This window comes from Kiritimatiellia bacterium (assembly GCA_026417735.1).
Lineage (GTDB): Bacteria > Verrucomicrobiota > Kiritimatiellia > PWTM01 > PWTM01 > CAACVY01.
This window is the reverse complement of sequence record JAOACR010000009.1, coordinates 172359-230029: the sequence shown is the minus strand read 5'-3', so window position 1 is coordinate 230029 and position 57671 is coordinate 172359. Positions and strand designations below refer to the sequence as shown.

Below are 57671 nucleotides of genomic sequence, written 5' to 3'. Positions count from 1 at the left end.
GGGCGACGAGCTCCTCGAGTCGATTCGCGAGATGCTCGACCTTGCCCGCGCGACCAGCGCCCGCCTGCAGATCTCCCACCTGAAGACGTCCGGCCCCCGCAACTGGGCGAAGATTGAGCCGGCGCTGGAGATGATCGAGAAAGCTCGCGCGGCCGGCGTGGACGTGGCGGCCGACCGCTATCCTTACACTGCTTCGGCGACGGATCTGGACGTGATTCTTCCCCACTGGGCGGCGGCGGGGAGCCGGGCGGAGGTGCTTGCGCGGTTACGCGACTCGACGCTGCGGGCCCGCATTCGCGCGGAGCTGATGGAGGAGCGGCCGTCGGCAGAGGACTGGGCGCGCATTGTGATTGGCTCGACGCAGCGACGGCATCAGCACGAGCTGACTGGCCGCACGCTCGCCGAGATCGCCGAAGCGTGGGCGACCGATCCGGCGGACGCCGCGCTGCGGCTGATCGAGGAGGACGAGCTGGCCACGCAGGCGTTTTTTTTCGGAATGAGTGAGGCGAACATGTGGCGCATTCTCGCGCAGCCGTGGGTGATGCTCGGCACGGATGCGGGCGTGCGCTCTCCGACCGGCCCGCTCAGTCGCGATCACCCCCATCCGCGCGCCTACGGGACGATGCCGCGTTTTCTGCGAGCGTCGCTCGACGGCCGCACCGTGCCGCTGCCGGAAGCGATCCGCAAAATGACCGCACTACCGGCGGAACATTTTCGCCTTGCGGACCGCGGGCGAATTGCGAAGGGATGCGCGGCTGACCTTGTCGTGTTCGATCCGCGGCGCGTCGCTGACCGCGCGGACTTCGCCACACCTCATGTGTTGGCCGATGGCATTGATTGGGTCATCGTGAACGGTGTCCCGACATGGTGTGAGGGTCGCCCCACGGGTCGTACCGCCGGCCGGCTGCTACGGCGCACGGATTGACGCGCCGCCGGAAGAGGCTCACACCGCCGCCTCGTCACGGTTGCCGCTGCGTGCCGATCTGCGCGGAGGTGGTCGCGCGAGGGGGCACTGTGCCGGGGGGCCGCACCAGAGACGAGTCCACTGGGGTCGGCTGTTGGGCTGGTGCTCTTGATGCTGCCGGGGATCGCGAGTCTATTCCTTCTGTGGCTCTCAGCTGTCCTTTGCGGTTCCTTGTGGTCCTGCTAACACCTCGCCGGTGGCGTTCAGCAATGACGTGACGTGGTGCCGACAGCGCTGGGCCGAGCTGGGGGCGGTCGGGCCCGGCCGCACAACGGAGCGAGGGTTGTCCGCCGTCGATTTTGAACGCTGCTGGCTTTCGTTTGCGGCGAACGGACGCCGTCACGGAGGGCCGGATGTCGATCGGACGGCACACACGGCGAGCTTCGGCGACGAGTCCGCGATGGTGGTTCGGGCCCGATTTCAGCGTGGCTGTCCGCTTCGACGCGATCCGCTCGGTTTTTGGAGGAGGCCGTCGCGGGGCGCTCAGTTGCCGGCTCGGGAGGCGAGCGCGTTTTCGTGGTTGCGCGCGTGCGTTTCGCGAAGGTCCAGCTCACGGATCAGCTGCCGCTGCGTGGTCCAACGGTACACTGCCCACGGAATGCCGATTACAAACCCGGCCGAGACCACCCAGTTCGCCGGCCGCGGCAGGTACCATGCGGTCAGGACGAACGCGGCGATCAGGGTCCAGGTGGCCAGACACACGCGGCGCGCGAACGCGCGCTCGCGCGGGCCGACGGCGGAACGCACGCTTGTACGGCTGGCGACCGCGCCCACCCCCACCACCACCACCGCCAATGCGATTCCTCCGATCTGCAGAATGTTCATCGGACGGCACGTCTCCCCGGTTCCAACCCGCCGCGCTAGAAATAGAGATCGCGTTCGCCCTTCGCGGTTCGCTCAAGGGCGGCGCTCAGTGCCGGGAACCAGCGCGGCATGTTGCGCCGAACCTCCTCGACCTCCTGTTGCAGCAGCGGTTCGGCGACCGCGCGGGTCTCGTCGCTGGCGAAATCGTCCAGCCACTCCCGGTAGGTGATGATCGCGTTCAGTTTGCAGAACCGCCCCTCCGCGCCGCTGCGCAGCAGGTCCATGATGCACTGGCCGGTCCGGCCGCAGCGGTAGCCGGCAGTGCAGAACGACGTGATCATCCCCATCTGAGCCAGCTCGCGAACCAGGTCGTCCAGACTGCGGGTGTCGCCGAGCTCAAACTGTTGGCGGGAGGGGTCCTGCGCGCGATCCGCGCGGCCGCCGGCGTAGCCGCCGACCTCGATCCGCGAGGAGGCGTCCGTCTGGGTGACGCCCAACCCGATCAGCCGTCGGCGCATGGCGGGCCCCTCGCGCGCGGTCAGGATCATGCCGGTGTACGGCACGGCCAGCCGGATCAGCACGACCGCGCGCTCGAGCTCCTCGTCCGATACGCGCCATCGAGTCTCCTGCACGTAGGGCGCATTGTCCGCGGGTTCCAGGCGGGGGAAGGAGATCGTGTGAGGGCCGATTCCGCAGGCACGTTCGAGCTCAATCGCGTGCGCCAGCAGCCCCATCACCTCAAAGCGCCAGTCCGCCAGACCGAACAGCGCGCCGAGCCCCACATCGTCAATACCGGCCTCCATCGCTCGGTGCATGGTGTAGAGGCGCCACGCGTAGTTCGCCTTGAAGCCGGACGGGTGGACGCGGCGGTACACATCGGGATCGTAGGTCTCCTGGAAGACCTGGTAGGTGCCCAGCCCGGCCTGCTTGAGCTGCCGCAGCTCCGCGGTGCGCAGCGGCGGCGCGTTCACGTTCACCCGCCGGATTTGGCCCCATCCGACGCGCGCGCGGACCTTCACCGAATAGATGATGCGGATCGTCTCGCACATGAACTCGACGTCGGTGGCCGGGTGTTCCCCAAACACGATGATCAGCCGTTTGTGGCCGATCCGACCTGCCAGCGTCTCCACCTCCGCGCGCAGCTCCTCCGCGGTGAGGATCTGCCGCGGCATCGAGCGGTTGCCACTGCGCAGCCCGCAGTACTGGCAGTCGTTCACGCAGGCGTTGCCGATGTACAGCGGCGCAAACGTGACGATGCGGTTGTCGTACACCTTCCGCTTGATCTCCGCGGCCGCCGCGCGCATTTCCGCCCACAGCTCCGGATCGCGCACATGGAGCAGCGTCGCCAGCTCGTCGAGCGAGAGCGTCTGCACCGCCCGCGACTTTGCGAGGATCGCCCGCACCTCGCCGGGGTCGGTGGGGCGCTCCGCGGCGCGGGCCAGCGCCGCCCGGATGGCGTTGGCGTCGAGGAAGTCGCAACCACCGGGCCGCCACTTTGCGATCTCCTCCATCGCAATGCGGGTTTCGGCCCAGCGCCCACCTGCGTGCAGAACAGCCGACGCGGCGCTGCTCATTGTGTTGCCTCCGCTGTTGTCGCGGCGGGTCGCGCGAGGGCTGAGCGGACCAGCACGCCCTCAATCTGTCCGAGCCGGCCGGTCAGGCGGCCCAGCTCGTCCGTCGTCGCATCGACAATCAGCGTGATGACGCATACTCCCCGTTTCGGATAGGGCAGGCCGGTGCGCGCGACGATCAGGTGGCCGTGCTCGGAGAGCACCTCGTTCACTCGCGCCGCGGCCCTCTGCCGGTCGCTCACCACAATGCCGACAAACCCCAGCCGTGATTCCATTTCTGCCCGGACCGCATCTGGGCGAGCGGCGACCTGCGCGGTGAGATCCCTGCGGCACACCGGCGGGTCCCTCGGCGTCAGACCGGCCGTCCTCGCCTCACGCAGCCACCAACATACGTCCAAATCCCTCGTCCGTCCAATGTTTGGATCTTCCCTTCCACCGGCCGTGGGCGTCGGGGCTCCATGCCTTGGACAAGTTCCCGCTCTGAACCTCCCATCCTTGGACGCCGAATCCGGGCGACCACCGTGCTCGCCGATCGTCTCGCCGCGCCGCTTCAATTCAACGCCGCTCGCTTGACTTGGTCGGAGCACAAGATTGACCATCTGAGGCGGTCTTCAGGGATCACCCGAGTGCCCGGAAAAGGAGCGAAGACGATGCCGCGACATCGAATCTTCTTGTCGGTCATTCTGTGGCTTGCGCTGGTCGTCAACGGAGGAGGTCAGCCCACGAATGCGCCACGAGGGCTCCGGACACGCTGGGCGGCACGGGTGAATCCTGAGGCTCCCTGGCCGGAGTACCCGAGGCCGACGCTGGTACGGACGGACTGGCAGAATCTCAACGGAGTCTGGGAGCTGGCGGTCACGCCGACGAACGCGGCGGCACCGTCCGAATGGCCGCTTCGCATTCTGGTGCCCTATCCGGTCGAGTCGGCGCTCAGCGGCGTGGGGCGGCGAGTGTCGCCGGCGGAGCGCCTCTGGTACCGCCGGACGTTCGTGGTGCCGGAAGGGTGGCGCGACCGGCGGCTGTTGCTGCACTTCGGCGCGGTCGACTGGGAGGCAGTGGTGATCGTGAACGGCCGAGAGGTTGGCCGCCACCGCGGCGGGTACGACGCATTTTCGTTCGACGTCACCGATGCTCTACAGCCGGGACCCACACAGACGCTCATGGTCGCGGTGTGGGACCCGACCTCCGCCGGGTACCAGCCGCGCGGCAAACAGCACTTGAACCCTCATGGGATCTGGTACACGCCGGTCTCCGGCATCTGGCAGACACCGTGGCTCGAGCCGGTGCCGCGCGCGCACATCTGTTCGCTGCGCGTGACACCGCGCGCGGCGGACGGCTCGCTGGAGCTCGAGGCGGACACCGCCTGCCACGGGCCGCCCCCGGCCGACGCCGGCCCGCTGGAGCTGGGCGTGGAGGTGCTCGACAACGGGCGCCGTGTTGCGGTCGCGCGCGGGCCGGCCGATGCGGTGCTGCGCGTGGAGATCCCGAGCCCGAAGCTGTGGTCGCCCGAGTCACCGCATCTTTACGACCTGGCGGTGACGCTCTGGTGCGGCACACAGGCGGTAGACCGGGTCACCTCGTATGCGGGTCTGCGTTCGATCGAGGTCCGTCGCGATGCGGCCGGCGTGCTGCGGCTGCACCTGAACGGGCGGCCGTTGTTCATGTTCGGCCCCCTCGACCAGGGCTGGTGGCCGGAAGGCCTGTACACCGCGCCCACCGACGAGGCGCTCCGCTTCGACATCGAAACGACGCGCGCCTATGGCATGAACCTGATCCGCAAGCATGTGAAGGTCGAGCCCGAGCGCTGGTACTGGTGGTGCGACCGGCTCGGCATGCTGGTCTTCCAGGACATGCCCAACGCGGACGCCGGCGACGGGCGGCTGGACCGGCGCCGTTCCGACGAGGCCGCCGCGCAGTTTGAGCGGGAGCTGCGCGCGATGGTCACCCAGCGCTTCAACCATCCATCGATCGTGATGTGGATTCCCTTCAATGAGGGCTGGGGCCAGCACGAGACCGCCCGTTACACTGAGCTGGTTCGCCAGCTGGATCCGACGCGCCCTGTGAACGAGGCCAGCGGCTGGCATGATCGCGGCAGCGGTGACGTCCGCGATCTGCACCACTATCCCGATCCCGTGGCGCCGAACGAGCTCGACCCGCGCCGCGCGCTCGTGCTGGGTGAATTCGGCGGACTTGGTCTGCCGCTCGCCGGCCATCTGTGGCAGCCCGACCGCAACTGGGGCTACCGCACCTACCGCGACACGAACTATCTCACCGAGGCGTTTCTCGATTTGATCGACCGGCTGCACCCCTTGACCGGCGCGCCCGGTCTATCCGCCGCGGTCTACACGCAGACGACGGACGTGGAGATCGAGGTGAACGGTCTGATGACCTACGACCGCGCGGTGTTCAAGATTCCGCCGGAACGGGTTGCGCCGCACATCCGCCGCCTGTATGCGCCTCCAGAGTCCCGCCGGCATGCGCCCGACCGCTTGACGCCGCCCGCGGTGCCGCTGGTGGTCCACGACCCCTATTTCAGTATCTGGTCGCCGGCCGACCACCCCGCCGCTGCGCCCACCGAGCACTGGACGGGGCGGCCGCACCGGCTCACCGCGCTGCTCCGCCTGGACGGGCGGACGTGGCGGCTGCTCGGCTCGTCGCCGCGCTCGATCCCGCCGATGCGGCTCGCTTCGCTCGAGGTGCTGCCCACGCGCACGATTTACCACTTCGAGGAGGACGGAGTGCGCGTGTCGCTGGCGTTCATCACGCCCGTATTGCCGGAAGATCTCGACATCCTGTCGCGCCCGGTCACGTACGTAAGTTGTTTTGTGCGGCCGCTGGATGGTCGTGTCCGAACAGCGCAGTTCTACCTCGATGTGGCGCCGGAGCTGGCGGTGAACGAGCCGGCGCAGATCGTCGAATGGACTGCGCCTTCGATGGAGGGCCTCGTCGCGCTGCGCGTGGGCACCGTGGACCAGCCGGTCCTCGTGCGCCGCGGCGATGACGTGCGGATTGACTGGGGGTACCTCTACCTGGCCGCGCCGGCGCGCGAAGGGGCGACGACCGCGCTGGGCGACCCGCTGCGGCTGCGCGCCGCGTTTGCGGAGTCCGGCACCTGGCCGCCGGACGCAACGAGCACGTCGGCCCCTGCCGCGGCCGCCGAGGCTCCCTGGGGCGCGCTCGCGATGAACCTCGGGCGCGCCGACCGCGACGGTGCGCTCGGCTGGCTGATGCTCGCCTACGACGATCTCTGGTCCATTCGGTACATGCAGACCGATCTGCGGCCCTACTGGCGACGCGCCGGCTGGGAGGCCGCCGACCTGCTGGCCGCCGCCGCGCGCGACTTCCGCGAGCTCAGCCGTCGTTGCGAAGCGTTTGATCGAGAACTGATGGCGGACCTCGAACGCGTAGGTGGCCGTCCGTATGCGCGGCTCGCCGCGCTCGCGTACCGCCAGTGCTTCGGTGCGGGGAAGTTTGTCGCCGACGCGAACGGCCAGCCGATCCAGTTCTCGAAGGAGAACCACTCCAACGGCTGCATCGGCACCGCGGATGTCTTCTATCCCATGGCGCCGCAGTTTCTGCTCTTCGGTCCGTCGCTCGCGCGCTCCTTCCTGGTGCCGTTCATGAACTACGCGGCTTCGGAGCGGTGGCGGTTTCCGTTCGCGCCGCACGATCTGGGCACCTATCCGCACGCGAACGGCCAGCGCTACGGCGGCGGCGAAACCAGCGAGGCCAATCAGATGCCGGTGGAGGAAAGCGGCAATCTGCTGCTGCTGATGGCCGCGGTCGCGAAACTGGAAGGTCATGCGAACTTCGCGGCGCGGTGGCGGCCGCAGCTGGACCGCTGGGCGGAATATCTGCGCGAGAAGGGATTCGATCCGGAGCACCAGCTCTGCACCGACGACTTCGCCGGTCACCTCGCCCACAATGCGAACCTCAGCCTGAAAGCGATCTGCGCGCTCGGCGCCTATGCTCAGCTCTGTGAGGCCTGGGGCGACAACGCACGAGCCGCGCAGTTCCGGGACCTCGCGCGGCAATTTGCCGCCCAGTGGATGCGCGCCGCTGACGACGGCGACCACTACCGGCTTGCGTTCGATCGGCCCGGCACGTGGAGCCAGAAGTACAACCTGGTGTGGGACCGGCTGTTGGGCCTCCATCTCTTTCCCCCCGAGGTCGCCCGCCGCGAAATGGCGCACTACCGCCGCGTGCAAAACCGCTATGGCCTGCCGCTCGACAACCGCGCCGACTACACGAAGCTCGACTGGATCGTCTGGACCGCCACCCTCACCGGCCGCCAACGTGACTTCGACGCGCTCGTGATGCCGGTGATCCGTTTCCTGAACGAAACGCCGGATCGCTCCCCGATGACCGACTGGTACTTCACCTCCACTGCCCGCAAACGCGGCTTCACCGCCCGCCCCGTCGTCGGCGCGGTGTTTCTGCCGGTCCTCTACCACGACGACATCTGGCGCAAATGGGCTGCGCGCGACCGCACCAAGGCCGATCAGTACGCACCGATCCCGCCGCCGCCCGCGTTACGCGCGATCGTGCCGACGTCGGACGACTCGCCGCAGCTGTGGCGGTACTCGCTGAGGGCCCCGCCGCCGGAGTGGAGCCGTCCGGACTTTGACGACTCGGCCTGGGGAGAGGCGCCGGGCGGCTTCGGCACGCCCGGCACGCCCGGCGCCGCGGTCGGCACGGAATGGAACACCGAGCGCATCTGGCTGCGCCGACGCGTCACCATTCCGGATCTGCGCAACAGCCGCGTGTGGCTGCGCATCCACCACGATGAAGACGTCGAGGTCTACCTGAATGGCCGCCTCGCGTTCCGACAGAGCGGCTTTCTGACCAGCTATGAACTGGTACCGCTGGCGCCTGACCTGGTGCGCACGCTGGACGCCGGACCGCTCACGATCGCCGTCACCTGCCGGCAGACCGGTGGCGGCCAGTACGTGGATGTCGGCCTGGTGTGCGAAACGGTGCGCTGACGTCGCCGCGCCCCTCGCCATGCTGCTGCTGGCCGGCGCGGCCGCCACGGTGCCGGAGGCCCCGGCGGTTGTCTCAGACTGGCCCCACCTCCTGGGCCCGCATCTGGACATGACCACGCGGGAAACCGGTTGGCCGGAGCGCCCGCCGGCCGGAGGGCTGCCGGTTGAGTGGACGTACCCGAAGGGCGAGGGCTATGCGGCGCCGGTCGTCGCCGACGGCCGCGTTTTCCTGGGCCACCGGCTGGGCGACGAGGCGATCGTGGACTGCCTCGAGCTGGAAAGCGGCCGGCGGCTCTGGCGGTTCAGCCGGCCAACCGCCTATGTGGACCGCTACAACTACAACGGCGGACCGCGCTGCAGTCCGGTCGTCGGCGACGGGCGTGTATTCATGCTGGGTGCCGACGCGCGGCTGGACGTGCTGAGCGCGGCTGACGGGCGGCTCCTTTGGACGCGTGACCTGGCGGCGGAGTACCGGCTGCGACAAAATTTTTTCGGGATGGGCGCCACGCCACTGCTGGAGGGAGGCAAACTGGTGGTCGTGGTGGGCGCACCGGAAGGCGGCCCCTGTGTGATCGCGCTCGATCCGGCGAGCGGGCGCGAGGTGTGGGCCTCGGGCCATGGCTGGTCCGCCGGATACGCGGCGCCGGTTGCGGCGACCGTGCACGGCCGGCGCCGGCTGTTTGTGTTTACCGGGGGTGAGAGCCGACCGCCCAATGGTGGACTGCTCGTGCTCGATCCGGCGGACGGCCGGGAGCTGGATCGCTTCCCTTGGCGCGGCCGTCCCCATGAGTCCGTGAATGCGGCGCCGCCGCTGGTCGTCGCTGACCGCGTCTTGATTTCGGAATGCTATGGCCGTGGCACGGTGATGCTGCGCGTTGGGGTGGACGGCCGTCTGACGCCGGTATGGACGAACCGCGAAACTGGGGTCCACATCATGCAACCACTTGCGCGCGACGGCTGCGCATTTCTGATCGTCGGACACGGCCCCGGTGACAACGCGCTGTTGTGTCTGGATCTCGAGACCGGTGCGACGCTCTGGCGCGACCGCCTGCGCTGGGTCGAGCAGGTGCCGCTGGCGGACGGGCGACGGCCGGTGACCGTTGGCGTGATGCGCGGCTGGTTGGCGGAGGCGGGGGGGCGAATGATCTGCCTCGGTGAGCTGGGGCATCTGCTCTGGTTGCGTCTCTCGCGCGAGCGCGTCGAACTGCTGGGCCACGTGTCGCCGTTCTTCGCGCGGCAGACGTGGAGCCCGCCGGCGTTTTCGCGCGGGCGACTGCTGGTGGTGCAGAATGACCGCGATCTTCTCACTGGTGGCTCGCCACGGCTGTGGTGTTGGCGAGTCGCCGTCCGCTGAACGGGACCGACCGGGCACCGACCACGTTGCGTTTTCCGGACGGTTTCGACACCATTGCCGCGTGGTTCGGTTGCGTTCGACGCGCTGAGGGTCTGTCCTACAGAACAATGGGGGTTGTGATGACGAACAGAACGGTCGAGCGGGCGTACCGGATGGCGAAGGAGCGTTACGCCGAGCTGGGCGTGGATACGGATGCGGCGGTCCGGCGACTCGCGAACGTGCCGATTTCGCTGCACTGCTGGCAGGGCGACGATGTGGGGGGGTTTGAGCATTTCGACGGGACGCTGGGGGGAGGGCTGGCGGCGACCGGCAACTATCCGGGCAAGGCGCGCACGCCGGACGAGCTTCGCGCGGATGCGGAAAAGGCATTCTCACTGATTCCCGGCCCGCACCGGTTCAACATCCATGCGTTCTACGGAGAGTTTGGCGGTCGGAAGGTGGATCGCGACCAAATCGGTCCCGAGCACTTCCAAGGGTGGGTGGACTGGGCGAAGCGACTGCGGATCGGCCTCGATTTCAATCCGACCTGCTTCTCGCATCCGAAAGCGGCGGATGGTTTCACGCTGTCGCATCCCGATCGAGCGATCCGGCAGTTCTGGATCGCCCACTGCGTCGCTTGCCGTCGGATCGGCGCCGCGATGGGGCGGGCGTTGAACAATCCGGTCGTCACGAACATCTGGGTGCCGGATGGCATGAAGGACACGCCGGCCGATCGCGCGGGTTTCCGCGCGCGGCTGGAGGAGTCGCTCGATCAGATTCTCGCCGCGAAGGTGGATCGCCGCTGGAACCGGGACGCGGTTGAGGGCAAGCTTTTTGGAATCGGATGCGAGAGCATGACCGTCGGCTCGCACGAGTTCTATCTCGGCTATGCGGTGAAGCATCAAATCGTGCTGACCCTCGATGCGGGGCATTACCATCCGACCGAGACCATTGCGGACAAAATTTCTGCGGTGTTGCGCTTTGTGCCGGAGATCCTGCTGCACGTGAGCCGGGGCGTGCGCTGGGACAGCGACCACGTGGTGATTCTGAACGACGATCTGATTGCGATCGCGCAGGAGCTGGTGCGCGGCGATTTCCTCGACCGGACGCACATCGGGCTGGACTACTTTGATGCGAGCATCAACCGGGTGGCGGCGTGGGTGATCGGTACGCGCAACATGGCCCGTGCGCTGCTGTACGCGCTGCTTGAGCCGTATCGCCGCCTGCGCGACATGGAACTGGCGGGCGATTACACCGGCCGCCTCGCGCTGATGGAGGAGCTCAAGACGCTGCCCTTCGGCGCGGTGTGGGATTACTATTGCATGACGCAGGATGTCCCCGTCGGCGACGCATGGCTGGCCGAAGTCCGCCGCTATGAGGCCGATGTGCTCTCGAAGCGGCGCTGAAGAACTGGAGGGGACGGGCGATGAGCACGCACGCGACCAATCCGATGCTGGGAGTGTTGCTCTTCACGCTGGGCGGGCTGGCGGGGGCGGTGTTTTACCTGCCCTTCAAGAAAATTCGCGAGTGGGCGTGGGAAAGCTACTGGTTGGTGTATGCGGTGGCGGGGCTGGTGTTGGTGCCCTGGCTGCTGGCGTGGACCACTTCGCCCAACGTGGTCGCGGTGCTCCGCGCGGCACCGGCGCGCGAAATCGTGCGCTGCTTCCTGTACGGTGCGGCATGGGGGATCGGAGGGCTGACATGGGGACTGATGATCCGCTATCTGGGCGTTGGGCTGGGGCTGGCGATCGGGTGCGGCCTGTGTTCGGCGACCGGCACGTTGATTCCGCCGATCCTGGAGGGGCGTGCGGCGGACCTGGCGGGCACTCCGGCGGCGAACCTGTCGCTGCTGGGTGTCATGCTGTCGCTGGCCGGCATCGCGCTGGTGGGAATGGCCGGCATGTCGAAGGAACGGGAACTGCCGGAGGAGGAAAAGAAAAAGGCGGTCGCGGAGTACAACTTCCGGAAGGGGCTGCTGGTCGCGGTGTTTTCGGGCGTGATGAGCTCCGCGATGAGTTTTGGTTTGCAGGGCGGCCGCACCATCGAGAAGCTCGCGCGGGAGACCGAACCGGTCACTGCGGCGGCATGGGCAGGGATGCCGGTGCTGGTCGTGGTGCTGCTGGGTGGCTTTGTGGTCAATGCGCTGTGGTGCCTGCATCTGAATGTCAGGAACCGGACGCTGGGCGACTATCACCGGGCGTCTGCGCCGCTGGCGGCGAACTATCTGCTGGCGGCGTTGGCGGGGGCAATCTGGTGTTCGCAGTTCATCTGTTTCAAGACCGGTGAGCCGGCGATGGGACCGCGCGCGTACATCGGTTGGGCGGTGCTGATGGCCAGCGCGATCGGGTTCAGCACGCTGCTGGGCATCGTGCTCGGCGAGTGGAAGGGCACAAGTTCTCGCACGCGCTCCCGTCTGGCGGGCGGCCTGGTGCTGTTGTTCGCGTCGGTCGTCGCCGCCGGTTTGAGCGGGCACGTGAAGCAGTCCGTGGTGCCAGCCCGCCCCGAGGCCCCTTCGCCCGCTGCCGGTGTGCGGAACTGAACAAACAGCCGGGAGGACGCGCGATGAGCACAAAGGTGTATCTGGCAGTGGATCTGGGCGCGGAGAGCGGGCGTGTCATGGCCGGCCTCTGGAACGGGCGCACCCTGCGGCTCCAGGAGGTCCACCGATTCCAGAACGGACCGGTCTGGTGGGCCGACTCGATGCGGTGGGACGTCGTGCGGCTTTGGGCGGAGATTCAGAACGGCCTGGCCGCCGCGGCGCGGGAACACGGGCCGCAGATCGTCTCGGTCGGTACCGACACCTGGGGAGTGGACTTCGCGCTGCTGAGTCGCCGCGGCGAGCTGCTTGCGCAGCCGTGGCACTACCGGGACGCCCGCACCGACGGCATGCTCGCGCGCGCGTTCCGGATGGTGCCGCGCGCGGAAATCTTCCGGCAGACCGGCATCCAGTTCATGCAGATCAACACGCTCTACCAGCTGCTGGCGATGCGGCGCAGCCACCCCGACCTGCTGGAGCACGCCGGCACACTGCTGATGATGCCGGATCTTTTCCACTGGCTGCTGTGCGGCTCGAAGGTTGTCGAGTTCACCGATGCCTCCACCTCCCAGTGCGTGAATCCGGTCCGCCGCGCCTGGGCGCGCGGCCTGCTGAAGAAGTTCGGAATTCCGACCCATATCTTTCCCGCAATGGTGCAGCCCGGCACCGATCTGGGACCGCTGCGTCGGCTCGTCGCCGAGCGTGCGGGCCTGCCGCCGACAGTACGCGTGGTCGCCCCGCCCACGCATGATACCGCCAGCGCGGTGGCCGGCGTGCCTTCGGACCGTACCGGCCGTACGGACTGGGCGTACCTCAGCTCGGGCACCTGGTCGCTGATGGGCGTTGAAATGCGGCGGCCGGTGCTCACGGACCGCGCGCTCGAGCTGAACATGACCAACGAGGGCGGGGTGGACGGCACGGTGCGGTTGCTGAAGAACATCATGGGGCTGTGGCTGGTGCAGCAGTGCCGCCGGTCGTTCGAGGCGGCGGGCCGTTCCTATACCTATGCGGAGCTCGTGCGATTGGCCGCGGAAGCGCCACCGCTGCGCTCGCTGGTGGACCCGGATGATCCGCGCTTCCTGAATCCGCCGGACATGCCCCGTGCCATTCAGTCGTTCTGTCAGGACACCGGCCAGCCGGTGCCGAAGAGCGACGGCGAACTGGTGCGCTGCGCGTATGAGAGCCTCGCGCTGAAGTACCGGCAGGTGCTGGGCCATCTGGAGGAACTCGCCGGCAACCGCATCGAAGTGATCCACATCGTCGGTGGTGGCTCGCAAAACGATCTGCTCAACCAGTTCACTGCGGATGCCTGTCAGCGCCAGGTGCGGGCCGGCCCGGTGGAAGCGACCGCACTGGGCAATCTGCTGGTTCAGATCCGCGCAAGCGGCGAGATCGGTTCGCTTGAGGAAATTCGCGAGGCGGTTCGGCGGTCCTGTGAGATGCGAACGTTCGACCCGGGCGACGGCACGCCGTGGGCGGAGGCTGCGGCCCGCTGGGCGTCGTTCCGCCGCCGCGCCTGAGCGCCTGGGAGAGGGAGGTAGGGGGGCGTCGCTCACCAGCCGCCGCGGGCGATCACGGAACTTTCGCCGCAGTCTGCCTCCTGTGTGCTCCGAAAGGGGGCCTCGGCAGGTCGCCGTGTGTGCCGTCGCACTGGGTTCAGCGTCAGAACCGCCCGCGTCACGAGGGGGCGGGTGGAGCTGCCCGGCCTTGGAGGCGCGCCTGCCGATGCAGTTCCCAGAGCTTTGCGTACTTCAGCGCGGCGCCCATCGCGGCCAGCAGAGCAATGAGCAGGCCGTGGGTGCCGTCGAGAAAGCCGGCGCGCAAAATGTATCCCTTGATGAAGCGCAGCGGCGGGCGCAGTAGTAAGTCGTGCCAGTGGAAACGGTCGCCCGCAACAAACTTTTGTTGCGCGGTGATCGTCGAAAACCGGTTCAGCGTTGCGACGTGGTCCTCGATGTCGTCGTACGTATAGTGGTAGAGGGGATTCCGCAAACGCTTCACCGGGCCGGTTACGACGACACGATCGTGCGGCTCGATCCCTTCCGACCGCCCATAGTCGCGGTGGAACAGCCGCAGCTTGATGTCCGGGTACCACTCCCCATGGCGGATCCAGCGCCCGAGGTACTGCACCATCCGGGGAAACTCGTAGCCGACGTGCGGGGCGGGCCCACGGCGGAACTCCTCGATCACTTCGTCGCGCAGGCCGGGGGAGACCTCTTCGTCGGAGTCGAGGAACAGCAGCCAGGGTTGCGTCGCGAGACTCCGCACGAGGTTGCGCTGGCCGACGTAGCCGAGCCATTCGTGCTGGTGCACGCGGTTCGTGTACTCGCGGGCGATTTCAACCGTGCGGTCGGTGCTGAAGCTGTCGAGCACCACGGTCTCCGCGCACCACCGCACACTCTCGAGACAACGGCGGATTTTTCGTTCCTCATTGAAACAGATCACGCAGGCGGAGATGGGGGGACGGTCATCCTCGCTCATAGGCTAGCCCGGACGCCGGCGGAGGCGCGGATCAGCAGGTCCATGGGGCGTGCAATCTCGTCTTCAAGACGATCGTCGCAGTACACGCGCACGATGCAACCGTGGAAGCGGGTCGCGGACTGGCGGCGGAAGCCGGCGGGCACGACGTAGGCCGCGCTCGCATTGAGCGTGCCCTCCGCGGACCAGGCCTCGCCGACCCACGCGCGAACCTGCGCGGGCATCGCGCGGGTGAGCGCCACCGTGCGGCCATCGGCGGACTCATCGAACATCACCACCTCGACACGCAGCGAGGCGGGCGGGGGCGGCTGTGTGCCCGAGCTGCGCAGCACGATGCGCACCAGGCGCATGTCGTCGTAGTCCTGAGAGTCGGGAAACCGCTGGATGGTGAGCTCCGCAACGGTCACGCGGCCGGCGCGCGCGGTACCGGCACGGCGCTGTTCCAGCGAGAGCCGCGCCCATTCTTCCGCTGCGCGTGCGGCCTCGGGACGATCCGCCGCACGCTGATACAATTGCGCCCACTGCGCAAGTGCCGCTTCGATTTGCCCACGTTGTTCGAGCCAGGTCGCACGCAGCTCGTACGCGGCCAGCAGGTCGGGGTCCTCCCGCTGCAGCTCGGCCAGCAGACGGTCGGCCGCCTCCCAGCGACCGGCGGCGGCTTCCGCCCTGGCGCGGGCAAGGGTGCGCGCGCTCAGCTCTGCGCGCGTCGGCGGCGCGGCGGTGGCGGCCGCCGCGGGTGGAGGTGACGTGGAGGGGCGAGTGCTGCCGGCGGTCGCGGCCGCCTGCGTCGCCATCGCCCGGAACGAACTCTGCAGCAGTGCGAGCTCCGCGCGCAACCGCCGAATCTCCTCCACCGTTGCCTCGTCCGGTGCGGCACTGGTGACCACGATCACTGGTGTGGCGGGTGGCGCGGGGCTGGGTGGCGGCAGTTCGATCGCGATCGCCGGCACGGCGGAGGTCGCCGCCAAAGAGGAGGGCTCTGCGGGGAACCTCGGCGAGGGCCTGCGCACAACCGCCCGGCCGACCGCCAGCACCGCGAGTACGACCACGATCAGGACCAGCGCCACCCGCATACCGCGGCCGACCGGCGCCTCGTCAATGAGTTCCGCCGGTCGGCCCTTCACCTCCGCCTGCACGAACGCCTGCACCAGCAGGCGCGTGCGCCCCAGCTCGATTTCGTCGCCGTGTTTCAGGATGGATCGGGCGGTTTCCCTTTTGTTGACCAAGATACGGTTCATCGAACCGAGATCGTGGATCAGCAGACCGCCCTGAAAGTGCTCGATGACCGCGTGCCGTTCGGCGACCTCGGGGTCGTCCAGTCGAAGGCTGCACTCCGGCGCCCGGCCGACCAGCAACGGCTCCAACGGAACGGTGATCCGCTCCCCCTGGCGGGGGCCGTTCAGGATGACGAGCCGGAAGATCAACCCAATCGTCCCTCGCAGGACGCGACCACCCGCGCCCGCCCCTCATGTTGCCCCGGCGTGCATCGCCTCACAAGTCGGGGCGGACCGCGCATGGAGCAATCAGACCGCCGCGCGAATCGCCTCGGCGCGGTCGGTGCGCTCCCATGTGAACGTCTCGAGATCTTCGGGGGAACAGCGGCCGAAATGGCCGTAGGCGGACGTCCGCTCGTAAATCGGTCGCCGCAGCTGCAAGTCCTCAATGATTTCGGCCGGTTTCAGCCGGAAGACACGGCGAATCCCCTCTTCGAGCCGCTCTTCGGGCACGCGGGCGGTACCGAACGTCTCCACGTGAATCGAAACCGGATCGGGATAGCCGATCACATACGCCAGTTGCACCTCGCAGCGGGCAGCCAGCTTTGCCGCGACGATGTTCTTCGCGATGTACCGCGCCATATACGCCGCGCTGCGATCCACCTTGGAGGGGTCCTTGCCGGAGAACGCGCCTCCTCCGTGACGGCCCATGCCGCCGTATGTGTCCACGATGATCTTGCGGCCGGTGACCCCGCAGTCTCCCTGAGGGCCGCCTACAACGAACCGGCCGGTCGGATTGATGAAGTAGCGAGTGTTCCTGCGCAGCATCTCCGCAGGCAGGGAGGGCCGGATCACTTCTTCGAGAATGCCCTCGCGAATTTCGCGCAGCGAAACGTCCGGTGTGTGCTGGCACGACACCACGACCGTATCAATGGCGACCGGCCGCCCCTCTTCGTAGCGCACCGTCACCTGGGTCTTCCCGTCCGGCCGAAGGAACTTGAGCGCACGGGTGCGGCGGGCTTGGGTCAGGCGGCGGGCGAGGTGGTGGGCGTACATGATGGGTGCGGGCATCAGCTCCGGGGTCTCGTCGCAGGCAAAGCCGAACATCATGCCCTGGTCGCCGGCACCCTGTTCTTTGCCGCCGGCCTTGCCCTTCGCGCGACGGGCGTCCACACCCTGCGCAATGTCCGGCGACTGTTTCTCCAGCGCAACGAGCACCGCGCAGCTGCTGGCGTCGAAACCGATGGAAGGGTCGGTGTAACCGATCGCTTCGACCTTCTTGCGCGCAATCTCCACAAACGGAACCTGGGCGGAGGTGGTGATTTCGCCGGCGATCACGATCAGGCGGGTTTTCACGAGGGCCTCGCAGGCGACCCGGCTGAAGGGGTCCTCCCGCAGGCAGGCATCGAGCACCACGTCTGATATGCCATCGCAGACCTTGTCGGGATGACCTTCTGTAACCGATTCAGAGGTAAACACGAAACGCCGCAACCGTTGGTCCATGTGCGTTGATCCCCGCCGACTTCGCCGGCCGGCCCTGTGCCGGTCGGGCGTCAGCCCAAGTACTCCACTATCTCCGGGCAGCGTTGCTCTGTCAACGTGCGGCAGAGCGCCAGAACATCGGAGCCGCGCTCCAGCTCCAGCGCGCGGGCGGCGAGCGACTCGCACTCGGAATACGAGACGCTGCGGATGACCGCCTTTACCAGGGGGATCACCGCGGGGCTCATGCTGAGTTCGTCCACGCCCAGCCCGACCAGCAGCGGCGCGAGCGTGGCCTGTCCGCCCATTTCGCCGCAGACGCCGGTCCAGATGCCGGTGGCCCGGGCGGCCTCGATGGTTTGCTGTAGCAGCCGGAGTATCGCCGGGTGAGTGGGTTCATAGAGGTAGGTGACCTGCGCGTTCACGCGGTCCACCGCCAGCGTGTACTGGATCAGGTCGTTGGTGCCGATGCTGAAGAACCGCACGCGGGCAGCCAGCTGTGCGGCGACGAGCGCGGCGGACGGCACTTCGATCATGATACCGACCTCGATGTCACGGTCGAACTCGACGCCATCCGCTGCCAGTTCCTGTTTGGCCTGTTCGAGCAGCGCATTCGCCTGGATCACCTCCTCCACGTTGCTGATCATCGGGTACATGATCTTCACGTTGCCGGCGGCGCTGGCCCGGAGAATCCCGCGCAGCTGGGTACGGAACAGCTCGGGTTGTGCCAGGCAGAAGCGAATCGCCCGCCAGCCAAGGTAGGGGTTCACCTCGTTCGGCATCTGAATGGATGAGGCGAACTTGTCTCCGCCGATGTCGAGCGTGCGGATGATCACTGGCGCGGGCGCCACGCGCCGAGCGACCTCTTCGTAGGCGCGGGCCTGCTCGAACTCGTCGGGAAGGGTCGGGCGCGACAGATAGAGAAACTCGCTGCGGAACAGTCCGATGCCGCGGGCGCCGTGCCGAAGCGCTGCATCCACGTCGCGTGGCAGCTCGATGTTGGCGGAGAGCACCACCTCGTAGCCGTCCCGCGTCCGCGCGGGCAGGTCGCGGAGTGTTTCGAGACGGTCCCGCACAGTTTCCCGTGCCCGCGCGATGCGGCTATACCGCTCCCGCGTGGCGGCAGACGGGCGTACGATCACCCGCCCGACCTGTCCATCGACCAACAACGCATCGCCGTTCGAAATGCGCTGGCTGGCGTTGCGCAGTCCCACCACCGCCGGAATCTCAAATGCGCGCGCCATGATCGCGGTGTGCGAGGTGGGACTGCCCAGGTCGGTGATCAGCGCCAGCACCCGCTCGCGGCTCATGGTCGCCGTGTCCGAGGGGGACAGATCCGGCGCGACGATCACGCAAGGCTCGGTCAGCCCGCTCAGATCGGAGAGAGGGTGGCCGGCGAGGTTCATCAAGATCCGGCGCGCGACGTCGCGCACGTCCGCGGCCCGTTCGCGGAGGTACTCGTCGTCCATTTGCGAGAGGGTGTCCGCGTAGCGTTGTGCGACCTCGTGGAGCACGGCCTCCACGTTCACGTGCCGGCTCTGCACACCCCGGATGACCTCCTCGATGAACGCTCGATCGTCCACCACCAGCAGATGCGCGTCGAAAATGCTGGCGCTGTGGCGGTCGAGCGCCCGTTCGACGCGGCGCTGGATGTCGCGCAGCTGGCCGCGGGTCGTGATCAGCGCCTCCTCGAGGCGGACGATTTCGCGGGGCACCTCGTCGGCGCTGATCGCTCGCTCGACAACGTGCACGTCGGCCGGCGTCAGCAAAAACGCCGGGCCGATCACGACGCCGGGCGAAACGCCAACGCCGTGCAGCTCCACTTCACCCGCCGACTCTGCCATCCGTCCCGCCGCCCTCCGGCTCCCGGTCTTCGAAGAACTTCAGTTCGAACAACTTTGCGAGCGCGTCCACCGCCTCCGCCGCATCCGGGCCGCGGGCGGAGATGCGGATTTTCGAGCCGGGGCAGCCCTCCAGCGTGAGCACACCCATCACGCTTTTTGCGGAGACCTCCGCGCCATCCTTTGCCAGGTAGATGTCGGCCGCGTACGCGGAGGCGGTTTTCGCCAGCAGCGCGGCGGGCCGCGCGTGGATGCCGTAGCGGTTGCGAACCACCACCTCGCGGGACACCGAATCCTGCGGTGAGCTCGGAGTGTCAGTCACTGCTGCGAATCCTCTCGCGCGTCAGGCGCGCCATGATCCGTTCATCCAGTTCCTTTGCGGCGTCATGGCCGAGCTGCCGGAGCCGGAAGTTCAGCGCCGCCGCCTCGACGACCAGGCTGATGTCGCGCCCGGCGACCACCGGAATACGATAATACGGAATTTCGACGCCAAGCACATCGCGGGTTTTCTGTTCCAGGCCGGTGCGTTCCTCCTCCGTGCCGTCCAGCACGCGTTCGAGCCGCACGATCATGTCCACGCGTTTTTCGCGTCGCACCGAGGCCAATCCGTACAGACTCGGCACGTGGATCAGGCCCAGGCCGCGGATTTCCATGTGATAGCGTGTCAGGTCGGGTGCGGTGCCGAGAATCTCGCCGACGCCCAGCCGCCGCAGGTCCACCATGTCGTCGGCGACCAGGCTGTGGCCGCGCGCGATGAGGCTCAGAGCGGTCTCACTCTTGCCGACGCCCGGGGGCCCTTCGATGATCACGCCGATGCCCATGATGTCCACCATCGTGCCCTGGTAGCGCATGCGGGGGGCGGTGAGGTCCTCGATCACCACCGCCGCCAACTGCACGAACCGGCCGGTGATCAGATGGCTGCGCAGCAGCGGCACACGGTGCTGCGCCGCCAGCTCGCGCACCTCGGGGGGCGGTCGGATGCTGCGCGCAAAGACAACGCAGGGCACCTCTGCCTGGAAAAAATCGGTCAGCCGGCGCAGCCGTTCCTCCGGCGCCAGGCCCTTGAGATACGTCAGCTCCGCCAGTCCGATCACCTGAATGCGGCGGTGGGCGAAATATCGCAGGAAACCCGCCAGCGCCAGCCCGGGGCGGTTGATCGCCGGTTCCGGCACCACCCGGTCGAGGTGGTCCTCGCCGTCGAACACTTCCAGCTCGAGCGTGCGCCGACCGCCCTCCACAAACTGGCGTACCGTCATCGTCACGGCGTGGAGTCCTCCGCTCCCCGCTCGCCCCGTCGAGCGATGTCGGCCATGGTCGCATGACCCTTGTGCGCCTGGCGGCGCTCAAACCACTTGCGCACTTGCACCGCCACGTGATCCACGGCCGCGTCGATCGAGGCGTACATGTCCGCCGATTCCTGCCGCGACTCGACGGGGCCGTGGTGCGGCACGTGCACCACCACCTCCGCGATGTGGCGGTGTTTCTCCACCATCAGTACCACGTGTGCGTCCTGCAGACGGGGGAACTCCGCCAGCCGCGAACGAATCCGGTGCTCCACGTGCTCCCGCAGCGCCTCGGTCACCTCGACATGACGGCCGGTGATGTGAATTCTCATCCCGTGTTCTCCTTTCGGGGCCCGCGCCTCGCCGGCCGGCCCCCGTTGTTCTGCCTCACATGCTGAACTTCGGCCCCAAATACAGCTCCCGGCTCACCGGATCGTGGATCAGAAACTCGCTGGTTCCCTCCCGTAGCACGCGCCCCTCGCAGATCAGATAGGCCCGATCCACCACGGCGAGCGTTTCCCGGACGTTGTGGTCGGTGATCAGGATCCCCAGCCCGCGCCGCTTCAGATCCATGATGATCTGCTGCACGTCGTACACCGCCAGCGGATCCACCCCGCTGAACGGCTCATCCAACAACATCAGCGACGGGTTCGTCACCAGCGCGCGGGTGATTTCCAACCGTCGGCGCTCCCCCCCGCTGAGCGTGTAGGCTCGCTGCGACGCGAGATGGCTGATCTTCAGGTCGCCGAGCAGATGCTCCAGCCGCAGCTGCCGCTCCCGCGCGGACATCGGCAGCGTTTCGAGAATCGCCATCACGTTCTCCGCGACCGTCAGATGTCGGAACACCGACGGCTCCTGTGCCAGATATCCCATCCCCATCCGCGCCCGGCGGTACATCGCCATCCGCGTCACGTCGCGGCCCTCAAACCAAACCCGGCCGGCGGTCGGCGCGATCAACCCGATGATCATGTAGAACGTCGTGGTCTTGCCCGCGCCGTTCGGCCCGAGCAGCCCGACGATTTCGCCGGCGCGCACGGAGATGTCCACGCCGTCCACGACGCGGCGGCCGCGGTACTCCTTCACCAACCCTTCGGTCTGCACCAGTACGCCGTCCGCCGTCACTCAGCGCACCCCTTTCAGCAGATCGCCACGTTTCGGGTCGGGTTGCAGGATCAACCGCGCGTTCGGATAGCACTCCAGGCGGTCCTGGTCGCGCCAGAACACGATGCGATCCGCGGTCATCATGTCGCGCCCGCGGAGTATGCGCGGATTGTCCTCGAGCACGAACCGCCCCTCCGCCACCTCGTAGGTCGCGCGGCCTGCCCAGGCGTGCTTGTCCGCCTGGCTGATGACGACGCGCCCGGTCGCGGTGACCAGCCGCACCTCGTTGGTGCCGGCCAGATCAATGCGGACGTGGTCCGCCTTCATTTTCACCTGCGGATCGCTGACCACCACCGAGCCGGAGAGCTCGATCAGCTGCCGGCGTCCGTCATACAGGAGCCGGTCCGAGGTGATCACGGTCAGCTCGCCGAACTCCGGCACATCGGCGGTGGGATTCGCCAGCGTGGGCGTCCCCTCCGCAGCCGCGACCCGGCCGGCCGGCGCGGAGGTGACCGCTTCACCTTTGGCCAGCATCCCCAGTGCGGCGAGCGCGGCGCACCACATCGTCAGAAGGCGTCTCATCGCGCGGGATCCCCCGCACCGGCCGCCGGCCGCGCGCCGGGCAGCGCGAGCTTGCGCACGTCCCGAATCACGACGCGCGCGTTGGTCTGGATCAGGAACCGCTGCCGGCGGGGCTCGTAGCGGTAATCGGCACCGGTGATCATCACGTCTCCCCGCACAATCCGCACTGCTGCGGTGGACATCGCGACGTGTGCTCGCCGGTTGTACAGGCAGTGCGGCGAGCTGATCCGGGTTTCCACCACGCCGTCGCGAAACATTTCCACTTGCAGCTGTTCGACCTCGAGGATGTCGGGCGTCAGCATCGTGACCCGCTCGCCGGAGAGCTGCGAGCGCAACCGGCCCTCTTCGTCGTAGTCCGGAACGCGGAACGCGGTCGCGCTGCCGCCCGGCTGCAGCTGCGCGAGCGCGCCCATCGTGGCCAGCGCAACCGCCAGAGCCGGCCAACGGGAGGGTTGGCGCGTGCTCACCGCCGCCTCCCTGCGTTGCGCCGCGCCGCCGCAATCGCGCTCAGCTCGCGCCAGATCTTCGGCAGCAGGCGCAGGGGAATCGAGTTCGCGCCGTCCGAGAGCGCGCGCGCCGGCTGAGGGTGCGTTTCGAGGAAGACCGCGGCACACCCCACCGCCACCGCCGCGCGCGCGAGCGCGGGCGCCAGCGCTGCGTCACCGCCCGACCGGTCCCCCGCACCGCCGGGCCGCTGCACGCTGTGCGTCGCGTCGAACACCACGGGGTATCCGGTCTGCGCCATCCATACGAGGCTGCGGAAGTCCACCACCAGATTCTGATAGCCGAACGTGGTCCCGCGCTCGGTGAGCAGAATCCGGTGATTTCCCGCCCACTCGATCTTCTCCACCACGTGCCGGATCTCCTGCGGCGAAAGGAACTGGCCCTTTTTCACGTTCACTGCGCGGCCGGAGCGCGCCGCCGCAACCACCAGATCGGTCTGTCGGCACAAGAACGCGGGGATCTGCAGAACGTCAACCACCTCCGCAACCGGGCCGACCTCCTCCACCGCGTGCACATCTGTCAGGATCGGCAACCCCAGCTGCTGCTTCACCTCGGCGAGGATTTCGAGACCTTTTCGCAGGCCGGGACCGCGATACGAATGCACAGAGGTGCGGTTGGCCTTGTCGTAGGAGGCCTTGAAGATCAGCGGAACTCCAGCCGCCCGGGCCCAGGCGGCCAGCCGCCGGGCCACCCGTAGGCAGTGATCACGGCTCTCAATAACACACGGGCCGGCAATCAGCGCCAGCGGAGCAGTTCCGCCAACCATCACCGGCCCGACCCGTATGGCTCGCCCGGTCATTCCGGGGTGAGTCTATCGGCAAAAGGGGACTGTTTCCAGTTCCGCGACGGCGCGGCCGACCCGCGGGGCAGGGGCGCCGCGAGAGCTGCCTCAGCCCGCTGAGCGCAAACGGAGGCCGGACACGGGGTTACCGGTTCCAACGCTTGGAGGAGTGCCGGCGAAACGCTTCCAAGGTTTGGACGCGGTTCGCGAGCTGGTGGCGCGGCGGGGCCGGCGGGCGGTACGGCTGCAACAGCGGCGAGCGTGCGGGAGAGCCGCCGATTTGTGCGACGGCACCATCAGCAGTATACTCTGGGCCGGCAGCAAGGGACCGATGTCTCCGAACACGAAAGGAATCTACACGGCGTCGGGCCAGGCGGCCGGTGGGGGGGAGATTCCGCCGCCGCGTCGGCCGTTTCGGATTTGGTGGGACATCGCAACGCCCGCCGAGCGATGGTCGGCGGTGTTCGTCATCTTTTCTATCACCGTGCTGATTGGGATCCTAGTTGGCATTGCATGGTATCAACACGAACAGATCACGCGGTTCCGGCGGCGGGGCGAGTTAGGGGCCGGAGGGGAGAAGCGCGCGCCGAAGATTTCGTTTGTATCGCCGATCGAGTTGGACGCGTCGGGCCGACTCCACTTTGACGAGCTTGAGGATGCGGCGGCCGAGCCCTCACCACTCGAGCCGCCGACGGACATCACGTCGGTGACGCCGGCGGCGATCTTGCAGACGGCGATATGGTTGCGACGGGCGGAGCGTGCGGCCGCGGAGCAGGAATGGGCAGGGGCATTGACGGCGTACGAAGAGGCCTCAAAGATTTTTCCGGAGTCCGTTCGTATCCGGGAGCAACTGGGGCTCTGCCAGCTACGGGAGCGCGATTACGCCGGCGCGGCGGCCACGTTCGGCTGGCTGGCGGAGCGCCGCCCGAACGCGGCGGGCATCTGGAACAATCTCGGCGTCGCCGAAGCGGGGCGGGACCGTTATGAGGAGGCGCAGGCGGCGTTCGAGCGGGCGTTGGCGGTGGATTCGACACACCGCTTTGCGGCGCGAAATCTGGCGGTGCTCGCCTACCGGCGGGGTGAGATGGCGCGCGCAGTGGAAGCACTCTCCACGGTGCTGCAACGGGATCCCGACGATTTCGAAGCCGCACTCATGTGTTCGGTTGCGCTGCTGAGAACAGGGCGGCATGCGGAGGCCGTGGCACGGCTTGAGGATCTCGCGAGTCGTTCGCCGTCTGCGCCGGTCTGGTTTTACCTCGCGGAGGCACGCGCCCGACTGGGGCAGAACGGCACCGCGCTGCAGGCGCTGGATCGGGCAGTCGCGATGGTGGACGCAAGGACCGCGATCGCGTGGTTGAATCGCCCCGAGATGGACCGGCTTCGCGGGGATCCAGAGTTTCAGAAGCGCTGGTCAAAGATCGCGTCGGATACGCCGTAGCGGGGGGGGCGAGGAAACCGGCCGATTCACGGGGGGAGCGGCAGCTCGCCGTGGGGGGGGAAGGGGCGGCTTGCGTCATTGCGGTGCTCGACGAGGGTGCGGGCGCCCAAGGTGTGAAGCCACGCTTGATCCTCCTTTGTCGCAACGCGTTCGAGGACGACAACCGATGCGGCGGGGTCAACGGGAATACGGGTGAGGCTGCTGATTTGCGCCGGTGTCGCGCGCCCCGCCAGGAGGACCGCGCGCCCGCCACGGGCCACGCGCAGCCACAGTGCTCCGTCCGCTGTTCGGGGGTAGGAGACGCCAGGCGGGGGATGCCAGACGTCCCACACGATACCGCCCGGGCACTCGCCCGTGTCGCCGGCGGCCAGCGGAACCAGTTCACGTCCCTCGCGCGCCCATCGTTCCAGAAGCTGGCGGGCAACGGGCGAGGGGGATCGACCGGTGGGCAGCAGAATCCGGCGCGTTGGGATGCGCTCCAGCACGGCTGGCGCGGCGCCCGCATGGTCCGCATCGAGCGCGGGGAGCACGATCGCGTCAAGCCGGTCCACGCCGCAGGACCGCAACCACCGGATCAGCCGTTCTGCGGTCCACGCGGGGCCCGGCCCGATCAACCAGTCTCCGCGCTCGCCGGGAACGTTCAGCAGGATGGCCGGAGCCAGGTCCGCCGGCGCAAATGCAATGCGCGCGCGATCGTCGGTGAGGTAGCGGGTCGCTCCGGCGACCGCAATGGCGGCGGCCGCACCCACCAGCGCGAGGCGGACACGCCCTTCGAACACTTGGAGTCCTGTAATCGCCGCGTAGATCAGCAGCACCGCCCACAACGGCGGCGAGGTGACCGCCATGTAACTGCCGGGCAGTTCGAACAGCGTATCCACTGCACGCACAAGTCCCGCGCAGATCGCCGCGTTCGCGTGATTGAACGTCACCGCGAGCGCTTCGGACGCGAGCCCCGCGACCAGCGAGATGCAGCCGGTCAGCACGATCAGAAACGACGCGGGAATCACGATCAGGTTGCCCGGCAGCGAGGCGGGCGAGATTTGGTTGCCGGTGTGCGCGGTGAGCGGTGCAGAGGCGATCCACGCCGCGCAGGAGGCGGCGGCGAGCCGGCCGAGCCACCCGCCAACGGCCCGAAGGGCGGAACGCCAGTGTGGGGTGGCGGAGTCCACCAACGCGTCGTCGGCCGCGGTACCCAGCAACGTCCGGGCGGCTGTTTCGAGGGGAGGCGTCAGCGCCGCCAGTCCGGCGACCACGAGGAACGAATACCAAAATCCTGGTTCCGCGATCTGCGATGGTGCCGGTCCGAGGATCGCGAGCGCGGCGGCGGCCAGTGCTGAGGGCAGGTCAGGGCGGCGGCGCAGCACGGGGGCCAGCCACCAGACTGCCGCGATCGCAAACGCGCGCAGCGCACTGACCGACGCGCCGGTCGCGACCGTGTACACGGCCAGCATCGGGATCAGGGCCACGCCCCACCATCGGCGCGGGCAGCCAACCGTTCGCAATGCGGCGGCGAGCACCACCGAGAAGATGCCCACGTGCAGCCCACTGATCGCAAAAATGTGGGCGGTTCCGGTGCGCAGAAACCTCTCGCGCAGCTCGGGCAGCACTTCTTCACGATAGCCGAGCACCATCGCGGGGATGATCTCGGCCGGCCCGGTCCAATCTTCGATTCCACGGCGCAGCGCGGCACGTGCGCGTTCGCGCTGCGCGTAGCACCAGGCGCGCCATCGCGAGCCCGCGTTTCGCGCCAGCAGATCTGCCGGCCCCCGCACGGAAAGCCGCAGCCGTCCGTCCTCGCCCCGCCGCGCGACCGCTCCCACCCGCCAGCGATCGCCATAGGCGGGTTGCGGGCCTGTGGGCTCGGTGGCCATCCACACCTCTACGCGACCGGAAGCAGACTGCCAGCCCGACTCGGTGGACCGGATGGCTTCGACGATGCCCCAGCACCGCCAGCGAGACGGGCCGGATCCCTCGCCGGGCAGCCGAACCGGCGGCGAGTCCAACCGCAGGGTGAGCTCGACGAATTGCGCCGGCCGTAGCAGCCGCGCGGCAAGCGTGTCCGGCCGGTGCTCCGGCCGGGCGAGCAGCCCGTGCGAGATCGCGGTGCTGAGCACGGCCACGTGAACGAGACACACCGCGCCGCGCCCGCGTCGGGCAAGCGCCGCTGCCAACAGGGCCGCTATGCCGGCGGTGACCATCGCCGCGGGGGGCGGGATCTGCGGCCAGAGGTGTGCAAGACCCAGACCGGCGGTCCACATCAGCGCGACGCCAACGAGGGGACGTCGCGGGGCCGGTGCTGCAGACGGTGTCAGCGACGCCATGCGAGCGCGGGATCGGCCAGCCGCCAGTGGCCCACGCGGCGGGCGGCATTGAACGCGGCGGCGGCCCCTCGAATCGCTGCCCGTGCGGCCTGTGAGGGGGACCGCCCGTGCGCAAGATGTGCGGTGACGAGCGCCGCCACTAGACATCCGGCGCCGTGGTCCGAGACGCCATGTGCACGGCGAGTGATGAGCCGCCAGGCGGTGTGGCCGTCCGCGTACGCGTTTTCGATTTGCATACCGCCCCGGTGTCCCCCCTTCAGCAGCACAGCGGTGCGAAAGCGGCGGGCGAGCTCTCGGGCGGCCAGCACAAGGTCGTCGTTCGGGCCGATCGGCCGCTCCAGAAGCAACGCGGCCTCGTAGAGGTTTGGAGTGATGATCGTCGCCAGCGGGACGATCCGTTCGCGCATGGCGCGCACCGCGCGGGGTTGCAGCAGCGGGTCACCTCCCGCGGCGACCATCACGGGGTCCACCACGAGGCGCTGCCAGCGATGCTGCCGAACCGCGAGCGCGACGGCCTCGATGATGCGCTCCGCGAACAGCATGCCGGTTTTGACGACCGCGACGGGTCCCGTCGCGGCGACCGCGTCGAGCTGCGCACGGATGAGCCGGACCGGAAGCGGCTGGACCGCGGTGACTTTGCCGGGGCGCTGAGCGGTCACACATGTGAGCGCAACCGCGCCGTGCAGACCCGCCAGCGCAAACACGCCGACGTCCGCCGTCACGCCCGCACCGCCGCTGCTGTCGGTACCGCCGATCGTCAACGCGATCGGCCAACGCCGGGAACCGCGCATGTCGCAACTGTATCACAGGGTGTGCAGGTTCGCCGGAGCCCGGTCTCGGCAACAGACGGTGGTCAACACCGCCGGAGCTCGAAGAGGTGGGGGCCGTACGGCTGTATTTGTGGGGGGCACCACGAGTACACTGTGCGGTGCACTGTGACGCCGCGGCCGACGCGGTCGGATAGGTGGTCTGAGATGAGCAAATGCGGGTTGGGGTTCTTCGTGTTGCTGGCCGGATGGGCCGTTGCCTCGACGCCGCGGCCCAACATGCTCTGGATCACTGCGGAAGATATTGGGCCGCACTGGGGCTGCTACGGGGATGCCTACGCGCGGACCCCCAATATCGATGCGCTGGCCGCGCGCGGGCTGCGCTACCGCACGGTTTGGGCGACCGCGCCGGTCTGCGCGCCGGCGCGCACAGCCATCATCGCCGGCATGTATCCTTCTGCGCTAGGTGCCGAACACATGCGCAGCGAGGTCGCACCGCCCCCTTGGCTGCGCATGTACCCGCAACTGCTGCGCGAGGCGGGCTACTACTGCAGCAACAACAGCAAGGAGGACTATAACCTCTCGAAGCCCGGCCGGGTGTGGGATGACTCCTCCGCGCGGGCGCACTATCGCAACCGTGCGGCCGGCCAGCCATTTTTCGCGGTGTTCAACTATACGATGACCCACGAGAGCGCGGTGCGACGGCGGCCGCACACGTGGCGTCACGACGTGGAGCGCGCGCCGGTGCCGCCCTACCACCCGAACACCCTCGAGGTGCGGCAGGACTGGGCGCAGTACTACGATAACATCACCGACTTCGACGCAAAGGTCGGCGAGCATCTGCGCGAGCTGGAGGCGGAAGGGCTCGGGGACGAGACGATCGTGATGGTCTACGGCGATCACGGCCCCGGACTGCCTCGCTGCAAACGCTGGCCCTACGACAGCGGCCTACGGGTGGGACTGGTCGTCTACATCCCCGAGAAGTTTTGGCACCTGGCGCCACCGAATCACCGTCCGGGGGACGAGGTGAAGCGGCTGGTGAGCTTTGTAGACCTGGCGCCGACGGTGCTCAGCCTCGCGGGTGTCCGTCCGCCGGACTGGATGCAGGGCCGTGCGTTTCTCGGGCCCCACACCGCCGAGCCAACAGAGTGTCTCTTCGGACTGCGCGGCCGGATGGACGAGCGCATCGACATGGTGCGCGCCGTCCGTACTTCCCGCCACGTTTACCTCCGCCACTATCACCCGCATCGCATCTACGGCGAATACCTTGATTACATGTTTCAAACCCCGACCACGCGGATCTGGAAACAGCTGTACGATGCCGGCCGGCTGGAATCGCCCGCGCAGCGCCGCTTCTGGGAACCCAAGCCCTGCGAGGAGCTGTATGACCTAGAGGTCGACCCGCACGAGACGGTGAACCTCGCCGACTCTGCCGCGCACCGCCACGTGCTGCAGACCCTGCGAGGCGCGTTGCGGCGTCACGTGATGGAGGTGCGCGACGTCGGCTACCTGCCCGAGGCGGAGGTCCACCGGCGCGCGGCGGCCTCCGGCAAGACGATCGGCGACTTCGCGCGCGATCCCGTGCTGTACCCGCTGGAGCGCATCTTTGACGCCGCCGAGTTGGCGGCCTGCCGCGATGAGGGCTCGGTGCCGCGCCTTGCGGAGTTGCTCGCCGATGCGGACAGCGGGGTGCGGTACTGGGCGGCCGTCGGGTTCTGCATTCGCGGCCGCGCGGCTGTACGGGTGGGCCGCGATGCGTTGCGTGGGGCGCTGGCGGATGAGTCGCCAAGCGTCCGCATCGCTGCGGCGGAGGCGCTGGCACGGTTCGGCGAAGGATCGGACCGACCCGCCGCGATCGCGGTGCTCGCGGAGTTGATGTCGCCGCGGCAGGCGGGCGTGTACGCCGCCATCGAAGCGTTGAACGCGCTCAGCGCGTGTGGCGAGGCGGTGACCGGCCCATTGCGCGCGAGCATCGCCGCGCTGCCGCTTACCGATCCGAACGCGCCCGCACGCGCCAACGGGTACATCGCGCGTCTGGTCGAGTACCTGACCGGTGAACGGCGCGCGGCGCCCTAAACATCCCTTCCGGACCGCGCGGAACCCCAGCCGTGTACGCGTGGCGGACGCCTCTTGTGGTGTCGAGCGGACCGCACAACCGAAAGAGGCCGGTTATCGAAATGGCGGGAGGAACGGAGCTCCAGCCGGCACAGAACGACCTCTGCCATTTCGTCCGGCCGGTCGCCGCAGGCCGAGTTGGTCTGCCGAGGCGCCTGTTGCAGCGAGGGGCCGGTCGAGTCGGAGCATGCCGTCGTACCCGACGTGGAGCGAACCCCGCCAGCCTCCATGCGCAATACTCAGCGAGGTCCCGGCGCGCGTCGCCGCGATCGAGCGCGACGGCCGGCTGGCCGTCTCGTTCGATGAGCAGCCCCTCAACTTCGAGCCGGATTATCGGCACGTCGTCGTCCGCGTTCTGGACGTGCGCATGACGGCAGGGAAAGGAACACGCGGCAATCGCCTCGCCGCGGCGACGACCTCGGGCTGTCGTCTCGGCGTGCCCCGGGCGTCCCATGCGGCAAGCCGGTTTGTGCCGGTCCACTTCGCGCAACTCACAGCGCGGGTAGCCTGACGGTGGCGTCGTCGCGCCACCGACGGGCGCGTGGAAGACCACTCCGCCCTCAGCCCGGCGCGCGAAAAATAAGGGGGATGCACGTACCACGAAAGTTCCGGCGAGCTGATCTCTTCCGCCCGGCGTTGATTTCGAACGGACACCCGCGCCGTGAGGTTTCGGCGCAACAGGTCCGGATGCCGGGCCGGCGGCTCGATCTCGTTGCGGCCGACAGTGGTGACCACCGCGATCAGGACGCTCCTCGCGTTCCGAAGACGGCGCCGCACCCAGCGCAACGGAAGCGGGCCGTCGCACCACGGTCCGAGCGCTGGTACAGTTTTCACAATGCGTGCCGATTGACGCGACCCCCATGGTGAAGGAACTGGCGCAAGCAGACGGTGGACGCAGAGTGCTCCGAGCGCTGGAGATGGCGGTGTTTTGCATCGGGCCGCCGCTGGCACTGGCGTTGGTGCGTCCCGGCCGGGCGGTGCTGCCGTGGCTGTGGCTGGGCGCCATCGGGTTGGGTCTCGGGCTGTGGCGCGATCCGTCGTTTGACCGGTCGGTCTGGGTGGTTCGGCGTCTCCGCGACGGTGGTTGGCGACGGCGACTGTTGAGGTGGCTTGCGGCCAGCGTGGTGCTCACCGGCATGCTGGCGGTGGTGGAGCCCCGGCTGCTCTTTCGTCTGCCGCGAGACCGGCCATTTGTTTGGGCGCTGGTGGTGGGGTTTTATCCCTGGCTCTCCGTGGTGCCGCAGACCCTCGTCTATCGCGTTTTCTTCCTGCACCGCTATGCGCTGCTGTTCCGGCGGCCGGAACTCGCCGTGCTCGCCGCCGCGTTCGCGTTTGCGCTGATGCACCTGGTGTTTCTCAATGTCTGGGCACCGCTGCTGAGTTTCTTCGGGGGCTGGTTGTTTGCGCGCACTTATCTGACGACCAGGTCGGCGTGGGCTTCGGCTCTTGAACACGCGTTGTACGGCCTGACGGTGATGACGGTGGGCTGGGGTCGTTTTTTCTATCACGGCAGCATCGCCACCGTGCAGGCGTGGGTGGGTCCCTAGTTGCGGTGTTTTGCGGCGGTCGACGCGAAGCCGATCTCAGGATTGGGTTGAGCAAACGAGGTTGACAGACGGCCGCCCCTTTGCTAACAGGCCGCTGAGGTCGCCACTTCATCATCGTTGTGGGAGGTCAAGGTGATGAGCCAGTGGGGTGGGGCATGGATCGGCGTGGTGGCGGGAGCGGTTCGCCTCGCCTGAGCGCAGGGCGACTTTGTGTGGGTGCGTCCCGCCGCTCAGGGCAACGGCAACTGGAACTCAGTGGCCAACTGGGTTGGCGGTGCGTCCTACATGCCGGACGATCCGGACGAGCGGGCGATTTTCAATCATCCGAGCACCAACGGCATGCCGATCCAAAATGCCAATATGGTGAACGGCCTGGGGCAGCTTCGCTTCAACCACGCCGGCTGGGTCGTCTACGTGCAGGACCCGCTGAGGTTCAATTCAATCTCGCACTATCAGTCTCTGGCCATTGAAGCGCGCGCGTTGAGTGGGGCCGGCACGATCACGCTCTACCCGGCAGTGAACCTGCTCAACGGCCGGCAAGTGATCGCCACCGGCGCCGGCGCGCTGCTGGCGCTGGCTGGGGGGGTGACCGGGTCGAACGCGCCGGTGATCAGCAGCTTCGATCCCACTGCTCCCGACACTGGTGCCGTGCGACTAAATGCGGCCAGTGATGTGACCGACGCTTTCGGGGTGCGTCAGGGCACACTGCTGGTCGCGCACAGCGGCGGCCTCGGCGCCAGCCCCGCGCCGGTCGTGCTGGGCGACACGGGCACCGCGGCGCAGGCACGGATGCTTCTGCTGACCGATGCGAACAATGTAACGATCTCGAAAAGCATTACCGTGCAGAACTACGGCGCGATCGCCGTGCTCGGCGCCAACCACGCGACGGGCAGCTCCACGTTTTCCGGTGCCGTTACGGTCAACCGTCCAACGCTGCTGTGGTCGGCGGGCGGTGTAGTGACGTTTGCGGGTCAGATGTCCGGCGCAGGTGCGCTGACGGTGACGGGGATGGGCACCGTCGTGCTGAGCGGCACGAACGTGTTTTCCGGGCCACTGTTTGTCGGATCCGGCACGCTACGGCTCGGGGCGAACGGCGCGCTGCCCAGTGGTGCGACAGTGTCCCTGTCGCCGCTGGCGGGCACGTTGCTGGATCTCAACGGTTACACCGCGACGGTGAGTTCGCTCACGGGCGGAGGGACCAGTGCCGGTATTGCGCTCGGCAGCGGAGCGCTCACGGTTCAGAGCGGCTCGTTTGCGGGCCCAATTTCGGGCGCCGGCTCGGTTACGAAGACGGGGTCCGGCGCGCTCACTCTCTCCGGCAGCAATTCCTACGCCGGCGGAACGACGATCAGCGGCGGCACACTGAACGTCGATTCCTCCTCCGCGTTGCCGGCGAACGGCAGCGTGAGCATCGCGAACGTGCCGGGTGTCACGCTCAATCTCAACGGCCACTCGGCGATGATTGGATGGCTCACTGGCGGCGGGGCCCTTGGCGGCCACATCACGCTGGGCGCCGGCACGCTGACGGTCCAGGGCGGCAGCTTCTCCGGTGCGATTTCCGGCGCGGGCGCCGTGGTGAAGAGCGGTGGGGGGACGCTCGTACTGGGCGGGAATAATGTCTACGAAGGCGGTACGACGATTCAGGGAGGCACGCTGCAGCTTGCATCGTCCGCCGCGTTGCCGGCCGGCGGCGCGGTGACGCTTGCGAACAGCGCCGGCACCACGCTTGATCTCAACGGACAGTCGCTGACGATTGGCTCACTGACCGGCGGGGGACAGGCGGGAGGGAACATTGTGCTGCGTGCGGGCACGCTGACGGTGCAGAGCGGCAGTTACACCGGCGCGATCTCCGGGGCGGGCGGCCTCGTGAAGAGCGGCCCCGGCACGTTGACCCTCGCCGGCAACAACGCGTACGCCGGCGGAACGATTGTGCAGGAGGGTACGCTGCGGCTCGGCTCCGCCGCCGCGTTGCCGGCCGGCGGCGCGGTGACGCTCGGGGACCCTCCCGACGCGAGGCTCGATCTGAACGGCCATTCCGTGACGGTGGGATCGTTGAACGGGGCGGGGGGCGCCGTGTTGCTCGGCAATGGCACCCTCACGATCGCGACCGACGGGCTCGATAGCTTTGGGGGGGCCATCACCGGTGGCGGCGCGGTGGTTAAGAGCGGCTCGGGACAACTGGCGCTGCGAGGGAACAATCTGTACACGGGAGGCACGACCATTCAGGGGGGCACGCTGGTGGTGGACCAGATGTCGCTGCCCCAATGGGGAGCGGTCGCGCTCGCGAATGCGACCGGCGCACGGTTGCTGATCGAAAACGCCGCATACGTCGGGCAGCTCACCGGGGGCGGGCCGCTCGGTGGCGTAGTGCAGATCGGGGCCGGCAGCAGCGGTATGTTGGTGGTGCGGGGGGGCATGTTCGGCGGGCGCTTCACCGGCAGCGGCGTGGTGTCGAAGGTCGGCGAGGGAACGCTGATTCTGACCTCCGATCAGGATAACCCAGGCACGCTGACCATTCAGGAGGGGACGGTCCAGCTGGGCATGGGCGGGACGGCCGGCTCGTATGCGGGCGGCATCATCAATGAAGGGACCCTCGCGGTTGTCCGCAGCGACGATGTGACGATGACGAACTGGATCAACGGAGGGGGTGGTTTGCGGAAGGGCGGGGTCGGACGGCTGACGCTGACCGGCGAACTGAACTACTTCGGCGACACGGTCGTTGAGCAGGGTACCCTGCGTATCAATACGGAGTCCGGGCCGTTCGGGCGGGTGCGGGTGGAGCCGCTGGGCGGTCTGAGCGCGACTTTGAGCGGGGAAGGCCGGATCCGGGGCGATGTGGACGTGCAGGCCGCCGGCGTGCTGGCGCCGGGCCGTTCGGTTGGAACGCTGACGGTGGACGGCAACGTGACGCTGGCCGGCACGCTCGAGATCGAGTTGCGGCATGCCGATGCCGATCTGCTGAACGTGGGGCAGACACTCGATCTCACGGGCGCGACGTTCTCGTTCGCACCGACGTATCCTCTGACGGCGCCGGTGTACGTGTTGGCAACCTACGGCCATCTGGTGGGGCAGTTTTCGCAAATCAAGAAGATGCCGCCCGGCATGTGGTTGGACTACAACTACGGTGGCGCGAACCAGATCGCGCTCGTGCCCGAGCCCGGTCTCGTGACGCTGCTGGCGGCGGGCGGCGCACTGATGCTGGCGGTGCGACGCCTGCGACGCGGTGGTGCGGCTGCAGAGGGGCAAGAGGCACCCCACACTTGAGGACGGAGTGCGCGCTCGTCAGAGCCGCTCGATCGAAAACCCGCCATCCACGTAGATCACCGCACCGGTGGAAAAGCCGAGATCACCCCGTGCCAACATCGCGACCGCCCGTCCGACGTCCTCCGGCTCTCCCCAGCGCCGCTGCGGCACCAGCCCCTCCGCAATGCGCCGGTCGTAGAGCTCGCGAACCGGCGCGGTCATATCGGTTCGGATGATGCCGGGGCGCACTTCGTAGACGGGGATTCCGTGTTCCGCCAGCCGCGCGGCCCAGAGTTTCGACGCCATCGCCGCACCGGCCTTCGAGATACAGTACTCCCCCCGGCGTACCGAGGCGGCGGTGGCGGAGATCGAAGTGACGTTCACGATGCAGCCGCACCAGCTCGGGTCCTCCCCGCACTGGGCCAGCATCCAGCGCGCAACCGCCTGCGTGAGGAAAAACGGTCCCTGGAGGTTCGTGCGCAGCACGTGTTCGAACGAGCTTTCGGTCATCTCCAGCAGATCGGCGCGCACCGCCGGGGCGATGCCGGCGTTGTTGACCAGCACATGCAGCCGGCCAAACCGTTCGCGAACCGCGTCGAGCAGCCGTGCGCGGTCAGCCGCCGTCGCCACGTCGCAGCGAACGTAGAAGACTTCGGTGCCGGGACCGGCCAACGCGGCGAGGCCCTCACCCGGATCGGCGCTCACACCGCAGACGGCGAGGTCGAACCCCTCCGCCGCCAGCGCCCGGGCGATCCCCAGTCCGATCCCGCGACGGCCGCCGGTGACCAGCGCCACCCGCCGCGCCGCATCGGCATTCATTGTGCTGGCTCCTCAGCGCCGAGCTTCGGAACGTCGATCCATCGCCGCTCGCGCCAGGAACGGTGGGCGAGCTCGGCGAGCTGGACGCCCTTCGCGCCTTCCAATAGCGTCCACGGAAATGGTGAGCCGGTCACCACGTGGGCGAGAAATGCCTCCCACTGCGCCTTGAACGCGTTGTCGTAGGTTTCCTGGTCCGGCACTTCCAGCCACGAGTCAAAAAAGTTTAGGGGCTGATCGACGTCGGGGTTCCAGACCGGGCGGGGCGTGCCGGCGGCGGGCTGAATCCAGCAGCGCCGCAGCCCAGCGACCGCGCTGCCGGCGGTGCCGTCCGCCTGCAGTGTGAGCAAATCGTCGCGACGGACGCGCACACACCAGGAGGCGTTGATCGTCGCGATCACCCCTCCGTCGAGCTCGAACATCGCGTAGGCCGCATCCTCCGCAGTGCACGCGTAGCGCTGACCGCGCTCGTCCCAACGCTCCGGCAGATGCGTTGCGCCGAGACAACATACCGCGCGGACTGGCGCAAAAATGCGATCCAGCACGTACCGCCAGTGGGCAAACATGTCGAGGATGATGCCGCCCCCGTCTTCGCGGCGGTAGTTCCAGGAGGGCCGCTGCGGGGGGACGTCATGGCCGTCGAACACCCAGTAGCCAAACTCACCGCGGACGGAGAGCAATCGGCCGAAATAGCCGCTGTCGACGAGGCGGCGCATTTTGCGCAGCCCGGGCAACCACAGTTTGTCCTGCACGACGCCGTTGCACAGGCCGGCCGTCTCCGCGGCCCGCCACAGCTCGATCGCCTCCGTCGTGGTCATCGCGACCGGCTTTTCCGCGTACACGTGCTTGTGGGCCGAAATGGCGCGCCGCAGCGCCGCCGCGCGGCGGTCGGTGGTCTGCGCGTCGAAGTACACTGAATAGCGCCGATCCGCGAGCGCCGAGTCGAGGTCGGTGGTCCATTGGGTTTCCTCGCCGGCTTCCGTCGCGAGCGCCGCGAGCTTTTCCGGACTGCGACCCACCAGCAACAGGCGAAGGGTCACGCGCCGGCCGTCGGGGAGGGGTACTCCCCCCTGGCGCTGAATTGCGATCAGTGAGCGGCGCAGATGCTGGTGGGTACCCATCCGACCGGTCACGCCGTTGACGATCACACCCAGTTCGATGGTGTTCTGGTTGTTCATGAACCGCCGCTCTCCCGGGACGGCCACTGCGGGCGAGCGCCGGCCGGCAGTGGCGGCGCCTCGATGCCGGCGCGCGGTAGCGTGCCGTCCAGCTCCTGGCGCCAGTGGGCGACATCGCCGCCGGGCGCATAGACGTAGATCAGTCGCAGTGGGCTGTCGCCGATGTTCGTGATCTGGTGAAAGACGCCCGGCGGGATCCACACCGCCTGGCCGCTGACCAGCTCCCGGCGTTCCGGGCCCAGGCACATCTCGCCCCGGCCTTCAATCACGAAGTAGACTTCCTCCTGCGGCTGGTTGTGCCAGGGCACCTGGCCGCCGTTCGGTTCCAGCGTGACGTGGCCCATCGCGAAGTGAGGGGACTGAATCGGTGAGGCACCACCAACCAGATTTTGCGTTCGCCGCCGTGCCGGATATGTGCGGCCGGCAATCTCCCGAAGGTCGACAACGATCATGATTCGTGCGCCTCCTCCGCGCCGAAGAACGTCCAGGCAGGTCGGCCGTCCGCGACGTGCTGCGCGAGCAGCACCACCTCCCGCAGGTGGTAGTCACCCCAGAGGCAGGCCTCGCCGCAGGGAATGTGGCGGCCGGGAGGAATCCAGTCCCAGCCGTTTGGGCGGTGGTAGACCGCGTGCAGTAGCAGCCCTTCGTGGTCCGGAGCGTCGGACAGCCATGGCGGGGAGAGCAGCGTGCGCAGCACCGTCCAGGCGGCGGCCTCGTAGCGTTGTGCGGGCGCATACTCGCCCGCACGGCGCAGCCACCGGGCCAGGCGCAGCAGCCCCTGCGCCGCGATCGCTGCCGCAGAGCTGTCGAACGGCTCCAGGTCGTTGTAGGGGTCCGCGGGCCGTGCGCGCCAGTCGCCCAGCTCCGCCAGCCGCGGCGCACCGGTGTCCCACGGGGGAATGCCGTCCGCTGAGGTGTTGCGCAGGTAGAAGTCGGCGGTTGCGCGGGCGGCGCGCAGACACCGAGCGGCGAGGTCCGTCGCGCCGATCGCCTCGCGATCGGCTGCCGATAGGGAGTTGAGAAATTCGAGCTGTTCCGCGAAGCCGAGCAGCACCCACGCCAGACCGCGCGTCCAGGTGCTGAAGGGCGAATAGCCCTGCTGGGTGGCCGGGCAGCGGTAGGAACCGTTCAGCGGGTTGAACAGGCTCTCGTGCGCGACGCGACCAGGTTCGGTGTCGTAAATATCGCGCCCCTCGCCGTAGAAGACCGCATAGCGAGCGGTGGCACGCAGGTGAGCGGCCAGTCGCAGCAGCAGCGACGTGTGCAGGTCCTGTTCGCCGATCAGGTCCGCGCCCAGCCGATGTGCGAGGGCGAGCGAACGCATCGAGCGAATCGTGTCGGCGAAGAGCGAATGCGGACCGTTGAACGAATACACGAAGCCTTCGCCGTTGCCCAGCTCGGTCCATCGGCGGGCCTGCACACAGCCGGAGACCTTCAGCGCCAGCTCGAGGTGGCGCCGCTCCGCGGGGTCCTCCGGAATCCGACCGGCGTTCATCAGCCTCCAGAGGTGACCGTACGTGCTGACGCAGTTGAAGCCGTGATCGTGCACGCCGAAGTGCACGACATGCGGCGGCATGTCCCGCCAGGTGCCGGCGCGCCCCAGTTCGAGAAACTCGCGCTCGCCCGTCGCGTCGAATTGGATCAGCGCGGAGCCATGCTGAAAACCGCGGGTCCAGTCCGTCCAGCCGCGGGTGGTGTACCGGCCTCGGACGGTGAACACCGGCGCGCCGTCCTCCGGTCGCCAGCGGGCGGAAAGGGCACGGAGCGTCTGGGCGGAGCGCTCCCAGAACCGCACCCACCGGGGCCGGAGCGTCTGGGGCGTGATCGTGTTGTCCACGTTCATGCGGCGGAGGCGGCCGGGATTGCCCGGGCTCCACACCGTTGTACCCATACGACCCATGGGCTGTCCATCAGCGCGCGCCGCTGTTGACCGGTGTGCGGCGAGCTACGAGAGTCGGACCTTGAATTCTTGACTTTGAACGAGCGGGGTCTACGATGTGCAAGCTGCGGCCCGCCAACGTAGCTCAGCTGGCAGAGCAGCGCATTCGTAATGCGCCGGTCGTCGGTTCGAATCCGACCGTTGGCTCCACTGCCGCGCGCAGTGACCGCCGCCGGTGATCGAACCAGGTGATCACACACCGCCTGCCAGTGTCCGCCGCCCCGCGCGGCCGCAGATGAACGAACCGGTTGGCGAGGCTTCTGCGCGGGGAGCGATCGCGTGGATGGCGCGAAACCCCGTCGCCGCGAACCTGCTGATGTTGCTGTTCATGGTGGGGGGACTGCTGATGTTTCCCCGCATCCGCAAGGAGGTCTTCCCGCTCATCGAGCTGGATACGGTCCGGGTCTCGGTGGTCTACCCCGGCGCGTCGCCGGCGGAGGTGGAGCAGGGGATCGTGCTGGCGGTGGAACAGGCGATCCGCGGGCTGGACGGCATTCGGCGTGTCACCTCGACTGCGGCGGAGGGTGTGGGCACGGTGGATGCGGAAATCCTGCTGGGCGCGAACCCGGACCGCGTGCTCGCGGACGTGAAAAGCGCGGTGGACCGGATCGTCACGTTTCCGGAGGACGCGGAGCGGCCGGTGGTCAGTTTGCTGATCAACCGTCGTGAGGTGATCTCGATTCTGCTCTATGGCGACGTGGACGAGACGGTGCTGCGCGATGTCGCTCGGCGAGTGCAGGAGGAGATCGAAGCGACCCCGGGCATCACCCAGGTGACGCTGACGGGGATCCGGCCGGTGGAAATCAGCGTCGAGGTGCCGGAGAGCCGGCTGCGGGCGTTGGGGCTGACGCCGGGCCGGATTGCGGACGAAATCAGTCGGGCGGTGGTGGAGATCGGTGGGGGGGGCGTGAAGACTCCCACCGGCGAGATTCTGCTCCGGACCAATGAGCGGCGAGACTGGGGGCGGGAACTTCTGGATGTGCCCGTGATCAGCCGGCCGGACGGCTCCACGGTGCGGCTGGGGGAGATCGCGGAGGTGCGCGACGGGTTCGCCGAAACCGATGAATCGTTTCTGTTCAATGGCCATCCCGCCGCTCGGCTGACGGTGTACAGCGTCGGACGCGAAAGTCCCACCGAGGTGGCGAAGGCGGTCTATCGATTCGTCGAGGGACTTCGGAAGCGGCTGCCGCCCACCATCGGCGTTGCGATCTGGAACGACCGGTCCGAGCTGTACCGCGACCGCACCCGGCTGCTGTTGCAAAACGGTCTGCAGGGGCTGGTGCTGGTGATGGTGACTCTCGGTCTCTTTCTGGAGGTGCGCCTGGCGTTCTGGGTGATGCTCGGCATTCCGACCTCGTTACTGGGCTGCCTGCTGTTGCTGCCGGCGACGGACATCTCGATCAACATGATTTCGCTCTTCGCGTTCATCATGACGCTGGGAATCGTCGTCGACGACGCGACGGTGATCGGCGAGTCGGTCTACTACGAGCGTTCGCGCGGCCGTCCGCCGCTGGAGGCGGCGATCGAGGGCACGAAGCTGGTCGCGGCGCCGGTGGTGTTTTCGGTGCTGACCAACATCATCGCGTTTCTGCCGTTGTGGATGATCCCCGGGTATCTTGGCCAGCTGTGGCGGAACATCCCGGTGATCGTCACGGTGGTGTTTCTGGTGTCGTTGGCGGAGTCGCTGTTCATTCTGCCGGCGCACCTGGCGCACAGCCGGCCGGGGGGTCGGGGGCGGATCTGGCGCTGGATTGAGTGGCCGCAGGAGCAAGTGGGACGACGGCTGGAACGGTTCGCGGAAACGAGCTTTTCCGCGCTGGTGGCTGGCTGTTTGCGACACCGGTATCTGGTGTTGTCGGTGAGTCTCGCCGCGCTGCTGCTGGGGATCGGATGGGTCGGCGGCGGACGGATGCCGTTCATCTTCTTCCCGAAGGTGGAGGGCGACATAGTCAGTGCGCGGGTGGTCCTGCCGTACGGGTCGCCAGTGGAGGCGACGCGGGCGGTCGCGGACCGGCTGTTGACGGCGGCGCGGGAGGAAATCGAGGCGCGCGGCGGTTCACGGTACTTGCGGGGCATTCTCACCGCGATTGGCGGCAGTGGAGAAAGCCGCGGCGGGGCGATACCGGCGCAGCGCGGGTCGGTGGGGCACGAGGCGACGGTGACCGTTGCGCTGGTGCCGGGCGACGAGCGGCCGTTCGGCGCGCAGGCGTTCACCGAGGGATGGCGACGGCGGGTCGGCGAGGTGCCGGGTGTTGAGTCGCTCACGTTTCGGTTCACGCTGGGGCCTGCGCAGAGCCGGCCGGTGGACGTGGCGATCAGCCATTCGGAGCCGGAGGTGATCGAGGAGGCGTGCCGGCGCGTTGCGGCGGAGCTCGGACGGCTGCGCGGCGTGGTCGAGATTGACGACGGCATTGAACGCGGCAAACCGCAGCTGGATTTGCGGCTGACGGCGGCCGGCCGCGCGGCCGGCCTCACGGCGGCGGAGCTCGCGCGACAGGTGCGGCACGCCTTTTTTGGCGCGGAGGCCCGGCGGCAACCCCGCGGCCGCGACGAGCTGCGCATCTATGTTCGGCTGCCGCTGGAGGAGCGGCGCCGTGAACACTCCATCGAAACGTTGATGTTGCGCACCCCCTCCGGCGCGGAAATTCCGCTGGGCGAGGCGGCCACCGTCACCCGTTCGCGTGCGTACGAGCGGATTCTGCGGCTGGACGGGCGACGCGTGATGCACGTCACCGCGGACATTCTGACCGACGTCACCGACGCCGAGCAGGTGCTCCGGGTGCTGCGAGAGGGCGTGCTTGCGCAGCTTCAGCGGGAACACCCGACGCTACTGTATTCGTTCGAGGGTGAACAGCGGGAGCAGCGCGAGGCGTTCGGCGCGGCGCTGCCGGGCTTTGCGATCGTGCTGCTGGCGCTGTTCGGCATGCTCGCGGTGCCGTTCCGCAGCTACCGGCAGGCGGTGGTGATCATGTGCTCGATACCCTTCGGGCTGCTCGGCGCGATTGTCGGCCACCTGCTGATGGGGTACCAGCTGAGTTTCGTTAGCGTGATGGGGATGATGGCGCTGTCGGGGGTGGTGATCAACGACGGGATTCTGCTCTGCGATGCCGCCAACCGCTTCATCGCGGAGGGCGCCCCCTTGGAGGAGGCCATGCGGTTGGCGCCGGTCCGCCGGTTGCGGCCGGTGTTGCTGACCTCACTGACGACGTTCTTCGGGCTCGCGCCGCTGATCGTCGAGCGATCGCTGCAGGCCCGCTTCATGATTCCGATGGCGCTGTCACTGGGCTTCGGGATTTTGTTCTCCACGGCGGTCTCGCTGCTGGTGTTGCCGTGCCTTGTGCTGGCCATCGAGGATGTCCGCCGGTGGCTGCGCGGGCTCGGCGGCGGCGTCACCGTCTGAGGCGGTCGCGGTCAGTAGCCGATTGCGACGTGCTTGTAGCGCAACGTGTTGGTGGGGATCGTTTCGACGTGGGTGTCGACGAACGCGAAATTCGCGGCCGCCTGTCCCTCCGCGCGGTGCCGCCAGGCCACCGTGCCGCCGGCGCCGTCGGCGCCGGGCGCCGGCAGCGGGGTTTCGGCCTGTGATTCTGCGGAGCCCGCGGCGGCATCGAAGGCGGTGTAGAGTTTTGGTGCGTCCGCGCCGCCGCTGCCCTGAGGCCCTTCACCGATCAGCAGCACCGATGAGGTGCGTGGAACGTCGCTGGCGCGATACCCTCGGCTGGTGCCGAGCAGGCGAGGATGGCCGGAGTAGCACAGCGATGCCCGATTCAGTTTCCGCCCAGGGCAGGTGAGTACCTCGCCCATGCTGGCGTCCGCGACAAAATTTGTCAGCGCCCGCACCCAGTCACTGTCCTGGGCGACGGTCGGAAACGGCGGGAAGAACTGCCGCGGATTTCGGGGATTGTGATCCGCGTAGAGGAACACCCCGCGCACCAGCTGGCTGAGATTGGACGAGCAACGCATTCGGTGGGCACTGGCCAGGCCGCGGCCGACCAGCGGCACTGTCAGCGCGGCGAGGATCACGATGATGCTGCTGACCACCAGCAGCTCGACGAGCGTGAATCCGAACTTCGGCGAGGGAGGCAGTGCTGCTTTCACGTCCCCAATCTAGCGCTGGCGGCCATGATTTCCAAGCATGGCCGATCGGTCTGGACCCGCTAGCGTCCCTCACTCCCAGCGGAGGGACGGCGGATCCCGAATTTCCTCGGGCGTGGCCAGCGTCTCCCAAACCGTTTCGCAGCCGGCCAGCAGCATCACGAGCCGGTCCACGCCCATCGCCGCGCCCGCGCAGGGTGGCAGCGCGCCGGCCGCGGCGAGGAATGCCTCGTCCGGCGGATAGACCGATTCACCACGGGCGGCACGCAGCGCGGCCCGGACGTCATACCGCCGTCGGTACTCCACCGGGTCGGTCAGCTCGGTCGCCGCGTTCACCAGCTCGATCCCGCCCACGTACAGTTCCCAACGCTCCGCGACGGCGGGCGGGCCGGGCCGAACCCTGGCGAAACCGGCGGCGGCGGGGGGGTAGCCGGTCAGTACCACCGGCGCGTCGCGTGGCAGCGACGGCTCGACGCGGTCCACCAAGTCACGGTCGAAGCGGTCCATGTCCGTTTCGTGGAGCGGGTCCCATCCGGCGGTTTGCCGGAAGGCCTCCGCGACCGTGATGCGGCGGACCGGTTTGTCAAGCGCGGCGATCGCGTCGGGACGGCGGTGGCGCGCGGCGGGCGTCGCCAGACCGGCAAGGAGCGGCAGCAGCTCGCCGACGTCGGCGAGGATTCGTTCCGCGTCTGCCTCCGCTCGGTACCATTCCAGCATCGTAAATTCGGGGTGATGCAGTGTTCCCCGTTCGCCCGCGCGGAAGCACGGGCCGATCTGGTAGATCGCCGGCCAGCCGGCGGCCAGCAGGCGTTTCATGTGCAGTTCCGGTGAGGTTCGCAGCCATGCGGCGCCGGAGGGGACCGCGTAGATGTGCGGCTCCAGCGCCGGCGCCAGGATACGGACGGGCGTCTGGACCTCAGTGAAGCCGCGCGCATCAAAAAAAGTTCGCAACGCGCGCAGCACGCGATGACGCACCGCGAGCGGATGGTCGGCGGGCGGTGCAGTCATGCGGGCCTCAAAGGTCTGGCGCGGCCAGTATTTGCTGAAGGCCGCGGCGCGCGATCTTCACCGCAATTGCGGCCAGCAGCAGCGCGGACACCTTCGCGAGCGCGCGTGTGCCGGCCTTACCTAGCCATCGCTGAATCCGCGCCGCCGAGTGCAGGATGAGCCCGACCAGTGCGAGGTTCACCAGCAACGCGGCAATGGTCGCCACGGGGCCGTGCTGGTCGTTCAGCAGGAGCAGCGTCGTGAGCGTCGCGGGGCCGACGATGAGCGGTACTCCGATCGGCACCGCGCCGAGCGCCTCGTCACCGCGGGCGGAGGGATGAGTCTCGCGCTGGGTCAGATCGCGCAACGATATGAGGAAGAGCAGCAGCCCGCCTGCGACCATGAAGTCCGCGACGGTGACGCCGAGCAACCGGAACAACGCCTTGCCCCCGAACAGAAATGCCAGCGACACCGCCGAGGCGGTGGCCAGCGACTGCACAACGATCCGCCGGCGTCGTTCCTCGGACAGCCCCTCCACCATGCCGGCGAACAGCGGGACCACGGAGATCGGGTTCAGCGCCGCGAAGAGAGGCACAAAGCAGAGCCAGAAACCGTGGGCGGCGCCGGTCATTGCGCGGCGGCAGCCGTTAGCGCCGACTCACGCGTTCGACGTACTCGCCGGTGCGCGTGTCGATGCGGACCCAGTCGCCCACATCAATGAACAGCGGCACGCGCAGCTCATAGCCGGTGTCGATCTTCGCCGGCTTTGTCACGTTCGTCGCGGTGTCGCCGCGCACACCGGGCTCGGTCTCCACGATTTCTTTTTCCACAAACGGCTTCACGAACTCAACGCCGATCACCCGGCCGTTGTGCAGCAGCAGGCTCACCTCGACATTGTCGCTCAAAAAGTAGCGCGCGTCACCCAGGGTGTCCGCGCTCAGGTGGAACTCCTCGTAAGTGCGCGGGTCGGTGAAGACGTAGTGGTGCCCGTCCTCGTACGAGTACTGTACCACCCGTTCCTCGAGGTCCGGCTTGCCGATCTGGTCCACCTCGCGGAAGGTGCGGTCTTGGGTGGTCCGGGTGATCAGGTTTTTGATGCGACACTTGTACATCGCCTGGCCCTTGCCGGGCTTCACAAAGTTGAACTCGACGACCTCGTACGGCACGCCGTCGAGCTCGATTTTGAGGCCTTTACGCAGATCGGACGCCGTGTACATCTGAGATCTCTCCGCCGGGCGGCGCACCGCGGCCGCCGCGCGAACCGGCGCTGCAGTATGCCGGTGAGCGGCGTCGGGATCAAGCGCGCCGACCGGGGGGGGCGGCCGATTCACTTCGGGGAGGCGCGCGCCTATGATGGCCCCATGCCGCGGATCGCGAAAGTTGTGGTGCGACTGCCGCTGAACCGCGTGTTCGACTACACGATTCCGGACGAGCTGGCGCCGCTGGCGGTGCCGGGCACGCCGGTGGTGGTGCCGTTCGGCCGCTCGCGCCGTCCTGGCTACATCGTCGAGATCACGGATCACTCGGACCGGACCGATCTGAAGCCCATTCTGCAGATTGCGGGCCGCCAGGCGCTGATCCGCGAACCGGTGATGCGGCTGGCGCGGTGGATGGCCGATTACTACCTGGCGCCGTTGGAGGCGGCGGTTCACACCGTTTTGCCGGCGCCGGTGCGGCACGGTGGAGCGCGGGAGCTGGCGCGGCGCCGGGTGGTGCTGGAGCACTGGCCGCCGCCCGAGCAGGAGGCGCGGCTGCAGCGGCGCGCGCCCCGGCAGTTCGCGGTGCTAAGCGCGCTGCGGAGCGCGCACGGGGAGCAGTGGCTCGCGAACCTGGCGCGCGCAATACAGGGCGCGGCCGCCGCGGTGCGGGCGCTGGCGGCCGCCGGCTGGGTGCGCGTGGAGACCGCTACCCGCCGCCGCGCGCCGGCGCACGAGGACCGCACCGTGCGCACCGCACCGCTCCCGCTGATGCCGCAACAGGTCGCCGCGCTCGAGACGATCCGGCGCGCGATCGACACCCGCCGGCCGCCCGTGGTGCTGCTGTTCGGCGTCACGGGCAGCGGCAAGACCGAGGTGTATCTGCAGGCGATGGACCACGCGCTGCGAAACGACCGCGGCGCGATCGTGCTGGTGCCGGAAATCTCGCTCACGCCGCAAACGGTGGAGCGATTCCGCGCCCGCTTCGGCGACACCATCGCAGTGCTCCACAGCCATCTCTCCGATGGCGAACGATTCGATGAGTGGTATCGCGTTTACGAGGGGCGCGCTCGGATCGTCGTCGGCGCGCGTTCTGCGCTGTTCGCGCCGGTGCGCAACCTGGGGTTGATCGTCGTGGACGAGGAGCACGAGCCGACCTACAAGCAGGACGAAACGCCCCGGTATCACGCGCGGGACGTCGCGGTCATGCGCGGCCATCTCGAGGGATGCGCGGTGGTGCTGGGCTCCGCAACGCCCTCGCTGGAGTCCTGGCGGAACGCCGCGATCGGCAAGTACGCGCTCGTTGAAATGCCACACCGGGTGGACCACCGGCAGATGCCGGCAATCCGCATCGTCGACATGCGCGCGGAGTCGGCGCGGACCGGCCGGGCCGCGGTGTTTTCGAAGATACTGATCGAGCGGATCGAAGACCGCCTCGCGAAAGGCGAGCAAACGATTCTGTTTCTGAACCGGCGAGGCTATGCGTCGAGCCTGATCTGTCCGCGCTGCGGCCATGTGGTCCGTTGTGAAGCCTGCAGCGTCGCGATGGTGTTTCACAAGGTGCGCGCGCAGCTGGTATGCCACCTGTGCGGTGCGGCCGGGCCGGTGCCGGAGCGCTGCCCGGCGAAGGACTGCGGGGACCCGGCGATCCGTCACGCGGGCGTAGGGACCGAGCGGGTCGAAGAAATCCTGAAGCGTCTGTTTCCGCGCGCACGAGTCGCGCGGATGGATTCTGACACGATGGCGCGCAAGGACGATTACCGGCGCGTGCTGGGTGAGTTTCGGCTCGGTCGGCTCGACGTGCTGATCGGGACCCAGATGATCGCCAAGGGGCTGGACTTCCCGAACGTGACGCTCGTCGGCGTCGTTCAGGCCGACCTTGCGCTGCATCTGCCGGATTTCCGCGCGGGCGAGCGAACCTTCCAGTTGCTGATCCAAGTCGCCGGGCGGGCGGGGAGGGGCGATGTGGCGGGGGAGGTCGTGGTGCAGACCTACACGCCGTTTCACGCGGCGGTACAGGCCGCCCGGCGCCTCGACTGGGCAACGTTCTACGACCAGGAGCTGGCTTTTCGCCGGGAGCTCGGCTACCCGCCGTTTGCGCACGTGATTTTGCTGCTGTTGCGGGGCGAGTCGGAAGTGGCGGTGGCGGCCGCCGCGGCCGACGCAGCGGCCTCATTGCGGGCGCAGCTCGGCGCGCGGGCGGTAGTGCCCGATCCGGCTCCCGCGCCGATCGCGAAGGTCCGCGGCCGGTACCGGTATCAGATTCTGATGCGGACAACGAAGGTGCTGGAGGTTCTCGAGCTGCTCCGACGATGGATCCGGGAACATCCGTGGCCGTCGGGCGTGGAGGGCGTGTTCGATGTGGACGCGGTGTCGATTCTGTAGCGGCATGGTGCTCGCGGCGCTGGCGCTGGCCGCGACTGTGGGGGCGGCGGAAGAGACCGCACCGACCGTCCGGGTCAGCCTGGTGCTGGCGGTTTCGCGGTTCGCGCCGGGGCGGCCGTTCGATGTGGCCGTTCGCCTCGAGGTTCCGGAAGGCTGGCATATCTACTGGCGCAACCCCGGCGACTCGGGTCTTGCAACCGAGCTGGTCTGGGAGCTGCCCACCGGCTTTCAGGCGGGGGCCCCCGAATGGCCGGTGCCGAAACGGTTTACGGACGGTGGGCTCGCATCGTTCGGATACGAAGGCACGGTGAGGATACCGGTACGGATTCAGCCTCCCTCGGACTGGCCCTCGGGGCGGGTGGCTCGGTTACGGGTGCGCGTCCACTGGTTGCAGTGCCGCGATGTCTGCATCCCCGGCTCCGCAGAGGCAGAACAAGAGATTCCCGCGGGGCCGTCGGCGATAGAGGCGCCCGCCGGGGCGGCCGAGCTGCGGGAGGCTCGCGAGCGTTTACCCCGCCGATGGCCAGATGTCGCTGCAGTCTTCGAGACGACCGGCGACCAGATTCGGGTGCATCTGCGCGGCTTGCGGGCCGGCACGCCGGCTCTGGTACTCCCCTACGAAGGGGCGTTCCTGCCGGCTGCGGCAACTCCGCGGTGGGTGCGCGGCGGAATCGGTGAATGGTTCGCAGACCTGCCCCGTGCGGCCGGTTTTTCGGTGCCCCCAGTTTGGGCCGCGGTGCTGTTGCTGGAGGAAGGTGGGGGGCTGGAGCTTGAAATCCGCGGCGGCCGGGATACCGTGAAGGACAAGTAAGGAGGACCGCAACATGAAGGCAGTCAGTCGTGGTGTGATCGCACTCACCGTTACGTTTGCGCTCGGGGCGGCCGCAGAGGCGGTGCCCGGACAGAAAGCACCGGACTTCACAGTGAAGGACACGTCCGGCAAGACCCACTCGCTGGCGGACTTCAAGGGCAAGTACGTTGTGCTCGAGTGGACCAATCCCCAGTGCCCGTTTGTGAAGAAGTGGTACAGCGGCGGTGCGATGCAAGCACTGCAGCGGGAGCTCACGGCGGAAGGCGTCGTGTGGATCAGCGTCAACTCCGCGGCGCCTGGCAAACAGGGCCACATGACCGCCGCGGAATGGGACCGGCGCGCCGCGGAAGAGAAAAGTGCTGCGACCGCCCGGGTGATCGACGAGAGCGGCGAGCTCGGCCGGGCGTACGGTGCGAAAACCACACCGCACATGTTCGTGATCGGGCCGGACGGCAACGTGATCTACGCCGGCGCGATTGACAGCAAGGCCTCCGCTGATCCCTCTGACATAGCGGGGGCGACCAACTACGTCAAACAGGCGATTGCGGAGGCGAAAGCCGGCAAGGCTGTTTCGGTGCCGCAGACAAAGCCGTACGGTTGCAGCGTGAAGTACTGAGCCGTCTCCTTCTTCGGCCCCGGGGCCGAACGAGAGCGCGCTGCGGGAGTGGGTGAGGTGGCGCCGGCTAGCGCGCCGTGTGCGGGATGCGCCGCGGCGCTCACTCCAAGCCCTCCGGCGGCTAGACTGCTGGTTGTCGTGCCCGTGGACGTGCGGGATCGCAACGCGTGCGACTGCGGAGCAGGTGCAAAGGGTGAGCCCTGGCGAGCCGGTGCGCAGGCCGAGGGTTTTGGCCGTGTGCGAAGGGGGGTGGCCGCACGTGCTGAGCTGGGATCCCAACGGGTTGGCTCCGTCCAAGAATGGGAGAGAGGGGCGCCCCAAAGGCCCAAGGGTTGGACAGCAGGACAGTGCGCCCGACAGAATTCGCGAACCCTCGTCGCGTAGTCGAAAGCTACGCCTTCAGAGTCGGACTGTGGCTCGGGGCGGGCGGCGTGGGCTGCGGGACTGACAGGACCAAGGAATAGGCGGGGCAGCGAGGTGTTGCGACCGGTGCTTGTCAGCCTCGAGGCCCGCGCATACGCTGAGGAGTTGTGATTTCGAGTCGGGCAGGTCTCGTTCACGGCGGCAAGGCGATTCGAGCCGCCGGGGAGCCTCGCCGCTGTGTGCTGCAGGCCGGGTCGGTGGACATTACGGAGCCGTGCCGGCGTGCAGTAATTGCGGCGGAGCTGGAGGAACGGCTTGCGGGCAGGGCGCTGGTGCTGAACACATGCCAGCGCCTCGAGTGGTATGGCGCCACTGAACCTGCGGAGCTGGCGGTGCCCGGACGCCGTTGGGCGGGGGTGGAGGCGTTCGAACGGCTCGCCCGCATCGCGGCCGGCCTGGAAAGCCGCCTTCTCGGCGAGCTGGAAATCCTCGGGCAGGTACGAGAGGCCTACCGCCGGTTTCGTGAACAGGGCGGCGCGGATGCCACGGAGCTTGATCGAATCTTCCAGGATGCGCTGGCTCTGGCCCGCCGCGCGCGGCGCGAGAGCCGGATTGATGAGTCCATGACTTCGCTGGCGACGCTCGCGGTCCGCCGGCTGCTGGACGAAGTGTCGGTGTCGGAACCGATCGGCGTGATCGGATCGGGGTCGCTGGCGACCTCGGTTGCCCGGCGGCTGGCGCGGCAGGGGGCGGTCGCGATCCGCGTTGCGGGGCGCTGCCCGGAGAACGCGTTGCGGGTCGCCGCGCAGTGCGGTGGCTTTGCGGGCGGACTGGACTCGTTGAGTTCGCTCCTAGACGGCGTGCGTGGAATCGTCTGCGCGACCGCCGCGCCCCACCCCGTCCTGTATGCCCGGCATCTCGCCGGCGCCGGCCGGCCCCTGCTGATTGTAGATCTGGGTGCGCCGCCGGACTGCGCCGCGGATGTTGCCGGGTTGGAAGAGGTGAGGGTGGTGCCCTTGCGCGAGATCGAAGCGATGGCGCAGACCAATCTGGAGGAGCGACGGCGCCGCGCGGAGATTGCCGCTCGGGTCATTGCGATGGGGGCGCGCGAATGGGCCGCCGCGCGCTGAGGATCGCCGCGCGACCGAGCCCGCTTTCGCGCGCACAGGTGGACGAAGCGGTGGCCGCACTGCGCCGCGTCCTGCCGGCCGGCACCGAGTTTGAGCTGGTGTTCGCCGAGACGCCGGGCGATCGTGACCGCACGACGCCGTTGTCCGACCCGTCGCTGCCGGACGATTTTTTTACGCGCGACCTCGACCAATTGCTCCTCGAACACGGCGCCGATCTGGCGGTTCACTCCGCGAAAGACCTCCCGCGGCGGCCGCCAGAGGGACTGACCGTCGCCGCGTTGCTGCCGGGGCTCGACCCCCGCGACGCGCTGGTGCTTCGCGATGGAGTCGCGTGGCCGCACGGCGTGCGGGTGGTCGGCTCCAGCACGCCGCGGCGCGATGCGGCGGTCCGCGCTCTGTTGCCGGCGGCGCAGACACGACCGATTCGGGGCAACATTGAGCAGCGACTCGCCGCGCTGGACCGCGGCGATTACGACGCAATCGTGGTCGCCGCCTGCGCGCTGATCCGGCTGGGGCTGGCCGGCCGGATCCACGGTTACCTGCCGGGCGATGCAGCGCCGCTGCAGGGACACCTGGCGGTGGTCGCCCGCTCGGAGGAGACCGATCTCATTGCCGCGATCCGACCGCTCGATTTCCGCCGCGATCTCTTCGATGCACCGACCGAGCTGCCCTCGGCCCCCGCGGACTGGCCGGCCGACGCCCTGCTCTTTACCGGTACCCATCCGGACCACTTCAGCCGGTTGGGACCCCTGGTCCCTTGGCCCATGATCCAGCTCGAGCCACGGCCATTGGAAGAGCGTCTTGCGGAGCTGGAGCGGCACTGGGCCGGCTGCGACGCGCTCGTGTTTGCGTCCGCCTTTGCGGCGCGCGCGTTCGTGCACGCCTGGACGCACTGGGCCGGCGCTGTTCGCCAGACTCGCCGCCCCCGCATCTATGCGGTGGGACCGGCCGCGGGTGACGCTGCGGAGCGGCTGGGGTTCCCCCCGGATGCGACCGCACACGACTTTGGCGGTGTCGGCTCGCTGCTGCGAGAAATTCCTGAGGGGGCCGCGCGTTGCTGCTTTTATCCGGCTTCCGACCGTTCTCCGATTGACGAACGCCGCCGAGCCATGTCCGGGCGTGGCATCGAGCTGCGCGCAGCGGTGTTCTATTACACGCGGGACCACTATCCCGGCCCGCTGCCGTCGCGACCGTTCGCGGGCGTCGTCTTCACGAGTCCGAGCACGGTGGCGGCGTGGGTGCGGTATTATCCCGGCGAGCGGCTGGTGGGCCGCCGGCGGCTCGCGATCGGGCCAACGACACTGCGGGCGCTGCGCGAGGCCGGGCTGGACGGAGAAATGATCGAATGAGCCGAGTGGAACTGCATCCGGGCTATTCGCATGAGATTCTGCGCGTCTGGCAGGCGGATGGTGGCCCGGCTCCGAACCGGCTCGTGTGGCCGCTGTTTGTGACCGACAAGCCGGGCGCGCGGGAACCCATCGAGGCGATGCCCGGCCAGTTTCGGTGGGGCGTCGGGCGGCTGCACGAGGCGTTGGACAAGCCGGTTGCCGCGGGCCTGCGGGCGGTGCTGCTGTTTGGCGTCCCGCGGGACGGCAAGGACGCGACCGGATCCCGCGCCGATTCGGACCGCTCGCCGGTGGTGCGCGCGTTGGCGAGCCTGCGGGCCGCCTATCCGGAACTGCTGCTCATCGCCGACGTGTGCCTCTGCGCATGGACCGACCACGGCCATTGCGGGTTGCTGCGCCCCGACGGCACCGTGGACAACGACGCGACGATCGCCCGGCTCGCGCGCATCGCTGCCGCCTACGCCGCTGCCGGCGCGCATGTGGTGGCGCCCTCGGACATGATGGACAACCGGGTCGCCGCGATCCGCGCCGCGCTGCGGGAGGCCGGTCGGCCATCCTGCGCGATCCTGAGCTATGCGGTGAAGTTCGCCTCGGTGTTCTATGGGCCGTTTCGCGAAGCCGCGCGTTCGGCGCCCGCATTTGGCGACCGGCGCGCCTACCAGCTGCCGCCCGCCGCACGGCGTCTGGCGTTGCGGGCGGCCCGGCGCGACGTGGAGGAGGGCGCCGACGCGCTGATCGTGAAACCGGGTCTGCCGTGTCTAGACTTGGTGCGGGAGGTGCGCGAGAGCGTGCCGGTGCCGGTGCTCGCCTACCAGGTCTCTGGAGAGTTCGCGATGCTCTGGCACGCGGCTGCGGCGGGCGCGATGGACCTGCGCGCGGCGACGCTGGAAACGATCACCGCCTTTCACCGCGCCGGCGCCGCTGCGGTGGTCAGCTATCTGGCACCGGCGTTGATCGAGTGGATGAGCTCCTCTCCTCCCCGGGGGACAGAGGGCACCCCGGGCCGTCGGCCGACACGCCTGCGCCGTCTCGCCGCGCGTCGCCGGAGGCAGCCGTGACCGCCCCGCTCGCCGAGCGCGCCCGGGCCGTGCTGCCGGGTGGCGTGAACAGCCCCGTTCGTGCCTTCCGCGCAGTGGGCGGTACGCCGATTTTCGCACGCCGTGCAGAGGGAGCGCATCTGCACACGGTGGACGGGCGCCGGCTGGTGGATTTCTGCATGTCGTTCGGCCCACTGATCCTCGGCCACGCACGGCCCGAGGTTGTTGCCGCGGTTGCCGAGGCCGCCGCGCGCGGCACCAGCTTCGCGGTGACCACGGAGGCGGAAGTGGAGCTGGCGGAGGAGATCGTCTCGGCGATTCCCTCGGTGGATCGCGTTCGCCTTGTCAACTCCGGCACCGAGGCGTGCATGACCGCGTTGCGGATCGCGCGCGGTGCGACCGGCCGCGACCGGATTCTGAAGTTCAGCGGTGCCTACCACGGCCATGCGGACGGGCTGCTCGTACGCGCGGGCAGCGGCGTCGCGGGACTCGCAGAGGCCTCCTCCGCCGGCGTCCCGCGCGCCTGGGCCCAGCAGACGCTGATCGCGCGGTTCAATCACATCGAGGATGTGGACCGCGTGCTCACGGAGCACGGCCGGGAACTCGCCGCGATCGTTCTGGAGCCGATACCAGCGAACGCCGGTCTGATTCCGCCGGAGCCGGGCTTTCTTCGCGCAGTCGCGGACCGCGCCGCGGCGGTGGGCGCGCTTTTGATCTGGGACGAGGTGATCACGGGTTTTCGGTTCGGCTGGGGCAGCGTGCAGACGCTCGAGCCGGGCGCCATCCGGCCCGACCTCATCTGCCTCGGGAAAATCATCGGCGGAGGACTACCCGTCGGCGCGGTGGGCGGCCGCGCGGCGCTGATGGACCTGCTGGCACCGGACGGACCTGTCTATCAGGCCGGTACGCTGAGCGGCAATCCGATCTCGGTGGCGGCGGGGCTGGCGACGCTGCGGTGTCTGAAGGCCGAGCGCCCATGGCCTGACCTTGCACGGCGCACCGCCGCCTATGTGGCGGAGCTGCGGGATCTGGCTGCCGCGGCAGGTGCCGCCGTCGAGTTCGTCGTCCGCGGCAGCCTCTTTTCGATGTTCTTTGGTGAGCGCGCGCCGCGATGTTTCGAAGAGATCCCCGCCGAACAGGCAGAACGGTTCCGCCCGCTGTTTCACACGTTGTTGGCCGGCGGGGTGTATCTTCCGCCTTCTGCGTTTGAGGTCGCGTTTCTCTCCACCGCGCACACCGACGAGGTGCTCGAATCCACGTTGCCGGTATGGCGCCGGGCGCTGGAAATGCTCGCGGTGGACGAGCCGCGCGGCGAGCGTGCGCCCAAGCGATGACGGCGACCCTGCGGACGGCGGCCGTTCGGGAACCGCGGTTTCTGGCGGCGTGTCGGCGTCAACCGACCGATTGCACACCGGTGTGGTTCATGCGCCAGGCTGGCCGGTACATGCCGGAGTATCGCCGGCTGCGGGCCCGCCACTCAATGCTCGAACTGCTGCGGGACCCCGACCAGGCCGCCGCGATCACGCTGCAGCCGTTGGAGGCGTTCGGCGTGGACGCCGCGATCGTGTTTTCAGACATCCTGCTGCCGCTCGACGGCCTCGGCCTGGGTCTGCGGTTTGTTGAGGGGCGTGGGCCGGTATTCGAGCGGCCGATCTGCGAACCGGCCGATGTGCGGCGCGCCGCCGATCGGCTCGACGAGGGGCTGGCCGCGATCGAGCCGACCCTTGGGGCGCTGCGCAACTTACGCCGTGTGCTGAAGGGGAGGGTGCCGCTGATCGGTTTTGCGGGCGCACCGTTTACGCTGGCGGTGTATGCGCTGGGTGGCGGTGGTTCACGTGGCGCGGGGCCCGCGCTCCGCTTTGCCGCTGAGCATCCCCGCACGTGGGCGCGATGGCTCCGTGTGCTCGCAGAGCTCGCCGGAGGGTTGCTCGCGGCGCAGATCCGCGCCGGCGCTTCGGCGGTGCAACTGTTCGACACCTGGGCCGCTGTCTTGGATCCCGGCGCGTACCGCCGCTGGGCGCTGCCCGCGGCTGCCCGCGCACTGCGCGCCGCCTGCCGGCCAACGACGGTGCCGGCCATTCTCTTCGCCGGCCGCTCATCTCATCTGCTTTCCGCGATGCGGAGCGCCGGCGCGGAGGTGATTTCGGTGGGCGAGGACATTCCCCTGGACGAAGCCTGGCAGCAGCTCGGCGGCGGGTTCGCAGTGCAGGGGAATCTGGACCCACGGCAGCTGTTGGGCCCGCGCCGTGCGATGTTTGCCGCCGCCCGCGAGGTTCTCCGGCGCGCAGGCAACCGCCCGGGGCACATCTTCAACCTCGGCCATGGCGTGCCAAAGGAAACCGATCCCGCCCGAATCCGCGATCTCGTCGAGTTCGTGCACCTGGCAACACGCCGACCGGCGGCCCAGCTCGCCTCCTTCCCCCCATAAGGCGGCCCGCTCAGGCGCAGATCAGGGCTGCATTTCCGCGCGTGCTGCCATATCGCCGTCAGTGATGAGGTCGCGCCAACGGGTTGATCCTGCCGGCGGACCATCCGTTCTGGAAGGATCACGATATGCCCTGGGAGTACAACTGCCGCTGCCAGCTGGTGCCAATCACCCCGGAGGAGTTCGAGGAGACGCGAGGGTACAAACCGGGCGATCCGCGCGGATGGACGCCCACGCCGGCGGTCGAGCAGTGCATGACCGATCCGCGGAACCGGACCCTCGATCTGGGCGACGGACATCCAGTGGACGTGCGGACACCGGCGGAGCGGGCGACCGAGCGCGGCGATGACCCGGCAAAGGCCTACCGTTGGCATCCGGCAGACCTGAGGATGCCGCTGGCGAGCCTGCGCGAGCATTACGGCGCGACCGTCTGGGCGCAGTCCGAGCGAACGGCAAAGGACATCAAGCTCGATGACAGCCGCAGCCCGTTTGAATGGCTGGGCGGCGGCCCGATCACAGCGCCGGTCGCGCCGGTGGCGCGCCCTCTCCTCGGTGGCGGCGACACTTGGAAAGCGACCATCTCCGCGCGCGGATTGGACAAGCGAAATGCCTGGACGCGCAAGGAAATTGCCGGAGTTCTTCGCGATCTCAGAAAGGATCACGGAAGTACCGCCACGCAAATGAGAGCGTCGATCCGGTCGCCGTACACCCGCGGTCCGTATCCGTCGCGGGCGGTTGCCGGCTATGTCACCAACATGCTCTCCTTGCTCCCCGAAGACGTGCTCAACGAGATGAGGACGACAAAGTTTCGGTAAGAGTGATGCGCAAATCAGGCGCAACTCTCGACACCTATAATTCGAGAACGCGCGTGATCACGCTCTATGTTCCTGCGGTTGACGGTGTCGAAGGCATGAATCGCGTGCTGAAAGCCCCAAAGCGGGTATTCCACGAAAAGGCCCAGTGGCGGCACTTTGAGGGTCCGGCGTGGTATCGGCGCGGCGTGGACCCGCTGTTTGTTTGCAGTCGGAGGCGTGGTGAGCCGTTGGTTCGATCGTTTTATGGTAAGACTTACCGCGACAAGTGGTATCAAGAGTACTGTGGCGACCACCTGGGGCGCGAAGCCGTTACCCGCCACCTCCAGCTGTTCGGAAACCCGCCGAAGATGAAAATGGTTATGGCGAAGGAAAAGAACAGCGGGACCATTGCCAAAATCTCCGTATCTAGGGCCGGATATTCGGGAGAAACTAACATGCGCACGTTCAGGTAAACAATCACAGCGCCGACTGGCAAGCGTGTCCTCATGGCCGCCAGCTAAGACATCGCGAACAAGTACGTGACGCCAGAGATGGAAGGGGATGTGAACGCGATTGAATCACTCCTTGATGAAGCATGCCAGAGGATCGGGTTCAGTAACTTGGCGTTGCGAAGCGAGATCGAAGACCTCATGTTGGACGGCTGGTGCTCTCTAATATTTCCGAAGCTGGCTTGACCGTCGAGGATGGGAACGGCGATGGGCCGTGGGAGGTGTTGTTCGAATGAGCGCTGGGGCGCCGGACGCATGCAGGTGAGTTTCGGGGTTGTGGCGACGGGATCACCCCGAGTCTGCGGGCGAATCGGGGGCGGGCGCGCAACCCGCGTGCGGCGTCGGCGGCCGCCGGCAAGGCGATCGCTTCGATGGCGCGCCGCGCGCGCACCGATCCGAGCCTGCAGCCAGCCGAGTGGCCGCCGCTCTCGCCGCGGAGGCTCGAACGCCGCGCCGCTGAAATGGTCGCCGCGCGTGTTTGACGCAACTGCCCGTAGCGTGACGGTCGGCAGCGATCGGCGCGCGGGTCCCGGCGGCCGGCTGTTGCCCGGGGAGCGCTGCTACTGAAGTTTTTCTGTTGCGGATCGGGAATGGTTTTCCAAATTTCGCTCGGTCGTGGCGGACCCGCCGGTCGCCGCCTCGACGATATGTAGTTCGATCTGCCGCGCGGCGAGCACGGTGACCAGCGCCACCCGGGCCATCTGGAGCGCTCCGGCAAGGCCCTCGCGGCCGGCGGGCGCGCAAAGAACGATCAGAACGTCCCGTGTGTCCTCGCGAATGCGTGCGCGGACCGAATCGCTCGTCGGCGACGCGAATGGTCCGAGGTCGTCTCGCAGCACCGGGAGCCCGGCAATGTTGAGCGGGCCTCGGCCGATCGCCTCGTAGGGTTCTCCGGCGCGACCAATGCCCCAGCGGAGCTGGCCGCGCAGCGCCGCGGCGTCCACGCCGCTGATCGAAAAACCGGTCCGCAGCGATAGCCAGTTCACGATGTCCACGAGCGGGTGAACGGGGTGTGGCCCCGCGCCGCGGACTGCGCGGCGCCGGAGCTGCTCGGCGGCGGGTCGATAGCGGCTCGGATCCTTGCCGCAACGGCGGTAGAGCTCCCGCGTGGCGGAGATGATCGGGTGCTGCGCGATCGCCTCCAGCGGCGTCGCTGC

Annotated in this window: 47 protein-coding genes and 1 tRNA gene (2 of these 48 cut by a window edge); 23 read left to right on the top strand and 25 right to left on the bottom strand. The window is 68.2% G+C overall.

The genetic code is table 11. The features are described 5' to 3' along the window. Positions 1 to 925, top strand: the 3' portion of a protein-coding gene (locus N2652_04635; protein MCX7818482.1) for a D-aminoacylase. The gene continues 653 nt to the left of window position 1, outside the view; 925 of the gene's 1578 nt are visible here — the last part of the coding sequence; its start codon lies off the left edge, out of view; its stop codon occupies positions 923 to 925. 522 nt (positions 926 to 1447) lie between these two features. On the opposite strand, the gene N2652_04630 is transcribed toward N2652_04635, so the two are convergent. The 3 genes from N2652_04630 to N2652_04620 are packed head-to-tail and all read right to left on the bottom strand — an operon-like array spanning position 1448 to position 3614. Beyond that, positions 1448 to 1789: a hypothetical protein gene (locus N2652_04630; GenBank protein MCX7818481.1), complete on the bottom strand. Its 342-nt coding sequence runs from the start codon at positions 1787 to 1789 to the stop codon at positions 1448 to 1450. A 35-nt stretch (positions 1790 to 1824) separates the two neighbouring features. Then, on the bottom strand, positions 1825 to 3342 hold the full coding sequence (hydG, locus tag N2652_04625) for a [FeFe] hydrogenase H-cluster radical SAM maturase HydG (protein MCX7818480.1): 1518 nt from the start codon (positions 3340 to 3342) through the stop codon (positions 1825 to 1827). Beyond that, positions 3339 to 3614: an iron-only hydrogenase system regulator gene (locus tag N2652_04620; protein MCX7818479.1), complete on the bottom strand. Its 276-nt coding sequence runs from the start codon at positions 3612 to 3614 to the stop codon at positions 3339 to 3341. Before N2652_04620 ends, hydG begins: the two co-directional genes overlap by 4 nt. A gap of 375 nt (positions 3615 to 3989) precedes the next feature. Between N2652_04620 and N2652_04615 the strand changes: the two genes are divergently transcribed. The 5 genes from N2652_04615 (at position 3990) to rhaB (ending at position 13713) form a co-directional block, all read left to right on the top strand. Next, complete coding sequence (locus N2652_04615) at positions 3990 to 8324, top strand: DUF4965 domain-containing protein (protein MCX7818478.1); 4335 nt, start codon at positions 3990 to 3992, stop codon at positions 8322 to 8324. Further along, a complete protein-coding gene (locus tag N2652_04610; protein ID MCX7818477.1) occupies positions 8293 to 9678 on the top strand; it encodes a PQQ-like beta-propeller repeat protein in 1386 nt (461 codons plus the stop codon). The genes N2652_04615 and N2652_04610 overlap by 32 nt, the downstream gene beginning before the upstream one ends. 119 nt (positions 9679 to 9797) lie before the next feature. Then, positions 9798 to 11063, top strand: coding sequence for an L-rhamnose isomerase (locus N2652_04605; GenBank protein ID MCX7818476.1), 1266 nt, complete (start codon positions 9798 to 9800; stop codon positions 11061 to 11063). A gap of 20 nt (positions 11064 to 11083) precedes the next feature. Further along, positions 11084 to 12196 (top strand): rhamnose/proton symporter RhaT, encoded by a 1113-nt coding sequence (locus N2652_04600; GenBank protein ID MCX7818475.1) that lies wholly within the window; start codon positions 11084 to 11086, stop codon positions 12194 to 12196. 23 nt (positions 12197 to 12219) lie between these two features. After that, on the top strand, positions 12220 to 13713 hold the full coding sequence (rhaB, locus tag N2652_04595) for a rhamnulokinase (protein ID MCX7818474.1): 1494 nt from the start codon (positions 12220 to 12222) through the stop codon (positions 13711 to 13713). Positions 13714 to 13870: 157 nt separating this feature from the next. Here the strand turns inward: rhaB and N2652_04590 are convergent, their stop codons facing one another. The 11 genes from N2652_04590 to kdsA form a co-directional block, all read right to left on the bottom strand. Continuing rightward, the gene (locus N2652_04590; GenBank protein MCX7818473.1) at positions 13871 to 14674 is read right to left on the bottom strand and encodes a glycosyltransferase family 2 protein; all 804 of its coding nucleotides are present in this window, start codon (positions 14672 to 14674) and stop codon (positions 13871 to 13873) included. Next, the gene (locus tag N2652_04585; GenBank protein MCX7818472.1) at positions 14671 to 16095 is read right to left on the bottom strand and encodes an FHA domain-containing protein; all 1425 of its coding nucleotides are present in this window, start codon (positions 16093 to 16095) and stop codon (positions 14671 to 14673) included. The genes N2652_04590 and N2652_04585 overlap by 4 nt, the downstream gene beginning before the upstream one ends. A gap of 99 nt (positions 16096 to 16194) precedes the next feature. Continuing rightward, complete coding sequence (gene metK / locus N2652_04580) at positions 16195 to 17376, bottom strand: methionine adenosyltransferase (protein MCX7818471.1); 1182 nt, start codon at positions 17374 to 17376, stop codon at positions 16195 to 16197. 62 nt (positions 17377 to 17438) lie between these two features. Continuing rightward, a complete protein-coding gene (ptsP, locus tag N2652_04575; protein MCX7818470.1) occupies positions 17439 to 19208 on the bottom strand; it encodes a phosphoenolpyruvate--protein phosphotransferase in 1770 nt (589 codons plus the stop codon). Next, the gene (locus N2652_04570) at positions 19189 to 19527 is read right to left on the bottom strand and encodes an HPr family phosphocarrier protein (protein MCX7818469.1); all 339 of its coding nucleotides are present in this window, start codon (positions 19525 to 19527) and stop codon (positions 19189 to 19191) included. The genes ptsP and N2652_04570 overlap by 20 nt, the downstream gene beginning before the upstream one ends. Further along, positions 19520 to 20461 carry an HPr(Ser) kinase/phosphatase gene (gene hprK / locus N2652_04565; GenBank protein ID MCX7818468.1) on the bottom strand — a complete coding sequence of 314 codons (942 nt, stop codon included), beginning with the start codon at positions 20459 to 20461 and terminating at the stop codon, positions 19520 to 19522. The genes N2652_04570 and hprK overlap by 8 nt, the downstream gene beginning before the upstream one ends. A gap of 2 nt (positions 20462 to 20463) precedes the next feature. Then, positions 20464 to 20820 (bottom strand): ribosome-associated translation inhibitor RaiA, encoded by a 357-nt coding sequence (gene raiA, locus N2652_04560; protein ID MCX7818467.1) that lies wholly within the window; start codon positions 20818 to 20820, stop codon positions 20464 to 20466. Positions 20821 to 20875: 55 nt separating this feature from the next. After that, positions 20876 to 21610, bottom strand: coding sequence for an LPS export ABC transporter ATP-binding protein (gene lptB, locus N2652_04555; GenBank protein ID MCX7818466.1), 735 nt, complete (start codon positions 21608 to 21610; stop codon positions 20876 to 20878). After that, positions 21611 to 22171: a hypothetical protein gene (locus N2652_04550; protein MCX7818465.1), complete on the bottom strand. Its 561-nt coding sequence runs from the start codon at positions 22169 to 22171 to the stop codon at positions 21611 to 21613. It abuts the gene before it with no gap. Next, positions 22168 to 22638, bottom strand: coding sequence for a hypothetical protein (locus N2652_04545; protein ID MCX7818464.1), 471 nt, complete (start codon positions 22636 to 22638; stop codon positions 22168 to 22170). The genes N2652_04550 and N2652_04545 overlap by 4 nt, the downstream gene beginning before the upstream one ends. Further along, positions 22635 to 23474 carry a 3-deoxy-8-phosphooctulonate synthase gene (gene kdsA / locus N2652_04540; GenBank protein MCX7818463.1) on the bottom strand — a complete coding sequence of 280 codons (840 nt, stop codon included), beginning with the start codon at positions 23472 to 23474 and terminating at the stop codon, positions 22635 to 22637. The genes N2652_04545 and kdsA overlap by 4 nt, the downstream gene beginning before the upstream one ends. Positions 23475 to 23625: 151 nt before the next feature. Between kdsA and N2652_04535 the strand changes: the two genes are divergently transcribed. Continuing rightward, entirely contained in the window at positions 23626 to 24894 is a 1269-nt protein-coding gene (locus N2652_04535; protein ID MCX7818462.1) for a tetratricopeptide repeat protein, read from the top strand. A gap of 26 nt (positions 24895 to 24920) precedes the next feature. Here N2652_04535 and N2652_04530 read toward each other — a convergent pair whose 3' ends face one another. Further along, positions 24921 to 27215: a ComEC/Rec2 family competence protein gene (locus N2652_04530; protein ID MCX7818461.1), complete on the bottom strand. Its 2295-nt coding sequence runs from the start codon at positions 27213 to 27215 to the stop codon at positions 24921 to 24923. Further along, positions 27203 to 28006 (bottom strand): bifunctional hydroxymethylpyrimidine kinase/phosphomethylpyrimidine kinase, encoded by an 804-nt coding sequence (thiD, locus tag N2652_04525; protein MCX7818460.1) that lies wholly within the window; start codon positions 28004 to 28006, stop codon positions 27203 to 27205. Before thiD ends, N2652_04530 begins: the two co-directional genes overlap by 13 nt. A 183-nt stretch (positions 28007 to 28189) precedes the next feature. On the opposite strand from thiD, the gene N2652_04520 reads away from it, so the two are divergent. The 4 genes from N2652_04520 to N2652_04505 all read left to right on the top strand — a co-directional run bounded on the left by N2652_04520 (position 28190) and on the right by N2652_04505 (position 34908). Next, positions 28190 to 30058 (top strand): sulfatase-like hydrolase/transferase, encoded by a 1869-nt coding sequence (locus tag N2652_04520; protein ID MCX7818459.1) that lies wholly within the window; start codon positions 28190 to 28192, stop codon positions 30056 to 30058. Between the two features lie 226 nt (positions 30059 to 30284). Next, complete coding sequence (locus N2652_04515; GenBank protein MCX7818458.1) at positions 30285 to 30608, top strand: hypothetical protein; 324 nt, start codon at positions 30285 to 30287, stop codon at positions 30606 to 30608. Between the two features lie 388 nt (positions 30609 to 30996). Then, on the top strand, positions 30997 to 31644 hold the full coding sequence (locus N2652_04510) for a CPBP family intramembrane metalloprotease (GenBank protein ID MCX7818457.1): 648 nt from the start codon (positions 30997 to 30999) through the stop codon (positions 31642 to 31644). 210 nt (positions 31645 to 31854) lie between these two features. Further along, positions 31855 to 34908, top strand: a complete 3054-nt coding sequence (locus N2652_04505) for an autotransporter-associated beta strand repeat-containing protein (GenBank protein ID MCX7818456.1) — start codon at positions 31855 to 31857, stop codon at positions 34906 to 34908. Between the two features lie 18 nt (positions 34909 to 34926). Here the strand turns inward: N2652_04505 and N2652_04500 are convergent, their stop codons facing one another. The 4 genes from N2652_04500 to N2652_04485 are packed head-to-tail and all read right to left on the bottom strand — an operon-like array spanning position 34927 to position 38724. After that, the gene (locus N2652_04500; GenBank protein ID MCX7818455.1) at positions 34927 to 35706 is read right to left on the bottom strand and encodes a 3-ketoacyl-ACP reductase; all 780 of its coding nucleotides are present in this window, start codon (positions 35704 to 35706) and stop codon (positions 34927 to 34929) included. Next, positions 35703 to 36881, bottom strand: coding sequence for a Gfo/Idh/MocA family oxidoreductase (locus tag N2652_04495; protein MCX7818454.1), 1179 nt, complete (start codon positions 36879 to 36881; stop codon positions 35703 to 35705). The genes N2652_04500 and N2652_04495 overlap by 4 nt, the downstream gene beginning before the upstream one ends. Then, positions 36878 to 37333 (bottom strand): cupin domain-containing protein, encoded by a 456-nt coding sequence (locus N2652_04490; protein ID MCX7818453.1) that lies wholly within the window; start codon positions 37331 to 37333, stop codon positions 36878 to 36880. Before N2652_04490 ends, N2652_04495 begins: the two co-directional genes overlap by 4 nt. Beyond that, positions 37330 to 38724, bottom strand: coding sequence for a glycoside hydrolase family 88 protein (locus N2652_04485; GenBank protein MCX7818452.1), 1395 nt, complete (start codon positions 38722 to 38724; stop codon positions 37330 to 37332). The genes N2652_04490 and N2652_04485 overlap by 4 nt, the downstream gene beginning before the upstream one ends. Positions 38725 to 38894: 170 nt before the next feature. On the opposite strand from N2652_04485, the gene N2652_04480 reads away from it, so the two are divergent. Together N2652_04480 and N2652_04475 are read left to right on the top strand one after the other, a co-directional pair. Further along, a tRNA-Thr gene (locus N2652_04480) sits at positions 38895 to 38970 on the top strand. A gap of 85 nt (positions 38971 to 39055) precedes the next feature. Next, positions 39056 to 42220: an efflux RND transporter permease subunit gene (locus N2652_04475; protein MCX7818451.1), complete on the top strand. Its 3165-nt coding sequence runs from the start codon at positions 39056 to 39058 to the stop codon at positions 42218 to 42220. A gap of 11 nt (positions 42221 to 42231) precedes the next feature. Here N2652_04475 and N2652_04470 read toward each other — a convergent pair whose 3' ends face one another. The 4 genes from N2652_04470 to efp form a co-directional block, all read right to left on the bottom strand. Next, positions 42232 to 42918, bottom strand: coding sequence for a type II secretion system GspH family protein (locus N2652_04470; GenBank protein MCX7818450.1), 687 nt, complete (start codon positions 42916 to 42918; stop codon positions 42232 to 42234). A gap of 69 nt (positions 42919 to 42987) precedes the next feature. Then, positions 42988 to 43923 carry an EF-P lysine aminoacylase GenX gene (locus N2652_04465; GenBank protein MCX7818449.1) on the bottom strand — a complete coding sequence of 312 codons (936 nt, stop codon included), beginning with the start codon at positions 43921 to 43923 and terminating at the stop codon, positions 42988 to 42990. Positions 43924 to 43930: 7 nt separating this feature from the next. Further along, on the bottom strand, positions 43931 to 44533 hold the full coding sequence (locus tag N2652_04460; GenBank protein ID MCX7818448.1) for a MarC family protein: 603 nt from the start codon (positions 44531 to 44533) through the stop codon (positions 43931 to 43933). A gap of 16 nt (positions 44534 to 44549) precedes the next feature. Next, entirely contained in the window at positions 44550 to 45119 is a 570-nt protein-coding gene (efp, locus tag N2652_04455) for an elongation factor P (GenBank protein ID MCX7818447.1), read from the bottom strand. A 63-nt stretch (positions 45120 to 45182) separates the two neighbouring features. Between efp and priA the strand changes: the two genes are divergently transcribed. From priA to N2652_04405, 10 genes are all read left to right on the top strand, one after another. Continuing rightward, positions 45183 to 47483 carry a primosomal protein N' gene (priA, locus tag N2652_04450; GenBank protein ID MCX7818446.1) on the top strand — a complete coding sequence of 767 codons (2301 nt, stop codon included), beginning with the start codon at positions 45183 to 45185 and terminating at the stop codon, positions 47481 to 47483. Continuing rightward, on the top strand, positions 47458 to 48294 hold the full coding sequence (locus N2652_04445) for a protein-disulfide reductase DsbD family protein (GenBank protein MCX7818445.1): 837 nt from the start codon (positions 47458 to 47460) through the stop codon (positions 48292 to 48294). The genes priA and N2652_04445 overlap by 26 nt, the downstream gene beginning before the upstream one ends. A 13-nt stretch (positions 48295 to 48307) precedes the next feature. Continuing rightward, positions 48308 to 48910, top strand: a complete 603-nt coding sequence (locus N2652_04440; GenBank protein MCX7818444.1) for a thioredoxin family protein — start codon at positions 48308 to 48310, stop codon at positions 48908 to 48910. A gap of 530 nt (positions 48911 to 49440) precedes the next feature. Then, on the top strand, positions 49441 to 50403 hold the full coding sequence (locus tag N2652_04435) for a hypothetical protein (protein MCX7818443.1): 963 nt from the start codon (positions 49441 to 49443) through the stop codon (positions 50401 to 50403). Further along, positions 50385 to 51752: a uroporphyrinogen-III synthase gene (locus tag N2652_04430; protein MCX7818442.1), complete on the top strand. Its 1368-nt coding sequence runs from the start codon at positions 50385 to 50387 to the stop codon at positions 51750 to 51752. The genes N2652_04435 and N2652_04430 overlap by 19 nt, the downstream gene beginning before the upstream one ends. After that, a complete protein-coding gene (gene hemB, locus N2652_04425; protein ID MCX7818441.1) occupies positions 51749 to 52807 on the top strand; it encodes a porphobilinogen synthase in 1059 nt (352 codons plus the stop codon). Before N2652_04430 ends, hemB begins: the two co-directional genes overlap by 4 nt. Next, entirely contained in the window at positions 52804 to 54120 is a 1317-nt protein-coding gene (locus tag N2652_04420; protein ID MCX7818440.1) for a glutamate-1-semialdehyde 2,1-aminomutase, read from the top strand. Before hemB ends, N2652_04420 begins: the two co-directional genes overlap by 4 nt. Further along, positions 54117 to 55214 (top strand): uroporphyrinogen decarboxylase, encoded by a 1098-nt coding sequence (hemE, locus tag N2652_04415; protein MCX7818439.1) that lies wholly within the window; start codon positions 54117 to 54119, stop codon positions 55212 to 55214. Before N2652_04420 ends, hemE begins: the two co-directional genes overlap by 4 nt. A gap of 125 nt (positions 55215 to 55339) precedes the next feature. Beyond that, a complete protein-coding gene (locus N2652_04410; GenBank protein MCX7818438.1) occupies positions 55340 to 56026 on the top strand; it encodes a hypothetical protein in 687 nt (228 codons plus the stop codon). A gap of 53 nt (positions 56027 to 56079) precedes the next feature. Further along, positions 56080 to 56478, top strand: coding sequence for a hypothetical protein (locus tag N2652_04405; protein ID MCX7818437.1), 399 nt, complete (start codon positions 56080 to 56082; stop codon positions 56476 to 56478). A gap of 596 nt (positions 56479 to 57074) precedes the next feature. Here the strand turns inward: N2652_04405 and N2652_04400 are convergent. Further along, positions 57075 to 57671 carry the 3' portion of a phenylalanine--tRNA ligase beta subunit-related protein gene (locus N2652_04400; GenBank protein ID MCX7818436.1) on the bottom strand. 147 nt of this gene lie beyond the right edge of the window, so 597 of the gene's 744 nt are visible here — the last part of the coding sequence; its start codon lies beyond the right edge, outside the window; its stop codon occupies positions 57075 to 57077.

Coding starts and splice junctions, on each gene's coding strand:
- N2652_04630 (MCX7818481.1), bottom strand. CDS start 1,789: ATGAACATTCTGCAGATCGGAGGAATCGCATTGGCGGTGGTGGTGGTG.
- hydG (MCX7818480.1), bottom strand. CDS start 3,342: ATGAGCAGCGCCGCGTCGGCTGTTCTGCACGCAGGTGGGCGCTGGGCC.
- N2652_04620 (MCX7818479.1), bottom strand. CDS start 3,614: ATGGAATCACGGCTGGGGTTTGTCGGCATTGTGGTGAGCGACCGGCAG.
- N2652_04615 (MCX7818478.1), top strand. CDS start 3,990: ATGCCGCGACATCGAATCTTCTTGTCGGTCATTCTGTGGCTTGCGCTG.
- N2652_04610 (MCX7818477.1), top strand. CDS start 8,293: ATGTCGGCCTGGTGTGCGAAACGGTGCGCTGACGTCGCCGCGCCCCTC.
- N2652_04605 (MCX7818476.1), top strand. CDS start 9,798: ATGACGAACAGAACGGTCGAGCGGGCGTACCGGATGGCGAAGGAGCGT.
- N2652_04600 (MCX7818475.1), top strand. CDS start 11,084: ATGAGCACGCACGCGACCAATCCGATGCTGGGAGTGTTGCTCTTCACG.
- rhaB (MCX7818474.1), top strand. CDS start 12,220: ATGAGCACAAAGGTGTATCTGGCAGTGGATCTGGGCGCGGAGAGCGGG.
- N2652_04590 (MCX7818473.1), bottom strand. CDS start 14,674: ATGAGCGAGGATGACCGTCCCCCCATCTCCGCCTGCGTGATCTGTTTC.
- ptsP (MCX7818470.1), bottom strand. CDS start 19,208: ATGGCAGAGTCGGCGGGTGAAGTGGAGCTGCACGGCGTTGGCGTTTCG.
- hprK (MCX7818468.1), bottom strand. CDS start 20,461: ATGACGGTACGCCAGTTTGTGGAGGGCGGTCGGCGCACGCTCGAGCTG.
- raiA (MCX7818467.1), bottom strand. CDS start 20,820: ATGAGAATTCACATCACCGGCCGTCATGTCGAGGTGACCGAGGCGCTG.
- N2652_04550 (MCX7818465.1), bottom strand. CDS start 22,171: ATGAGACGCCTTCTGACGATGTGGTGCGCCGCGCTCGCCGCACTGGGG.
- kdsA (MCX7818463.1), bottom strand. CDS start 23,474: ATGACCGGGCGAGCCATACGGGTCGGGCCGGTGATGGTTGGCGGAACT.
- N2652_04530 (MCX7818461.1), bottom strand. CDS start 27,215: ATGGCGTCGCTGACACCGTCTGCAGCACCGGCCCCGCGACGTCCCCTC.
- thiD (MCX7818460.1), bottom strand. CDS start 28,006: ATGCGCGGTTCCCGGCGTTGGCCGATCGCGTTGACGATCGGCGGTACC.
- N2652_04520 (MCX7818459.1), top strand. CDS start 28,190: ATGAGCAAATGCGGGTTGGGGTTCTTCGTGTTGCTGGCCGGATGGGCC.
- N2652_04515 (MCX7818458.1), top strand. CDS start 30,285: ATGCCGTCGTACCCGACGTGGAGCGAACCCCGCCAGCCTCCATGCGCA.
- N2652_04500 (MCX7818455.1), bottom strand. CDS start 35,706: ATGAATGCCGATGCGGCGCGGCGGGTGGCGCTGGTCACCGGCGGCCGT.
- N2652_04495 (MCX7818454.1), bottom strand. CDS start 36,881: ATGAACAACCAGAACACCATCGAACTGGGTGTGATCGTCAACGGCGTG.
- N2652_04490 (MCX7818453.1), bottom strand. CDS start 37,333: ATGATCGTTGTCGACCTTCGGGAGATTGCCGGCCGCACATATCCGGCA.
- N2652_04485 (MCX7818452.1), bottom strand. CDS start 38,724: ATGAACGTGGACAACACGATCACGCCCCAGACGCTCCGGCCCCGGTGG.
- N2652_04475 (MCX7818451.1), top strand. CDS start 39,056: ATGAACGAACCGGTTGGCGAGGCTTCTGCGCGGGGAGCGATCGCGTGG.
- N2652_04465 (MCX7818449.1), bottom strand. CDS start 43,923: ATGACTGCACCGCCCGCCGACCATCCGCTCGCGGTGCGTCATCGCGTG.
- N2652_04460 (MCX7818448.1), bottom strand. CDS start 44,533: ATGACCGGCGCCGCCCACGGTTTCTGGCTCTGCTTTGTGCCTCTCTTC.
- efp (MCX7818447.1), bottom strand. CDS start 45,119: ATGTACACGGCGTCCGATCTGCGTAAAGGCCTCAAAATCGAGCTCGAC.
- N2652_04445 (MCX7818445.1), top strand. CDS start 47,458: ATGTGGACGCGGTGTCGATTCTGTAGCGGCATGGTGCTCGCGGCGCTG.
- N2652_04440 (MCX7818444.1), top strand. CDS start 48,308: ATGAAGGCAGTCAGTCGTGGTGTGATCGCACTCACCGTTACGTTTGCG.
- N2652_04430 (MCX7818442.1), top strand. CDS start 50,385: ATGGGCCGCCGCGCGCTGAGGATCGCCGCGCGACCGAGCCCGCTTTCG.
- hemB (MCX7818441.1), top strand. CDS start 51,749: ATGAGCCGAGTGGAACTGCATCCGGGCTATTCGCATGAGATTCTGCGC.
- hemE (MCX7818439.1), top strand. CDS start 54,117: ATGACGGCGACCCTGCGGACGGCGGCCGTTCGGGAACCGCGGTTTCTG.
- N2652_04410 (MCX7818438.1), top strand. CDS start 55,340: ATGCCCTGGGAGTACAACTGCCGCTGCCAGCTGGTGCCAATCACCCCG.